The following is a 49,925-nucleotide window of genomic DNA, read 5'->3' on the forward strand; positions in this document are numbered from 1 at the left end:
TTAAACATGGCGGTGGTGCAAAGTCTCTGTCAGTAAGACGACTAGATCCGCAATTCTATTCAGTGGACTTACAAGTTGATTCAGGAGAAGCGATGGGGGCCAATTTGGTCAATACCATGCTTGAAGCAGTGGCCAATGAATTGCGTTCATTTGGTTTGCAGGTTACAATGGCTATTCTTTCCAACTATGCCGATAAAAGTTTGGTCCATGTCTTGGGGAAAATTCCCTTCTCCGAGTTGACAACTTCTGGCATAACCGGTCAGCAGGTTGCTTCTCAAATTGTGGACGCGAGTCACATTGCACAGGTTGACGTTTACCGAGCCACTACCCACAATAAAGGGATTATGAACGGGATTGATGCGGCGGTGATGGCAACAGGAAATGACTGGCGGGCTGTAGAAAGTGCTGCCCACGCGTATGCGGCCAAAGATGGTCAATACAAAGGGCTGAGTACTTGGCGTGTGAATCAAGCTTACCTGATCGGTGAGATGACGATACCAATGCCGATTGGTTTCGTTGGCGGTGCAACCAGTGTTTTGCCAATGGCTGCCATTAATAAAAAAATTACCCGAATCAAACGAGTCCGTGAGATGATGGAAGTGATTGGGGCGATCGGGTTGGCTCAAAATTTGGCTGCACTCAGGGCATTAGTGACTGATGGTATTCAAAAGGGCCATATGAATTTACAATTGAAGTCGCTTGCGATGGCTAACGGCACAAATGAGTCGGAGTTGGCAACGGTTGTTAAACAGCTTCGGCACATGACATCGCCTGATTCAACGGATGTTAAGAAGATTTTAAAGGAATTACGAAAGTAGGATGAAATAATGGATAACGAAATTAATATTGAATTAAACGATCAGGTACACAGCTTAATTGATGCGGTTAACAACTTCTTTCCGGGAACGGTAACCGTTAATTTCCTTGGGAAACTTCAGTCTGGATACGTTCGACACGATCAATCCCAAGTTGTCCAGGATGGCAAAAATATTATGATTCAAATTGCTGATTTAAGCGCACCAAACTATACGGCCTCACATGAATTATTACACTTATTAATGGTTTTAAGAGGATTTCCGCAGGTTTTCTTCTCTTTAACAACTGGCAATGCCGATTTGGATGATCAGTTAAAAATGATGGGGACTGAGCTTTACGACATTGTGTCTCACTTTGTTGTCGTTTCCGAACAGAGAAAGCATGGTTTGATTGACGATGAAATTGAAGCTATGTATATGAAGGGGGTTTATGCAACAATTAAGCCGGAACCCGATCCGGTTGACGATCAAATGACACTTCGGTTAATGACATTATTGGATGCAATGGTGTTTTACGGTGATCGATTTAGTCAGGTAGCCGATAAATTAAAAAAAGATTTTCCGATTTCATTAGCAGCTGCTGAAAAACTGTATCAGTTGATTACAGAGAAACCGACTGATTCACCTTTTGGACTTCGTCGAAATGTTGTCAAATTGTTTAAAGCCTTTGATGAACAGATGAAACAATGGGCATTGCCACCCTTGCACAATACCGAGTTTACAACCTTAACCAGTGTTCTTTCAAAACGCCAGCTTGGATTGCAGGTCAAGCAACTATTCGAAGTATTCCATTCTGAACTCATTGAGGTGAACAGCAACACGCGGGCCTATGTTGGCTTTAACCGGGTTGACGATCAAAATTCGTTTGTTTTGGCAAATCCGAAAGGAGAACAGGATAATCCAGAGTTTTTCCAGGAAATTTATGGTAAAACGGTTAAAGCCTTGTTCGACAGTCTAAAAATGCCTTATATTGAACGTAAATAGATTTTTTTATTATCCGAGGAGTGAGATAAATGATTGATCAAAAGATTCAAACAATGTTTGATACTGCAAAAAAGATCGTTTTTCTGACCGGGGCTGGGGTTTCAACCGCGTCCGGAATCCCGGATTACCGTTCTAAAAATGGCTTATATACCAATGACAAAACGGATAAACCGGCTGAGTATTATTTGAGTGTGGATTGCTTACGCGACGAGCCCAAGGTATTTTATCAGTATGAAAAATCAAATATGTATTATCCCGATGCCAAGCCGAACGTTATTCACGACCGTCAGGCCGAGTTCACTCAAAAGAGGGACGCCGTTGTTGTCACCCAAAATATTGATAGTCTGTATCGAAAAGCCAACACCAAAAACTTAGTTGAATTTCATGGCAATTTATATAATGTGTATTGTCAAAAATGTCGCAAAAAAGTTGACTACAAGGATTATTTAAACAGTATGTATCATCGAAATTGTGGTGGTGTCCTGCGTCCGGACATTGTTCTTTATGGAGAAGGACTAAATCCAAGCGCAATTTCTAAGAGTATTAAAGCCGTTTCAGAAGCTGATCTGATCGTGATCGTCGGTACGTCAATGCGGGTCTATCCTTTTGCAGGGCTCATTGACTATCGCCCTCAAAATGCCCGGGTCTTGGCGGTTAATGAAGAGCAACTTAGTTTTACATTTCCGTTTACAATGATTAAACAAAATGCCGTTGATTTCTTTGATGATTTGAATGTGAATGCATCATCAAAGAATTGACGTTTCTTAATGGGGGTGACGCGAGATGATTACAATTGGATTGACGACATTTTCTGAACATCCCTCACTAATTGATGATTCAAAGCGTAAAGTGCGATTATCGGAATATAGTGCTCATTTTCCAGTTGTGGAATTGGATACGCCTTTTTATGGGATCCCAAGAACTGAGGTCATTGAGCATTGGCAACAACAGGTTTCCAATAATTTTCAATTTATTTTAAAAGCCAATCAGGTCATGACAATGCATGATCAGGGAAGTGGGGATCCGGTTAGCAATGAAGAACGGTTTACTAAATTCAATGAATATAAGCGCGCAATTACACCACTTGTTCGGGCGGGCCGGCTGAAAACAATTCTTTTTCAGTTCCCACCGTATTTTGCGAGGAAAGTCGAAACAATTGAATATCTTCGCCGTATCAGCATGTTCATGGAGGGATATCCGGTGTCGGTTGAGTTTCGAAATCCGTCGTGGTACGGCAAAAATATAATCGATGATGTTGCCGGGTATCTTAAGGAACTTGGACTGGATTTGGTTGTGGTGGATGAACCACATACGACCAATATGGGAATTCCGTTTGAACCACTTGTGACCAATAAAGATCTTTGCATGTTAAGATTACACGGGCGCAACATCAAAGGATGGACGGATACAACAGGTGATTGGCGCGGTAAACGAACACTTTATCGATATTCCACTGAAGAACTGGCACAATTAAAAGATGTCGTCTTAAAGTTGCAGGATCAAACCAGGGAAGTCTGCATCATTTTCAATAACAATGCCGGTCGGGATGCGGCTGACAACGCACTCGAGTTGAAAAAAATGTTGGGAATTTCTTTTGGCGGGTTGTCACCTCTTCAAATGGATCTGTTCTAAAGACCCCAATAACTAGAAGAATCTACACGAGAATGAAGCAAAAGAGACTCAGCAGGTGGTGTCAGTTTTGTGGGCAAACTTTTCCTACTGGTTCTCGCATACAGTGGTTTTTTTGCTATACTTGACAGTAATATTATCAAATAATCATAGATTAATTCGATTGGAAAAGAGGTACTTTCATGGCAGAAAGTAAGCCAACGTTTTATATAACAACACCAATTTATTATCCTTCAGGAAGGTTACATATCGGTAATTCATATACCACCATTGCTTGTGATGCCGTTGCTCGTTACAAGCGTGCGATGGGTTACGATGTTTTCTTCTTGACTGGAACCGATGAACATGGATTAAAGATTGAACAGAAAGCGGACAAGCTAGGGATGGCACCCCAAGCATACGTCGATAAGATGGCTAAAGGCATCAAAGAGCTTTGGAAAAAGCTTGAAATTTCCAACACTAAATTTATTCGAACCACCGATGATTATCACGAAAAGGCAGTTGCTGACATTTTTCAGCAACTTCAAGATCAAGGCGATATCTATCTTGGTGAGTATACGGGCTGGTATTCTGTATCGGATGAAGAATACTTCACTGAAAGTCAACTAGCGGAAGTTTATCGTGATGATGACGGTAAGGTTATTGGCGGTAAAGCACCCAGTGGCCATGAAGTTCAGTTGGTTCACGAGCAGTCCTACTTCTTTAAGATGAGTAAATATGCCGACTGGCTGCGTCAATATTATCAAGACCACCCGGACTTCATCCAACCTTCAACGCGAATGAATGAAATGATTAAGAACTTTATCGATCCGGGCCTTGAAGATTTGGCCGTTTCAAGAACGACCTTTCATTGGGGTGTGCCCGTTAAATCTGATCCTAAACACGTGGTGTATGTATGGATTGACGCCCTGTCAAACTATATAACCGCACTTGGTTATGATGGTAAAGATGACAGTGATTTTAAGAAGTATTGGCCCGCTGATGTTCAGATGGTGGGAAAAGAAATTGTTCGTTTCCACACCATTTACTGGCCGATTATCTTGCATGCACTCGGATTACCACTCCCTAAAACGGTTTACGGACATGGTTGGCTGTTAATGAAAGACGGTAAAATGTCCAAGTCTAAGGGGAACGTGATTTATCCAGAGACGCTAATGGACCGTTACGGCTTGGATGCACTGCGATATTATCTATTGCGGGCAATGCCATATGCAAATGATGGTATTTTTACGCCGGAAGATTTTGTTGACCGGGTTAATTTTGACTTGGCCAACGACTTGGGGAACTTATTAAATCGAACTGTTTCAATGATTAATAAGTACGAAGGCGGTATTATTCCTGGGTTTAAGGCTGGTGTCAATGAAGCTGACAAGGAACTGGAGGAAGTTTCTAAAGAGTCCATTGTCAGTTTTAAGAAGAGTATGGATGACTTGCATTTTTCAGAAGCGTTATCTGAAGTTTGGAAACTGGTTTCTCAATCCAATAAATACATTGACCAGACCGAACCTTGGGTCTTAGCCAAGAATGACGCTGATAAGGAAAAATTAGCTTCTGTTATGTCCCATTTGGCAGCCAGCCTCCGGGTTATTGCTGAATTAATCAGCCCAATCATGACACATGCACCTAAAGAGATTTTTCAACAGCTTGGATTAGATGAAGCCATTGATATTAAAAATCTTGATATTTCGGATCTCCCTACCGGTGCCAAGACAGTCGCAAAGGGCACGCCAATCTTTCCTCGGGTGGATGTTGATGAAGAAGTTGCTTTTATTAAGGACCAGATGACAACAAATACAAAAGCCAAGGGACGTGCCGCAATGAAAGCCGCAGCTGAAAAGAAGTTCGATCCTGAAGAAACCGAGTTGAAATTGACTAAAAAAGAAGTCCGGTTTGACGCTTTCGAAAAGATTGAGCTTAAAGTGGCTGAGATTCTTGATGTCAAAAAAGTCGAGGGAGCTGACAAATTGCTTCAGTTCCGATTGGATGCCGGTGACGATGGCGATCGCCAAATTCTTTCAGGAATTTCACAGTGGTATCCCGACTATCAAAAATTAGTTGGAAAGAAAGTTATTATTGTTTCTAACCTGAAGCCACGAAAGATGCGTGGACAGGTTAGTCAGGGAATGTTATTGTCAGTTGAACATGATGACGGTAATGTTGAATTAGTTACAGTAGATTCACATCTTGAAAATGGATTAACTTTGGAATAAGTCATCAATGGACCGATTTTCTCATCTTTCATTTGATAAGAAAGGCGGTCCGTTTTTGTGATTCTTAATGAAAATAATTGAGGGGGTTACCATGAAAATTTTTGATTCTCATACGCATTTAAATGACGATCATCTTTATTCACAAGCCGACCGTTATGCCGAGCATGCCAAGAGTCTGGGTGTGGTTAAGCTTGCCAATGTTGGGTCTAATCAGGTATTAAATGACCGGTCACTTGCTTTAAGTGCCAAATATAACGATATGTATTCGATTATAGGTTGGCACCCTGAAGATTCGATTCACTTTCACGATGAGCAAAAGCAGTTGCTGATTGAACAGCTTCAAAGTCCAAAGGTTATTGCGGTTGGTGAAATCGGATTGGATTATTACCAAACCACTTCGCCAAGGTCCATTCAAAAACGGGTCTTCAAAGACCAGATTGATATCGCAAAGCAGCTTCATTTGCCGATTTCTGTTCATAATAGAGAAGCTTTTGAAGACACTTATGAGATTCTAAAAGAAATGGATATTCATGATATTGGTGGTGTGATGCACAGCTTTAATGGTGATCCGGAGTGGCTTAAGAAATTCCTTGATTTGGGCATGTCAGTTTCATATAGTGGTGTTGCCAGTTTTAAAAAAACCCATGATGTTCATGATGCTGTCAGGAATACGCCGTTTGACAGGATGCTGGTCGAAACCGATGCACCGTATTTGGCACCTGAGCCACTGAGAGGGAAACAAAATGAGCCAGCGTATACTTTATATACGGTTGAAGCAATTGCCCGGTTATGCGATGTCAATCCGGATGTGATCGCTGCTCACACTTATAGTAATGCATTACGATTATTTGGAATTGAGGATAATGAAAAAAATTAAAGAAGTCATTGTCGTTGAAGGTAAGGACGATACAAAACAAATTTTAAGGGCAGTTGACGCCGATACAATTGAGACCCGTGGTTCTGCTATCCCTGATGAAACCATGGCACTGATTAAAAAAATTGCCAAGACAAGGGGCATTATTGTGTTTACCGATCCGGATTTTTCAGGCGAAAAAATTCGTAAAACAATTTCGGCAGAAATTCCTAACGCCAAGCATGCATTTATTACAAAAAAACAAGGGGTTCCCAAACGTTCAGAAGGGTCTCTTGGAGTGGAACATGCCAGTGTGGAGGCTATTAGAGAAGCGCTTAGCCATGTCTATACGGAAGATGATCAGACAGAGGAATTGATTAGCCGGGAAACGTTAATGAAATTTGGGTTGATGGGGCATCCGGACGCTAAACAGAGACGTGAAAAATTAGGTGAACTTTTAGGAATTGGTTATGTAAACGGAAAACAATTGCAACACCGACTGCGAATGTTTGGGATCTCCCAGCAACAGTTTTTGGATGCAGTTGAGAAGATAGATGGAGATAAATAAAATGAGTGATTATCCAGAAATTGCCTCTCCTGCAAGGACACAGGCAATTTTAAACCGATATCGGTTATCAGCAAAAAAAAGTTTGGGACAAAATTTTCTGATTGATCTGAATATTCTAAACAATATTGTTGAAGCTGCAGAGCTGACTAAAAATGATAATGTGATTGAAATTGGCCCTGGAATTGGTGGATTGACTGAACAACTGGCTAAGGCCGCAAATCAAGTACTGGCTTTTGAAATTGATGAAAAATTACTTCCGGTTTTAGATGAAACACTATCACCGTATAACAATATCGAAATTATTAATCAAGATATTTTAAAGGCTAATTTGCCCGAAGTTGTCGCAAAAAGATTTAGGACTGACAAGCCGCTTAAAGTTGTTGCCAATTTACCATATTATATAACAACACCAATTGTGATGGATTTATTAGCCAATCCGGTTAAATTCGAATCAATAGTTGTGATGATGCAAAAGGAAGTAGCCGAGCGATTGGATGCCAAACCTGGAACTAAACCATATGGGTCACTCTCAGTCATTGTTCAACAGCAAAATGATGTTGACATTTCTTTTGTTGTTCCCAAAACAGCGTTTATTCCTCAACCCAAGGTTGATTCTGCTATTGTTAAATTGTCTCCGAAAATGCAGGTTGACAAGCGTCCTTTTGATCACAAAAAGTTCGTTGGCTTTGTTCGGGGATGTTTTATGCATCAGAGAAAAACGCTATGGAATAATTTACTGGGTGTTTTTGGAAAGCAGGAAAGTGTTAAAGGGCAGATAAAGAAGGTTTTGGATGACTTGTCAATCAATGCCGCAAATCGTCCGGAACAGCTTCTGGTAGAACAGTTTGTGGCGTTGACGAATGCGTTTCATGAAATTGGGGTATTAAAGTAATTTTATATTGCCAGATAAAGTGATTTGTGATACAATTTGCGGTTTTATTACTTTTATGGTATAATGCTTTATCGTGAGGTGAGTGGCATGCCAATAACTTTATCTGTGATCAAACGCAGAATGGACGATCATATTGGTCAGCATGTTCTTGTAACTTCTAAAATTGGACGTCGTAAGACAACCAAACGGCACGGAATATTGAGGGAAACGTTTCATGCTGTTTTCATTGTTGAGTTGGATCCGGGAAAATCCAGCTTCGAGAGGGTTTCGTATAGTTATACTGATATTTTAACCAAAAATATCGCAGTGAATTTTGATGATGAACAAGTCGATTAGTATGTTTACCTATGTCTAGGGGCGAGCGCAAGTTGGAATTTGTGTTTGGCCTTTTTTTCTGCTCTTTTTGAATATTGATAATGATGCATTAGTCACTGACAAGTACGATATAATTTAGTATAATTTTGTTAATTATGGTGTGTCACATTTATTTAAACATGATTGATGTGTTAAATTGTTTTAAGAAGTGCACGAAAAGAGGTGTCGCCGTTGAAAATAATTGTTCGAGCGCCGGCAAAACTAAATCTCAGTTTGGATACACCTTTTACGCATTCGGATGGATCAATTGAGTGGCGAATGGTCATGACTTCAATTGGTTTAAGTGATTACGTTCAGGTAGAAACTAACGATACTAATACAATCAAGGTTTGTTCTGATAGCGGATTTCTTCCAGAAGATAATCGAAATCTGGCGTATAAAGCTGCACAAATTTTTCTCAAAGAAACCCGAATTCAAACCGGGTTAAAAATTTTAATTGAAAAAAATATTCCGGTGGCTGCCGGACTGGGCGGTGGTTCATCTGACGCCGCTGCTGTGTTTAAAGCGCTAAACAATCTTTTTGACGTTGGCTTATCATTTGAAACCCTGGCCAAGGTGGGACTTCAAGTCGACTCGGATGTGCCCTACTGCATTTATGGTGATACTGCTTTGGTAAGCGGTCGGGGTGAAATCATTACGCCCTTAAATAAGCTTCCCAAGATGTGGTTTATTTTGGCTAAACCACACGTTAGCGTTTCAACGCCGCGTATTTTAAAAAAGTTGGCTAGGACGCCTGTCATTCATCCGAATACAGATGAGCTTTTACGAGGTATTGCGGATAATGACTATTCCGCGATTATTTCAAATATGGGGAATGCATTGGAAGCAATCACGATAGCCGAGCATCCTCAAATATTGACTTTGAAGCAACGACTAATCAAATATGGTTGTGATGGCTCACAAATGAGTGGAAGCGGACCAACCGTTTTTGGCGTTTGTCGTACTGAATCACGGGCCAGAAGAGTGTATAACAGTATTTCGGGCTTCTGTAGTGAGGTTTATTTAACACAGGTTACTTCAGAAAAAATTAATCAATAGTCTTGATAATAGATAAAAATTCAAAAATGAATTGCTTTATAAAAATAATTTTTGTTAAAGCAATTCATTTTTATTTGGAATTGAATTGAGAAAAAGCATTTTTTATTTTACACTGTAACAGTAATAATTACTTTTTACAAAGCGGAGGTAATCGTTTGAGTGACACATTAATTTCAGCTGAAAACTTATCATTGAGTTTTCCGAATCATCAAGTGCTTTCAAAACTAAGTTTCAAAGTAAATCGTGGAGATTTTTTAGGCGTGATCGGTGAAAATGGCGTTGGAAAGACAACTTTGGTTCGCCTTATTTTAAAGCAGCTTCGGCCGTCTTCCGGCAAAATAATCCTTAAAGAAGGGTTGAAGATTGGGTATGTTCCTCAATTTAGAAACATCGATGTTGAATATCCACTTTCTGTCAGAGACTTTGTTTCGTTAAGCTATACTGGTATTAAGTTACCCTGGCTTTCTAAAAAAGAACGAACACGTGTTGGAGAAGTCATGAATCGGGTCGGTCTGACAGCCATTTCCGATCGGCCGCTTGGATTGGCATCCGGTGGTGAAAAACAGAAGGCATATCTTGCACAAGCACTTCTTAATCATCCGGACCTGCTTATCTTAGATGAGTCAACGGCTAGTTTGGACCCAAATACCAAAAAAGAACTGCTTGATGTTGTGACGATGCTTAATAATGATATGGGACTGACCATTCTGTTTGTTTCGCATGACATGCAGCTGATTCATGAATATCCAGATCGCTATCTTTGGCTTCGCAGAGACGGATACAGTACCGGGGCCATTTCAGACCTTCATAATGATTCAAAGGGGGAGTTGTATGTTTAGTTTTGAATTCATGCAGAACGCCTATCTTGCCGGAACGTTAATTGCAATTGTCAGTGGAATTATGGGCGTTTTTGTCACAGCCCGAAATATGCCATTTATGACGCATACACTTTCAGAAATCGGGTTTGCCGGCGCAGCGTTTGGAATTTTTATTGGGTGGACGCCACTGAACGGGATGCTGACGTTTACGACAATCAGTTCAATCCTTGTTGGGGAACTGAGTGGGAAAGTTGAGTCCCGAAGAGAAGCTGTTATTAGTGCAATTTCCGGTTTCTTTATTGGTTTAGGCATCTTATTTCTGTCACTTTCCAACAAAAATTCTAGTTATGCGACTAATATTTTGTTTGGTAGTGTTATTGGAATCAGTCGCCAGGATGTTTTACAAATGGTTGTGTTATCTGTCATTGTTTTATTAATTCTCTTTGTTATTTTTAGAAACTTGAAGGATGATTCCTTTGATCCGGTGGGAGCACAGACCAACCATGTGCATAGTTCACTCATTTCAATTATTTTTTTGGTATTATTGGCTTTTAGTGTGAGTGTTGCTGCCCAAATTGTTGGATCACTTCTAATCTTTGTTTTGTTAACACTGCCAGCCGCAAGCGCTAAGTACTTTACGCATACGGTTTTAAAAATGATGATGCTGGGTATTGCCTTTGCGTTGTTCGGAGTTTGGTTTGGATTATATTTGGGGTACGTGACAAATTGGCCGGTTACTTTCTTTATTGCGACAATTGAAGCAGGTATTTATGCGATTTCATTGGGGTATAATTACTTACAAAGCAGAAGTGAGTAATTATTTATCAAAATGCTAAGAAATTGATGATAATTTCACCAAATTTCCCTAAACCCGAACATTTATGATAAAATCAAATAGATATTACATAAACTAGAGGTGGGAGAATTGAAAGTACGAAGAAGCGACAGATTGATTGATATGACTAGGTATTTGTTAGAGCGACCGCATACGTTGGTTCCTTTAACATTTTTTGCCGACCGTTATGATTCAGCAAAATCATCAATTAGTGAAGATTTAACAATTTTAAAACGAACATTTCAGGCACGAGGAACCGGACTCTTGGAAACCATTCCGGGGGCTGCAGGTGGTACCAGATTTTTGCCTTATATTTTAAAAGAAGAGGCGCAGCAGGTTGTTGGAAAATTAATAGACGAAATGTCCTCTGATAAACGCTATTTACCTGGGGGATATGTGTATATGTCTGATTTACTGGGAAGCCCAGCAACACTTCGACAAATTGGCCGCATTTTTGCAACCCAGTATTTGAATCAAGATGTCGATGCTGTGATGACAATTGCGACCAAAGGTGTTCCAATCGCCCAAAGCGTTGCGAACTTCTTGAACGTCCCCTTTGTCATTGTCCGACACGATACTGAAATCACTGAAGGTTCTACGGTGAACGTGAATTATGTTTCTGGATCATCAACCCGAATTGAGAAGATGTCATTATCAAAACGGAGTTTAAAGCCGGATTCAAACGTTTTGATTGTTGATGACTACATGCGTGGCGGTGGGACAATCGGTGGTATGATTTCAATGGTCGAAGAATTTGATGCCAATTTAATTGGTGTTGGTGTTGTGGCTGAAAGTACGGTTCAAAGCGGCCGGGTTGTTGAAGACTATACATCGCTCATGCGTGTCGATGCGGAAAATAACACGGTTGTTTCTCAAGCTGGTAACTATCTTGAGAAGATTTTTAATTAAAATGGCTCACTGAGGAGAAATTAGAATGGCAACAAAAAATACAATCATATTAGCAGCCGGTAAAGGGACTCGGATGAAATCCAAACTCTATAAAGTGTTACACCGACTTTGTGGTAAAACAATGGTAGACCATGTTTTAACGCAAGTGGAAAAAGCTGATATGGATAATGTCGTAACGGTCGTTGGATTTGGTGCTGATGCAGTTCGGGATAATCTTGGCAAACGAACGCAATATGTTGTTCAAGAAAAGCAACTGGGTACCGGACATGCTGTTTTGCAGGCGGAAGACCTTCTTGGGGAACTGGATGGCATGACGATGGTTGTTAGTGGTGACACACCTTTGTTTACGGCTCATACTTTTGAAAATCTGTTTACTTACCATGAGAATAAAAAGGCTAAAGCAACAATCTTAACGTCAAATGCACCTGATCCGACGGGATACGGTCGAATTGTCAGAAACGATTTAGGAATTGTTGAGAAGATTGTCGAACAAAAAGATGCGTCGACTGAGGAACAAGCCATTCATGAAATTAACACTGGTGTTTATGTATTCGATAATCAGGCATTGTTTGAGGCACTGCATAAAATTAATAACGATAATGCCCAGGGCGAATACTATTTGACAGATGTTATCGAGGTTCTTAAATCAGAAGGAGAGACTATTGCAGCTTATCAAATGTCTGATTTTGATGAATCAATGGGCGTTAATGATCGGGTTGCGCTTGCACGGGCAACCAAAATTATGCAGACGAGAATCAATCGTCAGCATATGCAAGATGGTATTTCGATGATCGATCCCGAACGGACTTACATTGATACAGATGTTAAAATCGGTTCTGATACAGTTATTGAACCTGGAGTTCAGCTGAAAGGCTCAACGACAATTGGTCATGACTGTTACCTTGGTGCAAATTCCGAGATTCGCAATTCCACAATTCATGATCACGTTACAGTGACATCTTCACTTATTCAGGATTCTGAAATGCTGGATTATTCGGATATTGGTCCAAACAGCCACTTGCGTCCGGGTGCTCTAATTGGCAAACATGTCCATCTTGGGAACTTTGTGGAAGTTAAGAAAGCTTCAATTGGAGAGGGCACTAAAGTTGGCCATTTAACTTATGTTGGAAATGCTAAATTAGGCAAAAATATCAACGTTGGCTGCGGTGTCATTTTTGTTAATTACGATGGGGCTAAAAAGCATGAGACAACTGTTGGGGATGATGCCTTTATTGGAAGCAATTCTAATTTGATTGCACCTCTTGAAATTGAGGATCACTCCTTTATTGCTGCCGGATCTACAATTAATCGACCGGTTAATAAATATGACATGGCAATTGCTCGTTCTCGACAGACTAATAAACCGGGATATTTCAAGAAATTACCGTATCAAAAAGATTAATACTGATTTTTCCGCCTGAAACATTGTATAATTAATTTAGAAAAAACAATATGGAGGATCATATGGCTCGGCAATATTTTGATTCTAAACTGAAAATCTTTGCACTGAATTCCAATCGGCCTTTAGCTGAAAAAATTGCTAAAACCGTTGGCGTACCGCTTGGAAAGACATCTGTCGATCGTTTTAGTGATGGTGAAATTCGGATTAATATCGAGGAAAGTATTCGCGGCGATAATATTTTTATTATCCAATCGACTTCAGCACCTGTTAATGATAATTTGATGGAACTTTTGATTATGGTTGATGCACTTAGACGTGCAAGTGCTGGCACCATTAATGTTGTGATTCCTTATTATGGTTACGCACGACAGGATAGAAAAGCACGTTCACGTGAACCGATTACGGCTAAATTAGTTGCAAATATGATTCAAAAGGACGGCGTTGACCGCGTTGTTACACTTGATTTACATGCAGCGCAAATTCAAGGATTTTTTGATATTCCTGTTGATCATTTAATGGGGGCACCATTGCTTGCCGATCATTTTATCAAGGAAGGATTTGGCAGTGATGATGTTGTTGTTTCACCGGATCATGGTGGTGTTTCCAGAGCAAGGGCATTAGCTGAATTTTTAAAGGCACCCATTGCAATTATCGATAAACGTCGTCCTCGTGCGAACGTTGCAGAAATTATGAATATTATCGGTGACGTTGCCGGTAAACGTTGTTTGATGATCGATGATATGATTGATACTGCTGGAACGATTACATTGGGTGCACAGGCATTGATTGATGCCGGTGCTAAAGAAGTATATGCTTGCTGTACACATCCAGTTCTTTCAGGGCCTGCAATTGAACGGATTAGAAAATCACCAATCAAACAATTAGTGGTTACAGATACAATTCAATTACCCGCTGATAAGCAAATTGACAAGATTCAGCAAGTATCAGTTGGTCCGTTAATTGGTGATGCAATAAAGAGAATCAATGAAAATAAACCGGTTAGTCCATTATTTAATAATCGATTTCGTGGTGATAATGATTAATGAATGATTTAATAAAACAGAAGCCTGCTACAATGGGAATTGCTCTCGCTGCTATTATTAACTTGGTAACGATTGTTATTGGTCTGCCGATGATGGGAATTGGAAATATCGATTTTTTGGTTGGCTTGTTTCTGTTAGTACTGGCCTCTATTTTTATCGTCGGATCGGGACATTTATTTACCGGATGGCGGTTCTCTTTTAGAAAAAAGAGTGATTTGGAAGCAGAGAATGCACCAAAGCATCCAGCGGCTAAAGACGTTGCTTCTATTAAGAACCAACCGATTAAGGTTAATAAGTATGCGCATTTTTGTTTGCGGGTTGGCGTTTTCTTAATTGTGTTGGGAATTGTATTAACCAGTATTGCCCCTTAGGTAGTAGGTTATGACAACATTAACTTAATAGATTATACAAAAAGGGACCGGAACAAGTTTTGCTCCGGTCTTTTTTGTGTGACAACTATTAGCAATAGAGATGAATGCTAAGCAGTCTATTAAAGAATCCATTTTTTAATGGCATAGGCAACACCATTTTCAGCATTTGATTTCGTTACAAAGGATGCGGCCTCCTTGACGTCATCGATACCGTTTTCCATTGCAACACCTAATCCCGCGTATTTAATCATGGTTAAGTCATTTCCCTGATCGCCAATTGCCATGACATTTTCAGCGGAAAAGCAAAGATCCGTTGCCAGTGCGTGAAGGGCGTTACCCTTACTAGCTTTTTTATTCATGATTTCAATAAAGAATGGTTCACTTTGAACGACATACATTTGATCCCGTAGACTTTGTGGCAGCTGATTGTTTGCAGTGGTAATCAGTTTCGGAAAGTCGACAAACATTGCCTTTGAAATGACCAAGTCAGGTTTGATTTCTTCTGGGGTTCTGTATTTGATTGGTAAACGGACAAGATAACTTTCACCAACACTATAAGGGCTTAGGTCCCGATTAAAAGCATAGATTGCGTCCATTGTTTCAAATTGGTAGTGGACACCTAATTTTCTGGCGAGCATTTCGGTTTCCAAAAACTCATCATAAGTTAGTGTCTGATGGGTAATGACTTTGCCATCCAAGTTTTGAGACATTGCGCCGTTAAAAGTAATCGCGTATTCATCCGCCCCGCTGATAGACAAAGCATCTAAATATGGTTTGACGCCGCTTAGAGGGCGACCGGTACAAAGAACGACCTTAATGCCCTTTTGACGTGCGGCGGTAATGGTATCGATTGTTGGTTGGGCGAGATGATTTTTTTCATTTAAGAGGGTGCCGTCGATGTCAATTGTGATTAATTTGATATCCATAAAAAGTTCTCCTTTAAGCTTTAATTGATTAATTTTCCGTTTCGGATGTGGCTCTTAAATTCTTCGTATTCGGGTTCGAATAAATCCACGTTTTTTTCCGGTCGAAGGACTTCACGAGGGAAGAAGAATCGATTATCTCCCGTTTGACGATCGGAAATTGCAGTTACAAGTGGGCTAACTGATGAAAGATCGACCAAACTGCCATCGTCCTGCATCAGTTCGATTTGTTTTTTACCCGGTGTATAAGCATCATAGGGCAGATCGAAGCTGTTATCCGTAGCAGTATAATATTCGGGATTGAAGCCGGATTGTTCAATGATTTCACGTAAGCGCGGCAGCAAGTTTTCGGTGCTTTTATCGTACTTGACTGATTTTAAAGGCTTACGATCAATAAATCTTGTTGCCAAACTGCTGAGTATATCATCCGGATACCGTTTCCAGTGAATGAAATAAGTGTTTAAAACACCATCATCCAACTGAAGATAATCGTCCAGATTAAAGTCTCCGCGTAAAAAGGGTAATAACAGGTAAGGCGTTGACGGTTCATTTTGAGTAGTTGCTCCAAATAAGACTCTGGCACGCTTCAAAAGCCTGTTTAAAACGACTTCCATCGCACGTGAGACGGGATGAAAGTAGACTTGTTGGTACATTTGAAAGCGACTGACGATATAATCTTCGACGGCATGCATGCCACTCATTTCAAAACAGATGCCCTCTTTATAAGGTCGCATGACTTCAAGGATCCTCGAAAGATCAAAAGTACCGTATTTAACACCGGTATTGTAAGCATCTCGCAATAAATAGTCCATTCTATCGGCATCGAGTTGACTTGAAATCATTTCAACAACCTGTCTATTGGGATAGGTTTTATTGATGACACTTGCAACCTGGCGTGGGAAATCCGGGCTAATTCGTTGTAAGACATGGTTAATTTCAGTTGACTCTGACGTAATAATGTCTTGGGTAATCTGTTCGTGATTTGTGCCGAAAATATGCTCAAACGTGTGAGAGTATGCACCATGACCGATGTCATGAAGTAATGCGGCACACAGAACGACTAATTCTTCGGAATTATCCCATAATCCATCGCCAGGGCGGATAGAAGGAAAATTCTTTTGAAATGATTCAGTGATCCGTCGTGCAATTTCATAAACACCTAAAGAATGTGCAAAACGCGAATGCTCGGCGCCGTGAAATATAAGTGATGTTGTTCCAAGTTGATGAACGCGTCTGAGTCGTTGGAATTCGGTTGTATTAATTAAATCTAAAATGACCTGATACTTAACGTAGACGTAGTTATGGACGGGATCTCGAAATACTTTCTCCCGCTTTAGTTGCTGATGTGCATAATCCAAAAATAAGCCTCCATGGAAAATTTATATGAGTGGTAATTGTTGATTTCTTAGCTGAATCTTTCTTAATTGTTTTTTCCGTAAGTCAATGAATGTGTCGGAACGAAAGAGCTGAGCTTGACTGTCCAGATCCAAAGACATCATTTGCTGACTGACACTTTTTAAAAAGTGTTGCTCAACTGTCAGAAGATTAATATCTGGAAAGCCGATTTTTTCAACAGTTGTCATCGTTGTTTTATCGACTTGGGGAAAGGTCCAACGCGTTTGTGAATAAGCGTCTCCTGCTCGATAGAATTCCGAAACAACATTGCTTCGGGCATCTTGATCGCCTTCAACGCTTAGATACAACATTAATACGACGGCACCTTTTGAACGACGTTGTGCAATTCCGGCAATTTTTTGACCATTGACACTTAAATCATATTTACCGGGACAATATGAATGAGTGACCTCAAAGGTTTGAATGGATAATGTTGGAAAAGTTGCCATTATTAAATCTGCGATAATGTCGTAAGAATCGTCAACATCAAGTTTTCGATCTGCGTCCGGAATGAAGAGCGAAATGTTTAATACACCCGGGTCACTGATAACGGCAAGACCACCAGAATTGCGTAAAAAGTAATCGTACTTATTGGCGGTGAGACTTTGAAGGCCAGCTGTTAAATTTGGCAAATGACGGTCGTTGATTCCTAAAATTAAGGTTGGCTGATCTGTTGTCCAAAAATGAATAAAAGGTCGTTGAAATTGATCACAATAATCTAATAATGCATTTGTATCTGCGAACGATATTAATTTATTTGCCGGTGAGTAAGCTTGCTTAATCACGGTAATCGGCGTATTGGTAAAAGACATTTTTCCACCTCATTTTACAAACAATAACACAATTAATTATAACAGAATTTGTTCCTTTTTTCGCTTTACCCGCTATACTTGATATAATGGTTGTGAGTTAAAAAATGTGCATAAACGTATTGATGGTTATATAATAAATCGTTAGACCAAGAAGGATTAAAGAAGGTGCATTATGGATAATTTAGCAACTGGTGTTCCGGTTCAAATCCACCTTGAAACAAATATTTTACAGAACGGTGAGACATCAAACTTTGTGTTTGATGCTACCGGTCAGTTGGTTCGAGTGGGAACTTCAATTTATATTCGTTATCAGGAGGAAACGGATGACGGATCAGTTCCGGTTACAATCAAACTAATGGAAAATGGCGATGTTAAATTAACAAGATCAGCAGGGAATCGACTGCAATTGATTTTTTCTGCCGGCAAGCGAATTGCAGCGCGTTATGCAACACCATATGGACAACTTGAGGTTCAGACGGTGACGTCTTCTCTTGACATGGAGATTCTCAATCAACCCCTGCGTGGTAAGGTCGGAATTGATTATCTGCTGTATGCCGGAAGTGATTTATTAGGGAAGTACAATATTAGATTGCAATTTACAATTTAATCGGGTATAGTAGTTTTTAGACTGTTGAAAGGACGTGTACCAGTTTGGAATTAGAAGTCTTTAAAGGCCAAAATAAAAGTGAACTATCAATGATTGAAGTTGCCCATGCAATTTTAGCAAAACGAGGCGACACTATGCCGTTTGCTGATCTTGCTAATGCGGTACAAGCTTATTTAGGTGATAGTAACAAAGAAATTCGAGATCGCTTGTCGCAATTCTATACTGATTTAAACGTTGACGGTAGCTTTATTTCACTTGGTGATAATCTTTGGGGCTTACGAACATGGTACCCATATGAGTCAATCGATGAGGCAACTGTCCACGCTGAGGATGAAGATGAAGATCGACCAAAGCGCAAAAAGCGTAAAAAGGTTAACGCCTTTCTTGCCGATGCATCGGATGATGATGACGTGATCGATTACGATGATGATGATCCTGAAGACGATGACGATTTTGACGATGATGATACCGAAGATGACGATGATGACGAAGATACTACCGCATCTTCAGAAGACCTCGGTAAATATAATAAAGATCTTCAAGATATTGAAGATAATACAGATGATCCTGACGATTCCGATTTACCTGATGGCATCGAAGGTCAGTTAAACGAACTCGGTGACGATGATGATGATTTTGACGACGATGACAATGATAACTTTGATTCAAAGAAAAAGTAATTAAGTCGTTGATGATTATTCTTGACTAATTGTCTTAATGTATGTATTATGTTTTTTGGGCTCCTTGAGATTTCAAGGACATCTGAACGATGATAAATAGTTCCCTATTCATACCGGATAGGGAATTTTTTGTTTTTTCATTCCCCGGCTAACTATTAAGAGGAGAGGATTATATAATGACCAAATATATATTTGTAACTGGTGGCGTTGTTTCATCCTTGGGTAAAGGCATTGTTGCTGCATCCTTGGGTAGATTGTTGAAAAATAGAGGATTAAATGTCACAATTCAAAAATTTGATCCGTATATCAACGTAGATCCAGGTACCATGAATCCATACCAACATGGTGAGGTTTTTGTCACTGATGACGGAACTGAAACCGATCTTGATCTTGGCCATTATGAACGATTCATCGATAATAATCTCAATAAATATTCCAATGTCACAACTGGGAAGATTTATGATGAGGTTCTGAGAAAAGAACGTCATGGGGATTATCTTGGTGCGACCGTTCAAGTTATTCCTCATATTACGGGAATGATTAAGGAAAAGATTATGCGGGCCGCTAAGGTATCTGATGCTGAAATTGTGATCACAGAAATTGGTGGAACGGTTGGAGATATTGAGTCCTTGCCGTTCTTGGAAGCAATTCGTCAGATGAAGACCGAGGTTGGCGATGAAAATACTTTCTATATTCATACGACGCTGGTTCCTTACCTTCATGCTGCTCATGAAATGAAGACTAAGCCAACACAACACAGTGTTAAAGAACTACGCAGTTTGGGTATCCAGCCGAATTTATTGGTTGTTCGTTCAGAAAAACCGATTACGGATTCCATGCGTAAAAAGATTTCATTGTTCTGTGATGTTAAACCACAGGCTGTGGTTGAATCTTTAGATGTACCGACGTTATATACGATTCCGCTAAATCTCCAAAAGCAGGGAATGGATCAACAAATCTTGGATCATTTCGGTATTTCAAAGCCGGCAGCGGATATGGAAGAGTGGAAAGAGCTGGAACACCATGTTCAACACTTGAAGCGAAAGATCCATATCACACTTGTTGGAAAATACGTTGGGCTTCATGATGCTTACATTTCGGTTGCCGAAGCATTAAAACATGCCGGCTATAAAGTTGATGCTGATATCGATTTGGAAATGTTGGATTCTGAAAAGATTACGCCTGAAAACGTTGATGAACTTTTAGCTCCGGCAGATGGCATTATTGTGCCTGGTGGCTTTGGTGATCGTGGTATTGAAGGGATGATTACAGCCATTCGATATGCACGTGAAAAGGATGTGCCGTTCCTGGGTGTTTGTCTTGGTATGCAGATGGCATGTGTTGAGTTCGCCAGAGATGTCCTTGGGGATAAGGATGCTAATTCTACAGAAATGAATCCACGAACACAACATAATGTCATTGATTTGATGGCTGATCAGGAAGATGTCCATGATATGGGTGGGACACAGCGTTTGGGTGCTTATCCATGCAAATTAAAGCCCGGAACAGTCGCAGCAGCAGCTTACAACAATGCTGATGTCATTTCAGAGCGTCATCGTCATCGCTATGAATTTAATAATGCTTATCGTAAGCCGATGGAAGACAATGGCATGGTTATTTCTGGAACGTCTCCTGATAATCATTTGGTTGAGGTTGTGGAAATTCCTGCAAATAAATTTTTTGTTGGTTCTCAATACCATCCCGAGTTTATTTCCCGGCCAAATCGCCCTGAAGGATTGTTCAAGAATTTTGTTGCGGCAGCAAATGACCAATATCTTTCAAAAAACAAAAAATAATTTTTAATATCAAATAATAAAAATGGTTAACTGACAAGGCGATGTAATCCTTCAGTTAACCATTTTTGTTGTTCACAGGTATTTTAATATCAATGTCGCAATCGAAACATGGTACACTATTCTTAACGATCATTTAGGCATTCAGAAATTGTTTATAATGTTACAAATTGTATAATTCAATTGAGGGTATTGTATTTTACAGTTATTTTCTATAATATGTTTCATGACATGAAAAATGTTCGAATGGAAAAAGTGAGGAAAGTTTCGATGAGTAAATTAATAGTCAATGGAGGGAACCGCCTTTCCGGAGAGGTATCGATTGGCGGAGCAAAGAACAGCACAGTTGCACTAATCCCTGCTGCAATTTTGGCAGATACCCCGGTAAGGTTCGACTCAGTTCCCGACATTTTGGATGTACACAATTTAATGCTGATATTAAAATCTATGAATGTATCGTCAACTTTCAAGGGCGATATTTTAACAATCGATCCAACTAATATCATTGAAGCACCATTGCCAAGCAAAGCGATAAAAAGTTTAAGGGCATCATACTACTTTATGGGCGCACTTCTTGGCAGGTTTCAACGTGCGGTTGTCATTTTCCCCGGTGGTGATAATATTGGGCCTCGTCCAATTGATCAGCACATTAAAGCATTTAAAGCACTAGGTGCCGAGGTCAGTGAAGTTGATGGTACAGTTACTATCAAGACGGGGCCAGACGGCCTTCACGGAGCTCAAATATTCTTAGACATTGTTTCAGTTGGTGCAACTATTAATACCATTTTAGCGTCTGTTAAAGCGCCTGGGACCACCATCATTGGTAATGCTGCTAAGGAACCTGAAATTATTGATATTGCAACATTTCTTAATAACATGGGTGCAAATATCCGGGGTGCCGGAACTGATGTTATTCGAATTGAGGGCGTCCCAACCCTTCAAGCAAAAAACACGCATACAATTATTCCAGATCGAATTGAAGCCGGCACATACTTATCCTTGGCTGCAGCAATGGGAGATGGTGTGTTAATTACTAATATTATTCCAGAGCATTTAGAATCTTTTGTCGCAAAGTTGGAAGAAATGGGCTGTGACTTAACAGTATACGAAGATAGCGTTTACGTTGGACCATCCCACAATTTGAAACCGATTCAAATTAAAGTGATGCCTTATCCGGGATTTGCGACTGATTTGCAGCAGCCAATCACACCGCTGCTTTTCAAAGCTGATGGGCAAAGTATGATTATTGACACAGTATATCCTCAACGGATCAAACATATTTCCCAACTTAATAAACTAGGTGGCAACATTAAATCCAAAGATACCGAAGAGGGGATTATTGTTGTGAATAAATCACCGCATCTAACAGGTGCCAAGGTTGACGCTGGCGAAATTAGAGCAGGGGCTTCTCTTCTGATAGCTGGGTTAATGGCTAATGGCACAACCGAAATTGCACATGCTGAAAATATTATGCGCGGTTATGGCAGTCTGGTTAACAAATTAACCGGGCTGGGTGCCGATGTGAAATTAAAAATAGAAGATGAAGAAAGAGTTTAAAAGATGATTGATTGGTATCAATATTTGTGGTAAACTAACAAGGTTGACTAATCGATAATCTCTGGGCCATCGTATTGGTTCAGGGCAAAGGAGCGATATATTATGAAAAAGGGAATTCATCCAGATTATCATCAAGTAGTATTTCAAGATTCAAGTACAGGTTTCAAGTTTTTGTCAGGATCAACTAAGACCTCTGATGAAACTGTTGAATGGGAAGATGGCAACACATATCCATTGATTCGTGTTGAAATTTCATCTGATTCTCATCCATTTTATACAGGTAAACAAAAGTTTACCCAAGCCGATGGTGCTGTGGATCGTTTCAACAAGAAATACGGTCTCAAAAACGACTAGTTTTATTAGCGAGACACATTGTGCCCCGCTTTTTTTATACCCTTTTTCTGAATTTGAGAATAAAAAAAGTGAGACTGAATAGGTTACTTTTTGTTTCAGCCTCAACTCTGTGTCTATCATTTTCTAATGATTTGATATTATTTATCTAAAGGCTAGGCACGATTCTTTCGCATAACCCGTGTATTGTTGTAAACTAGAATCAGGTTTAATACGACAAGAACTGCTGTAGAAATAAACACGCCGGCATAATCAAATTCTGAAGAAATGACAGAACCGATCATTGGACCGGCGACGTTCCCCATTGCCTGAAATGACTGATTCCAACTAAACACGCGACCGGTGACCTCAAACGGTGTATTTTTAGCCAAAATAGCTTGGACTGCCGGCAACATTGATGCGTTTGCAATTCCGATTAAAAAGCGTAGCGCGATTAACTGCCAAATGTTTGTGACAAAAGCCATTGGAATATAAACGACAATGGCTAAGAAAAAGCCAATAATAATAATACGATCCGTCCCAATTCGGTCTCCTAATTTTCCAAGCATTGGAGCGGCTACTAACGTGGCAATTCCCGGAACGGCTGCGACAATACCACTATAAAAGGTTGTTGTCGCACTATTATGCATAATTTGACGAACGTATAAGGCCAAAATTGGTGCAATTGAATTGTTGGCAGCTTGAATAATCATTGTTGTTATAAACATGCCGAAAACCAGTTTAGAATTTGTCAGACGCTTTATAACACCTCGGGTGCTTAACATCATTGTTTTGGCAACTGGCTTGAAATCCTCGTGAACTAAAAAGAGCGTTAAAAAGAAAACGGATAACAGTAAGAATCCGGTAATGAAGAAAGTAACCCGGTAACTAAAAAGAGAAGCCAAAATACCACCAAGCAGTGGACCGAGAAGTGTTCCGGAAACGTTTCCGGTTACCAGAGTCCCAAGTGCCTGACCGCTTTTGCTTTTAGGAACTTGAGTTGCAATTAGTGCGTTGGCATTACTGATATATCCGGAGAACACGCCTTGAAGCAGTCGTAGACCAATAAGCTCCCAAACATTTGTAACCAATCCCATTAAGAAAAAAACAATTGCCATTCCGGCTGAAGCACGAACCAACATCAATTTTCGACCGGTGCGGTCTGCTAATTTTCCCCAAAAGGGAGAGGCGAGAGCAGTGACTAAGTAGGTTGCTGCGAACGCAAATCCACTGTATAAACTTAGTTGGTCATGGGAAAAATTTCCCAATGTGTCGACGTAAAGAGATAAAAATGGCATGACTTCACTAAAGCCAATTCCCGCCATGAAAGTGCCAAACCATAAAACGGTTAGGTTTTTACGCCATGAATTCGGATGATCATTTATCCTTGCCAATGCATTTCCTCCTTAGTGTCAATGAATTTGATAATCGCTTAGTCCACCCAATTTCGGGAGATAAACATGAAAAAAAATTTACTCAAAAAAAGTATCATTAATATTATTTTTGGGCTACTGGTCATAGTTGCCCTGGTTCTTATTTTTAATCGCCCCATTAAAAATAAGGTGATCGGGTCGTATCAACCTAAGGTTACCCGTCAAGAGATTGCTGCCACAAATCGTCGAACTCAGAAAAAAAGTAAACGGCATCAACAAAATGTCAGTTATAATTTTAAAAAAGTAAAGTCCCTAGATTTTGAAACAGCACTTAGATCACGGCTGAATTCGCAACAAATTGAACAGGCAGGGCAAATCCTAATTCCTAAATCTGGTATTCATCTGCCAATTGGTCTTGGGGTTTCTAACAGTACGCTGGCCCTTGCAGCTGGGACGATGAGAGCCAATCAAAAAATGGGAAGGGGAAACTATCCACTGGCTGGTCATCATATGGTTAACCGAAAGATCTTGTTTGGCCCATTATACTTTAAAACTCGTGTTGGTCAGACTATTTACTTAACCGATATGAACAGGGTTTATCAATATCAGGTGTATCAACGTGCCTTTATTGCCGCAACACGCGTTGATGTCATTAAGCAAACTAAAAAACCGATTGTGACATTGGTGACATGTGATGCGACCGGCAAAGGTCGACTATTGATTAGGGGCCGGTTGGTTAAAACTTTTAAACTTAGGGATGCAACTCAAAAAATAAAGCGAGCCCTTTTGAGGCCCGCCAATAGTTAATGCAGATTTGATTTAACGTAATCTAACCATTTGGGTAATGCGCGTGACAGTTGCTGATAAGTTCTACCAAATTTATGATCATACCATGGATCTGGAATATCTTGACCAGCTTCTTTTTCAACAATATCTAAACAGAGATGAATTTTCTTTTGATCGGACGAGTCGGCCATTTGTTTTAAATAATAAATATTCTGGCTATCCATACCGATAATAAGGTCTGCCCAATGAAAATCTGCGGTTGTGATTGGTCGGGAACGAAGATTTGAAATATCTAATCCATGCTTGGCCATTTCAGCTTGTGCACCGGGGTGGGGTTGGTTACCCTCTTCTTCGTCACTAATTCCTGCAGAGTCAACATTGATTTTAGCTTGTAGATTTTGGTCACTGATTAGTTTTTTAAATAATCCTTCTGCCATTGGCGAGCGGCAAATATTTCCCAGACAGACAAATAAAACGTTAGTCATTTTAACAACCTCAAATTAATAGTATATTAACATTAATCATACCAAGTATTATCTTAAAGGGCAAACTTATCAATTTTGAATAACGCAAGACAGGAGCTTTAAACCGGAGTACAATAAAATTGAAACATCAAGATGGAGAAATGAACGATGAAGGGTAATTTCATATTTATTAATACTAATCCAATTTCAAACATGATTTTATCTTCGGGGATTACAGCTGCTGATTACGTCAATGGGCTGGACGAACTTCCGGATAACATCATACTGCTTAATAGCGATGAAGATGCAGCAAACGGGTATAACTCCCACTCTAGATTTAATTTGATTACAGGAGCAGGGGAAATTAGGCGTTACCTGCTAAGGAACCCATCTAAGCAAAAAAAGTTTATAGATTTTAATGATGAGGACAGTGTTAACGGGCTGTCTCCCTTTGAAATTGCTGAACTTCTTTACTTGGGTCACATGGGGACGCCAATGGGGCGACCATTTTCCTCTAAGCTGTTGAACCATTACATTTATCTTAACTTGGGAAATGGTGAGACAAGAACCTATTACCGTCGCTTTTCTGATGTTAACCATGTTTTGGAGATCGCTTTAAAACGCAATTTAAGAGAAATTCATAATACGTTGCGGGTCTTTTTACGGCCATTGGCTATTAAAGACGTTGATAACTCGATTTTAATCAAGTTAATTACACGTGCAAATGACGGACTCTTTATTGTTTTTGGGGCACTTCGTGAAAAAAATCGGGTTTATCATATTCCTCTAAGGGTTTTAAAGGATCCGGATCAGGTCTCGATTATTTTAAAAACTAAGGAGATTGAAATCAATACTGACTATGTTGGGGATTTAACTTATGATCTTCAACACTCAAAGTGGGATTTACAATGGCACAGTCAAGCGACGGATGTTTAGTCGCTTGTTTTTTGTTATAATAGAAGATAATTATATTTTTATATTGGAGCGCTAAAAAAATGAAGATGACGATTGGTGAAATTGTCAAGGCAATTAATGCCAGTATTGAAAATGAAACTGACAAAATTTTGCAAACCGAAGTGAATGGTGTTTGTTTTGATACACGTAGACTGACACCGGGCCAGCTTTTTATTCCATTAAGTGGCACACACGATGGCCATGATTTCATAGAGAATGCCATCAAAGGCGGGGCTGTCGCAACGCTTTGGGCAAGTGATCATACTAATCGATTACCGGTTGCTATCCCGGCTTTGGTCGTTGATGATCCCTTGGCTGCCTTTCAAAAATTAAGCAAGTATTATTTGACAAAAATCAATCCAAGGGTGATTGCGGTTACTGGAAGTAACGGGAAAACAACAACCAAAGATATGATTGCTTCCGTGTTGTCCGGGGAATTTAATGTGACCAAAACATATGATAACTTTAATAATGAGATCGGCGTTCCTTATACCATCTTACAAATGGAGTCAAATACGGATTTTTTGGTGGTTGAAATGGGAATGGATCGACCGGGACAACTTGATTTTCTATCGAAGTTGGTTGAACCCGACGTCGCAATCATCACCATGATTGGTGAGGCTCATATTGAATTCTTTGGCACCAGAGATAAAATTGCTGACGCCAAAATGGAAATTACCCATGGTTTAAAAGCGGACGGCTACTTTATTTATGATGGTGATGAACCGTTGTTAATTGAACGTGCCAAACAGGTGGATTTCTCCAAGATGACGTTTGGCCGAAGTCATACAGATGATGTATTTGCAACAAAGACAAGTGATGGGCAATACAACACTTCTTTTGAAGTGAATTTGTGGCCGGATAAGAAAGTGACAATTCCAATGATGGGGGACTATAATGTTAACAATGCGTTGGCTGCTATTACAGTAGGCAAATTGTTTCAGATTCCTCAGATTGAAATTATTCAAAAGTTGTCGCACTTTGATTTGACTAAAAACCGTACAGAATGGCTCACTGGTAACAAAGGTGAAAAGATTTTGAGTGATGTCTATAATTCCAATCCAACTGCGGCAAGGGAGGTTTTGACTGCTTTTAGCCAAACCGATGTTATGGGACGCCGGATTGTTGTCTTGGGAGATATGTTGGAATTAGGTGATAAATCGTCTCAAATGCATGCGTCACTAGCAAATGACATTGATTCGAACGAAATTGCAGCTGTTTATTTGGTTGGCAAAGATATGCAGGCGTTGTATGAAAAATTGAAGCCGGTATTTGCACCTGAAAATCTACATTACTATCAAGCAGATCAGCTTGATCAGTTATCTGATGATTTAAAAAGGGATATTCAGCCCAATGATGAAGTTATGCTAAAGGCAAGTCATGGTATTCACCTTGAAAATATTGTTGAGAAATTGACGGCTTAATCATTGAAAGATGAGTTTTCCTTGCGTATTTAATGTAAACGATGTAAACTTAATAAGTTACTTTTTGAAAAGTAGATATATTTTGAAAAAGAAGCTATATTAATTTAAAGAAATCTAGTCAAGTAGTTAACGCATTACGGAAAACGGACTTTTTTCAGTTAATTACGGAACTGTTACTGTTCCAATTTAGGAGGAAACATATTTGAAGTTTAGTGAATTAGGACTATCGGACAGCTTACTTTCAGCAATCTCAAGCAGTGGTTTTGAAGAAGCCACACCAATTCAAGCTGAGACCATTCCAATGGTTCTTAATGGAGAAGACGTTATTGGCCAGGCACAAACTGGTACTGGTAAGACAGCGGCATTTGCATTGCCGATCTTACAGCATTTGGATTTTAATAATCCAAACGTTCAGGCATTGATCATTTCACCAACTCGTGAATTAGCAATTCAGACCCAAGAAGAAGTTTATCGACTTGGCAAAGACGAAAAAGCTAAGGTTCAAGTTGTATATGGTGGTGCTGATATTCGTCGGCAGATCAATTCTCTGAAGAGTCACCCACAGATTATTGTCGGGACGCCGGGAAGAATCTTGGATCATATCAGTCGACACACATTGAAGTTGGAGCACGTTAAGACATTGGTTCTTGACGAAGCCGATGAAATGTTAAACATGGGGTTCCTTGATGATATTGAGTCTATTATCAAGCAAACACCTAGTGATCGTCAGACCCTTCTTTTCTCAGCAACGATGCCTCCACAAATTAAACGTGTTGGCGTGCAGTTTATGAAGGATCCCCATCAAGTAAAAATCAAGGCCAAAGAGTTGACCACAGACTTAATCGATCAGTATTATGTTCGGGTTAAGGAATATGAGAAGTTTGATACGATGACACGATTCTTTGACGTACAGGATCCAGAAGTAACGATTGTTTTCTGTCGGACAAAGCGTCGGGTTGATGAAGTTTCAAAGGGACTCGAAGCACGAGGCTATAATGCTGCAGGCCTCCACGGCGACTTAACACAGGCACGCAGAACTCAAATTATGAATGAGTTCAAACAAGGTAAAGTTGATATTCTGGTTGCAACAGATGTTGCTGCCCGTGGAATTGATATTTCCGGTGTGACTCATGTTTATAATTATGATATTCCGCAGGATCCTGATGGATATGTTCACCGGGTTGGTCGTACCGGTCGTGCCGGAAAACATGGTGTTTCAATTACATTTACGACACCTAATGAAATGGATTATCTGCACGAAATCGAAAAGTTGACCAAAGTGCGGATGCTGCCTTTGAAACCGCCTACAGAACAAGAAGCTTTTGTAGGCCAATTGAATAATGCTGAATCTGATATTGGAGAGTTAATTAAACGAACCAATACTGAAAAGTATGAAAAAATGGCTGATAAGCTTTTAGACGAGTATGAAGCAACTGATTTGGTTGCTGCTTTGCTTAACGATGTGACTCGTGATTACGTTAAAGTTAAAATTACACCGGAACGTCCATTATCTCGAAGACATCATGGTAGTGGCGGCCGTCGTAACAGCAATAATCATCGTGGTGGTGGTCATTGGAATAATAGACGTAACGATGATCGTAATTCCTCACGAAATCGGAATCGCCGTAGTAATGGTGGTAACCGTGACCATAAGAGAAAAGATGATCGTCATTCGAACAGTAAACATCGATTTACGATCAAAAACAAATAAGCTCGATATCGTTAAATTGAGCCGTTAGTAAAAGCTGGGGCAAAGAATTTTTTGTTCCGGCTTTTACTACCTACATAGAGAAATATGGTATTATTAATTGTAACTTTGTTAGTTTGTGAGGACTTTATTTATGATTGCCGGACTTGGTATTGATATTACAGATATTTACCGCATTAAAGCGGCTATTACCCACAATGCCCATTTTGTGGCTCGGATTTTAACTGCGTCAGAAATAGAACAACTGACTGATTTTTCTGAGAAAAGAAAAGTTGAATACATTGCCGGCCGTTTTTCCGCTAAAGAATCTTATTCCAAGGCATTTGGGTCCGGATTGGGTTCAGCCGTTCGCTTTCATGACCTGACAATTATTGATGATTCGAAAGGAAAGCCGATTGTGTTGGAACATCCCTTTAATGGTAAGGCCTTTGTTTCGATATCTCATACTGACGACATTGTGATGACCGAAGTTATCTTAGAGAGAGAGTAGAGGATAAAAAATGACTGTTGGAACTTTGCGGAACGCAAGATTAATCATTAATCAAAAAGCAATTTATAACAACGTCAAAAACGCTGTTACACATACTCAATCAGGAACGGACCTATTTGTTGTAGTCAAAGCAAACGGCTACGGCCATGGTGCGGTTCAGGTAGCCAGGATTGCTGAGAATGCTGGTGCTAAAGGCTTCTGTGTGGCATTGCTTGAAGAAGGATTAGAACTTCGACAAGCGGGCTTTACTGAACCAATTTTAGTGTTGGGGATTACAGAGCCAACTTTTGCGCCTATTGCACGCGATAGTCATATTTCACTAACGGTTAGTTCGGAAGAGTGGCTGAAAACAGCTGGTATTATTCTTAATCAGCAGGCTTCTAAAGAGAAACTTCATGTGCATTTGGCAATGGATACCGGTATGGGAAGAATTGGCTTTCAGACCCCTGACGAACTGCAAGAGGCAATGCTGGTATTGAAAAAGTATCAGGATACCTTTGATTTTGAGGGAATTTTTACGCATTTTGCGACGGCTGACAGCAAGGACGACACGTATTTTCAATACCAATACGAAAATTATCAAAAAATGTTGGCAGTTGTTGATAAGAAACCGAAGTATGTTCATGTGGCCAATACGGCAACAAGTCTTTGGCATAAAGTTTGTGGTGCAAACATGGTTCGATATGGTATCTCAACGTACGGACTAAACCCTTCAGGTAAAGAAATTACCAGGACGCCTTATACACTATTTCCCGCAATGAGTTTTCAAGCTGGTCTTAGTTATGTTAAGAAGGTGCCAAAGGGTAAGTCGATCGGTTATGGGGCTACTTATCAAACCAAAGAGGACGAATGGATTGGGACTGTTCCAATTGGCTATGCTGATGGCTTTCCCAGAAAAATGCAGGGATTTTCAGTATTAGTTGATGGTCAATATTGCCCAATTGTTGGCAGGGTATGTATGGATCAATTTATGATTAAATTACCGAAACAGTATGGGACTGATACGGTAGTAACAATTATTGGTAAATCAGGTGCACATGAGATTACCGTTGATGACATTGCGGATCAGTTAGGAACAATCAATTATGAAGTTGTTTGCGGTTTTAGCGAGCGGCTACAAAGAAAATATGTTTGACAATACTGCTTTATTTACAGTTTCATGGTATATTAGAAGGTAAAGTAATCTTGGAAAATAGGGGATATTACGATGGAAAAGGCAACTAATCACAAGCAATTTTCAGTTATGATCAACGATCAGGTTGCAGATAGATTGGATCAGTTCTGTACAAACGTTGGTATTTCAGAAAGTGCAGCGGTTGAAATTGCAATCAACTATTTTTTTGATGATCCTAAAGTAATTAGTGGATTAATGAACGGATATCGTGAAATGGCAACTCTGAATCGTGAAATCAGCCATGATTTTTCGTGTTGCGAAGAAGATGCTGACGTTCATTTGGCACAGTATCGACGGAGATTACGGAATTTTTATTAAATAAATTAACATGATGCGATGATGGGAGGTGTGAGGGTGACTGACGTTATTTTTAAACGTGGAGACATTTTCTACGCTGATCTATCACCCGTTGTCGGTTCTGAACAAGGTGGAATGAGGCCTGTATTAATTATTCAGAATGACATTGGCAATCATTACAGTCCAACTGTCATTGTCGCTGCCATAACCGCGAGAATCTCGAAACCTAAGATGCCAACTCATGTCGGAATATCTGCCAGTAATGGCATTGAAAGAGACTCGGTTATCTTATTGGAACAGATTAGAACGATTGATAAGCAACGATTAAAAGATAAGGTTACCCATTTAAATAATTCGACGATGGCTAAAGTAGATAAGGCAATTCGAATTAGTTTGGGATTAGGCAAAAACGCGTGAAAGACCAGAATACATATAGTAACATTCAAGAATCATTGAATGTTACTAGGGAAAATGAGAAAAACGCGATGGTTTATATCTCTGCTTGGATTATTAGATAAACTTTCAACGAGATGTATGAAAAGTATATATAGAGGCAGCAATTTATTTGGCTTTTAAACTGAAATAGCTGTTCTTTATTTGTCATAAATTTTTAAATTAATTAAGAATAATGAATTAGAAGTAAATGGAACAATAAAAATCGCCTTCATGATAGTTACTATTGTAACTGATATCATGAAGGCGATTTTATTGATGGTCATATTTAGCGAAGATTATTTATTTTCTTCTTTTAGATTCTCAACTTCCGGCACACGAAATTCTTTTCGTTCCAAAGCTGCAATAATTCGGTTAAGGCGATCTTGGTCAACCTCCGCGGGTAAAGTAAACATAATTCGATGAACGAGTTCACCCTCTTGAGCATCCAAAGAAATAACACTTGCAATATTAGTATATTTTGTGATGATTTTTGCAATTTCTTCAAGGTCACCGCGTTCGCCACTTGAAACAATGGTCAGAACATAGCTACCGATATTAACATTCCAAGATTGTGATAGCATGTCTAGCAATCGGGTATGGGTTAAAATACCATAGAAATGGTTTTGAGCATCAAGGACTGCAATATAAGGCAAGTCCTTAATGGAAAAGAACACTTGGAAGAACGCAGAATTGACGTTAACAAATTTGGTTGCATTTTTTAAGAGTGTGGTAACGGGCAATGACATGTCACCACCACGAGATTTGTGACGATAAATGTGCATTTTGTAGATATTTCCTCGGAAAATAGAACCTGTTTCATCAAGAATTGGCACACAACGATAGCCTGAATCCTCAAGGACTTTTAGGGCTTCCTCAAGAGTGGCGTCCTCTTTAACGGTAACTAGACGTTCTTTAGGCTTAACAAGTGTTTTTAATAGCATTTTTTAATTCCTCCAACTTAAGCTGTATATGATTATGATACCATAGCCGCATTCAGAACAGTACTAATAAAAATGATAAATTCTCATTAATTGCTAACCAAAATACCATTTGGTTATTAGACAAGAATGAGATTGATTATGTTCACAAATAAAGATGGCAGCAAAAAAGAGGTTGGGCAAAATGTCTTTTATCCCAACCTCAACTCTTAATCCAAAAACGTATTAAAGTTGATCCATACCATCTTTAGTTGTCTTTTGGAGTGTTTCTGCAGAGGCCTTCATTGCAGCCTTTTCCTTATCGTTAAGAGGTACTTCGATCACTTTTTCGATGCCTGAACCGTTAATAACAGCTGGACTGCCGATATAAACATCATTTAAGCCATATTCACCGTTCATTGGTGCGCCAACAGGTAAGATGGCATTTTCATCACGCAAAACTGCACGTGAAATTCTCATCAAGCAAGTGGCAACTCCATAAAAAGTTGCCCCTTTTCTGTTAATGATTTCGTATGCTTTATGACGTACTTGATCTTCAATAGTTGCCAAATCATCATCTGACAAGCCGGTACGTTTTGCAACGTCTAAGAATGGTTCACCACCGACACGTGCAGCGGAGTATGCAGCAAATTCAGAATCACCATGTTCGCCTAAAATATAAGCGTCAATGGATTGTGAACTGATGTTTAACTTCTTGCTGAGAGCCACTCGGAGGCGAGCTGAATCTAATGATGTCCCACTACCAAACACTCTGTTCTTAGGGAATCCTGAGAACTTTTGAGCAGCGTACGTTAAGATATCAACTGGGTTAGCGGCAACCACGATAACACCTTTGAAGCCTGAAGCAACTAACGGTTTAATAATTGCCTGCATAATTTTCAGGTTCTTATTAACCAAGTCAAGACGGGTTTCACCAGGCTTTTGAGGTGCACCTGCGGTAATAATAGCCAAGTCAGCATCATGACAGTCTTCATAGTCACCAGAGTAGACGTGTTTTGGTGAAGTAAATACTTGAGCATCTTCAAGATCCAATGCATCACCGACAGTTCGTTCCTTCACAACATCTACAATTACGAATTCTTCTGCAAGACCTTGTTGCATCATGGCGTATGCATAGGAAGAACCAACTGCACCGTCACCGATTAACGCAACTTTTTGACGTTCTAAAGCCAAAATAATCATCTCCTAATCAATTTTTATCGCTTTTAATTATACCACATGGTAGTTTTGATTTTCACAAATTACTTTATAATAATTTGATTAGAGGGTGATGGATGGCGATGTAAGGATATACAAGGCTTGCTCAATGGGTATCTAGACCAATTTGATGAAAGACCTGTCTTGCATGGTGTTTTAGGTCATTTATCATTGCCAACAAGAGAAAATGACCTTTCTGCTGCTAAAAAATGGGTCAGGTTGTCAAAAAGCAGATCGGATTAACCCGTTTCACAACTTCCCTCACGTAACGACAATTATGCTATAATTTATAATATAGGCTTAATTTGAAGCTCAATCTGACTTGATAATTTAATGTAGACGACTGCTGAACCAACTGGTTCAGCCTTTTGTGTTGTAAGAATGTGAGGATAATGATAATAATGAAAATGATTGTTGGCTTAGGTAACATTGGACCACAGTATGATGGTACCAGGCATAACACCGGTTTTATGGTGGTTGAAGAGTTTGCCAAAAAATATGGCATTAGTATTAAAACCAGAAAGATGAATGCTAAAATGGGATCCGCATTCGTGAATGGTCAAAAAGTTTTGGTCGTTGAACCGACAACTTTTATGAATGATTCGGGAATCGCTGTTAAACCGCTAATGAGCTATTTTGAAATTGAAAATAAAGATGTCATTGTTGTTCATGACGATATGGACCTACCGATCGGAAAAATTCGAATCAAAGATAAAGGTTCTGCCGGTGGTCATAATGGTATTAAAAGTCTTATCAATAATTTGGGGACTGAACATTTTTCAAGGATTCGAGTTGGCATTGCGCACCCCGACAAGAACAATACTGTTGTGAATTACGTTTTAGGCCGTTTTTCGAAATCACAACTTCCGGAATTTAAAATTGCGACTGACAATGCTGTTAATGCACTTGAAGATTGGCTTGACGATGTGACCATTCCTGAATTGGAGAATCGTTACAATTAGTGAAAGGACGATAACTTTGCAATTCGATCAATTACTTACTAAAATGCCTCAGTTTACCCAGATTGCATCAAGTCTCAAGGCTGATAGTCGACAGTTGATTACAGGCATTAGCGGTTCAGCTCGGACACTCTTGATTGATAACCTGCTTAAGACAACGACGCGACCGGTGGTTGTGGTTGTTGATACGTTATTTCATGCAGATCAACTGGTTAGTGACTTTTCTAACTTGCTGGAAGATGATCAAATCTTTGAATTTCCGGTTGAAGAAATGGGAGCAGCCGAACTTGCAACAAGTTCTCCGGAATACAAGGCACAACGGGTTCTCGCACTGAATAAGCTGATCAGTGGCGAACCAGCAGTTATCGTAACGTCTGTTTCCGGATTAAAGCGATTGCTGCCGTCGCCTGATCAATTTTCAGATGCCGAGCTAACAATTGATATGGATTCGGAATATGATTTGGAAAAGTTAAAGCTGAAGCTACACCAAATGGGCTACACGTTTCAGAAGTTGGTGGCTGCACCGGGAGATTTTTCAATTCGTGGGTCAATTTTGGACGTATTTCCCTTAAATAACCAGGATCCGGTACGAATTGATTTCTTTGACACTGAAGTTGATTCCATGCGACTCTTTGATGTTTCAAATCAACGTAGCATAAAAACAATTAATACCATCCAGATACTTCCTGCAACTGATTTATTGATCACCGATCAGCAAAGGCAAAAGGTCGCTGGTGAGTTAAAAGACCAATTAGCATCTGAAAAAGCAAAGTTGGATGATGAGTCTGCCAAAAAAATCAATAATGCTATTGAGCCTCAAATTATGGATCTTGAAAATGGGTTAAATGATCCTAAATGGTTATTGTTCGCTAATTTATTTTATGATCAGTCAAACTCGCTGCTGGATTACTTGTCAGATGACGGTGTTGTGGTTTTTGACGACTATTCGCGAATAACGGATTCTCAACGCCAACTGGAAAGTGATGACGATGTTTGGCTGACCGATAAAATTAAAAATCATGAATTATTACCATCGACGAATTATACCAATGATTTTAAAAAGATTTTTAAAGTAAACAAAAAGGCAACGCTTATTCTCTCACTTTTTCAAAAGGGCCTCGGGAGAATGCGGTTAGATGCAATTGTTGATATTACCGTGCGACCGATGCAGCAATTCTTTTCACAAATGCCGATGCTTCGAACTGAGATTGGGAGATGGCAGAAGCAAAAACAGTCTGTTATTATTATGGTTCAGGATCAAAATCGAATGGAAAAAGTGGCGCAAACACTTTCTGATTTTGAAATTGCAGCTACACAAACCGAGATGTCGGCTATTTTGTTACACCAGGTTCAACTGGTTCACGGCAATTTAGAGAATGGGTTTGAACTCCCGATTGCGGGATTGGTTGTGATTACCGAAAAGGAAATGTTTGGAACGATTGTTAAAAAACGTCCACGACAAACAACCTTCAATAATGCAGAACGGATTAAAAGTTACACTGATTTAAAGCCTGGCGATTACGTTGTCCACGTCAACCATGGTATTGGCCGTTATGAAGGCATGAAAACGATGGAGGTTGATGGCAAGCATCAGGACTACCTGACAATTTCTTATCGGGACAGTGCCAAGCTTTTTATCCCTGTCACTCAGTTGAATATGATTCAAAAATACGTTTCTTCTGAAGATAAGAAGCCGAGGATTAATAAACTTGGTGGTAGTGAATGGCAGAAAACGAAACGTAAGGTTGCATCAAAGATCGAAGATATCGCTGACGATCTGATTGAATTGTATGCAAAACGGGATGCAGAAAAGGGCTACGCTTATCCACCTGACGATTCCTTACAAAATGAATTTGAAGCACGTTTTCCATATACGGAAACGCCGGATCAATTGCGGAGTGCCGATGAAATCAAGCATGATATGGAGCACAATAAACCAATGGACAGATTGTTGGTCGGCGATGTTGGATATGGTAAAACCGAAGTGGCTTTGCGAGCAGCTTTTAAGGCAGTCGAGGTTGGTAAACAGGTTGCCTTTCTTGTACCAACAACTATTTTGGCACAGCAGCATTATGAAACGATGCTTGAGAGATTTAGTGATTATCCAATCGAAGTGAGGGTTCTTTCCAGATTTCAAACGACTGCTCAAATTAAGGAAACCCTGGAAGGCTTGAAAAAAGGGACTGTTGATGTGGTAGTCGGAACTCATCGGCTTTTGTCAAAGGATGTTAAATTCAGTAACCTTGGTTTACTGATTATTGACGAAGAACAACGATTTGGTGTTAAGCATAAAGAGCGAATCAAGGAAATGCGTACGGATGTTGATGTATTGACGTTGACGGCTACGCCAATTCCACGGACGTTGAATATGTCGATGATGGGTGTTCGAGATTTGTCTGTGATTGAGACACCACCTTCGAATCGATACCCTATTCAAACCTATGTGATTGAGCAAAATGCCGGGACCATCCGTGAAGCGATTGAACGGGAAATGGCTCGTGGCGGCCAGGTATTTTATTTGCATAATCGGGTAGCGGATATTGAAAAAACGGTTTCTCAATTAAGTGAATTGGTCCCAGATGCGAGAATTGCGTACATTCATGGACAAATGACTGAAAACCAAATGGAAGATATTTTATATGATTTTGTCAATGGTGAATACGATGTCCTGGTGACAACCACTATTATTGAAACGGGAGTCGATATTCCCAATGTGAATACATTGTTTGTAGAGAATGCCGATCATATGGGCCTTTCCCAACTTTATCAATTAAGAGGACGAATTGGCCGAAGCAGCCGGGTAGCGTATGCCTATTTTATGTATCAGCCAAATAAGGTTTTAACCGAAATTGGTGAGAAACGTTTGGAAGCCATTCGTGATTTTACTGAGTTGGGATCCGGTTTTAAAATTGCAATGCGAGATCTTTCAATTCGAGGTGCCGGGAATCTTTTAGGTAAACAGCAGTCGGGCTTTGTGGATTCGGTAGGGTATGATTTGTATACGCAAATGTTATCCGATGCCGTTTCAAAAAAGCGTGGCAAGAACGTAGCCTTTAAAACGGATGCCACAGTCGAACTTGATCTTGAGGCTTATTTGCCAAGTGATTATATTCAGGATAGTCAACAGAAAATTGAAATTTATAAAAGAATCCGTCAAATTGAAAATCAAGATCAGCTAAACGAAGTAACGGATGATCTGATTGATCGTTTTGGCGATTATAATGAGCCGGTTGCTAATTTGTTAAAAATTTCCGAAATGAAAATGTACGCTGATAAAGCAATGATTGAAAAAGTTCATCAGGACGGGCCGAGGGTAACACTTACGTTTGCTAAACAGGCAAGTGAAGAATTTACCAGTAAGGAATTGTTGGCTGCAATTGCGCAGACCAAATTTCGAGCAACCATTAATAGTGCGGACAATAAGTATCAAGTTGTGTTGACTGTTCAGCCCAATATGAAAGATTGGTTGGACCAAATTATTGCATTAAGTAAATCATTGACGATTACAAGAAAGAAGCATCAGGCCAATAAGGTAACCTCAAATGACAAATAATTCACGGCGAAAACAAGTTTTAGCAGGGACTTTTTTGCTAACTATTGCATCGTTTGTTGCAAAGTTTTTAAGCGCTGTTTATCGGGTGCCGTTTCAAAATATGGTCGGAAATGTTGGCTTTTATGTCTATCAGCAAATCTATCCAATTTATGGAATTGGCATGACGGTGGCACTTACTGGACTACCGCTATTTATTTCAAAGTTGGTTGTTGACGTTAAAAATCCAGAAGACCGGATTGCCTTGGTTTATCGAATTCAAGTGATTGTGACCTTCTTATCAGTCGGTTTCTTTTTACTTCTTCAATTTGGATCCGGTTTTATTGCACAAGCGATGAGTGATAGTCGGCTGGCACCGGTCATAAGGGCGGTTAGCTGGATGTTTCTTTTAGGACCGTTTTTATCTACCTGGCGTGGTTATTTTCAAGGTCAAATGGATATGCGGCCTACTGCTTATTCACAGGTTATTGAGCAAGTTGTACGCGTGACTTTCATTTTGGTATCAGCCGGTTGGGCTGTTCGACACTTTGCAGATCCATATACTATTGGAACTCTGGCGATGGTGTCTGCTCCGATTGCGGGGCTGTGTGCGTTAGTATCAGTATACTATCATGTTGTCAGGGCACACCTGCCCAAATCGAGTCATCAACAAGTTTACCGGCGACTTTTTACAAAAATATTGTTTGAGGGTGGGACGCTGTGCTTGGTTTCGGCAGTGATGCTGCTGCTTCAATTAGTAGATTCATTTTCGGTTGTTTCCGGTCTCCGGGACTTTGGTCTTTCGTTTGTCGAAGCACAAAATATTAAGGGCATTTATGATCGTTCCCAGACGTTGGTTCAATTGGGAATGGTTGTGACAACTGCATCAATTACAGCGGCGTTGCCAAGTTTATCGTTGGCAAATGTCAGAAAACAGGATGTTACTTTTTTACATCTGTCAAAGACTAATGTACGAGTAAATCTAGCAATATCGATGGCGATGAGTGCGGGATTATTTGTGCTGATGCCTGATATTAACGGGCTGCTTTTTTCGACAGCCCAGTTAAATTTGACGATTGCTGTGTATTGCTTCAGCATTGTACTGACAACTATTATTTTAACGTACAATATGGTGCTTCAAGCACACGGCTATTATGCGCCAACAATGCTTGCAATTACTTGCGGTTTTGTTGTTAAACTTATCATTAATAAATGGCTGGTTGCGACCTTTGGAATCATTGGGGCTAGTGCTGCAACATTAATCGGACTGATTGTCATGATCTTTTTAATGAGGTTGATAGCTTCCCGGTATTTATCACATTTAATTGATGGCGTTCAGCTAATAAAGTTGACCAGCGTTTTATTGGCTATGATGATAGTTGTTGGAGGATTAAGTCGGCTTGTTGACAATATCGGATTGTTTGCACCTGGTCGCTTGCAATCATTAATAGTGGTTGTCATTTGTATTCCAATAGGCATTACGATGTTTTTCTATGGTTGTAAACGATTAAAAGTTTTCTCGATACGAGAATGGTTTGCCATTCCACTGCTTAGTAAATTGATGAGAAGGATTAAATTAAGATAGGTTAAAAGGTGAAAAAATGAGAATTGATAAGTTTTTAAAAGTTTCCAGGATTATCAAGCGACGCTCTGTGGCAAAAGAAATTGCCGATAAAGGATGTATTACGATTAATGATCGAATTGCAAAATCTTCTTCGGATGTCAGTACAAATGACACAATTGTGATTAAGTTTGGAAATAAGACGCTGACGATCTTGGTAAAAGCGCTTTTAGACACAACTAAGAAAGATGACGCTCAAAAAATGTACGAGATTGTTTCGGAAGATTATGAGCATGATTATAGAAACGAATAAATAAATTTATTAAGAACCCTTGAATTGTATAGACAAACGCGCTTTTGTTGTTATAATCTAAAATTAGAAAGTGTTTTAATTCAGGGGGATTGAACATGGTGCAACAACAGCAGAAAATCAAAAAATTAGAAAATGATTATACTAGAAAACGCGAGCTTGAGTTTCAGACAACGAAAGCGTCTCTTTCTGTTCGCCGTCGACGAAGAAAGCGGGCCTGTATCATCTTTTCTGTCTTTATGATTTTTGCATTAATCTTTGCTGTTCAAATTGTGAGGGCAAAGGTTAACTATGCGGCTGTCAATGTTCAAATTTCTAAGCAAAAGCAAAAGGTAAAAAAAGAGCAGGTTAATCATAAACGGTTAATTGCGCGGGTTTCACAACTTAATGATAAAGATTATGTTGAACAGCTTATCCGTGATCGGTATTACTATACCAAGCCCGGTGAAACTGTCTATAGTTTCCCGAACCAGGCGCCTAAAGATGTTAATAACGGAAACGAATAGGTTAAATAAAATTGATTATTGAATAAGATACGAAAAAGGCTGAGGTTGATTGATGGTTATACCTCAACTTTTTTTGTATCAAAATTCTCGCTGGAAAAGAAAAGTTGTGGTTTACTTGTGTTGGGGAAATAAAACAGAATTAAGGTAAACTTCATTAATCTTTAATTTGTTTTCCCGTTGTAAAACTATATATGCTATACTAGTTGTACTTAGAACTAATAGGAGGAACAATTTTTTTAATGGCAATTGAAGTTGGGGAAAAAGTTAACGGTAAAGTTTCCGGAATTACAAATTTTGGTGCATTTATTGATTTAGGTGATCATCGAACTGGCCTAGTTCATATCAGCGAAGTTTCTGACGGATTTGTTAAAGATATTCATGATGTTTTGAAAGTTGGCGATGAAGTGACCGTCAAAGTTTTGAAAATTGAAGGAAATAATAAAATTAGTCTTTCAATTCGAAAAGCAACGGATTCGTCAAGCCATGAGGGGGATCACGAATCAAGTCATGGCAATTATTCACACCACAATGAACATGAGCATGAAAATTCTCATGATTATCATGAGAACCACGGTCATCATTCCAGAGGCAACCATTCTAGCAGTAATCGCGGTAATCATTCTGGAAATCATCCAGAAAGCTTTGATGATTTGATGTCAGGCTTTCTTAAACAAAGCGAGGATCGTCTTGCTACGCTTCGTAAAAACACGGAGGGTAAGCGTGGCGGTCGTGGTGGTCGTCGAAGTTAAAATGAGTGATTGATTTTTAATAGTTGAAAAGCTGGAGCAAGACCAGAACTGGTTTTGAGTTCGGCTTTTTATTTTGAATTGATAAGTTCTGTGTCCTACAAGAAAGGTTATTATAAATCAGTGAGTTTACAGCAAAAATTCAAACAAATGATTCTTCAAAATAATTGGTGGAAGACGGATCAGCCTGTTGTGGTTGCGGTTTCGACGGGGATTGATTCAATGACGCTTCTTTATCTATTGGAACATTTGGATCAACGTTCACCACAGATCATTGTGGCTTATGTTGATCATTGTTTACGGGAACAAAGCAAACGGGAAACGGTCTTTATTCAGCAATATTGTTCTGATCATCACCTAAAGCTTGTTCAAGCAGTATGGAATCGTAAGCAACATCCCCAACACGGAATTGAGGCAGCCGCGCGCGAGTTTCGTTATCGTTTTTTTCGGCGCGTTTTGAAAGAAAATCAAGCAACGGTCTTATTAACGGCGCATCACGGAGATGATTTGGCAGAGACAATGTTAATGAAATTGGTTCGTGGTGGACAAGTTGAGTCATTAATCGGGATTGCTGAACAACGGCCAACTTCATTTGGAAGTGTTGTTCGGCCGTTACTTCACTTCAGTAAAAAAGAGATTCATCAATTTGCATCCTCAGTGCATATCAAATGGTTTGAGGATGAGACAAATCTGGATCTGACCATTCAAAGAAATCGGTTTCGACATCAAATCGTGCCCAAAATGAAGCAAGAAAATCCTCGAATGCTTAGACACTTTGTGGACTATTCAAAGCAGTTGAAAACATTAATTGAGGTTAATCAAGAATTGATGCGACCAGCTGCGGAAGAAATTCTTTCTTCGTTCAAACCAGGGCGTCAGCTCACTTTGAGCAGAAAATTAATGACATCTTATTCAGATGATGTTCAGATAAGCTTGGTTAAATTTTTGATTGAAAAAAAACTAAAGATTCAAAATATACCGCTAAATCAATTCGAGGAAATCTATCGATTAATGACAAATACCGCAAAGCCGCAAGGGGCACTTTCTTTACCGAACGGGTGGCTATTTATAAAGAGCTATCAAAAATTAACGATTGTAAAAAAAATCGACAATCATATTATAAAACCTAAAAATGACGGGCAATTTATGGTAATATTAGACCGATGGTATTCGTTAAAGGACGGATCAAGGTTTGGCGTTTTTACAACGAAAATTTTGGGGAATTATAAGACTACCACATTCCATTTATCAGAAAAAGATTTTCCATTAATTATCCGGCATTGGCGTAATGGAGATCGACTGAGACTGAAAAATGGTGGTCATCAAAAAGTGAGTCGCGTCTTGATTAATGCGAAAATTCCGCAAGAAGATCGTTTAGATACCAATGTCTTGATGACATCTCAAAACGAAATCCTAGCGGTCCCCGGTTTGAAAAGTGCCTTTTTTTCCGAAAATTTGGGAAAAGCGTTTTATTTGATCGAGGACCAAAAACAATCAACTTCAGAAAGAAAAGGAATTGACAATGAATAACGACATCTTAAAAGTTCTTTATAGTACCGAGCAAATTGACGAAGCCTGCAAAAGGCTTGGAAAGCAGATTCAAAAAGTCTATGCTGACAAGGTGCCGGTTGTTATTGGGGTATTAAAAGGTGCCACTTTTTTCATGTCGGATATCGTTCGTCAGGCCGATACTTACATGGAAATTGATTTTATTGATGTATCAAGTTATCATGGTACGACGCAATCTTCGGGAAAGGTTGATCTTGTGACAGATATTTCGACTGATGTTTCCGGTCGGGATGTCTTGATCATTGAAGATATCGTTGATACTGGACGGACATTAAAATTCTTGATGGATAATTTAACCAAGCGTGGTGCTCGTTCTATTAAGGTATGTACATTGCTTGATAAACCTGCTGGCAGACAATTGGAAGCAAACTCGGATTTCATTGGTTTTGAGGTTCCAAACGAGTTTGTGGTTGGGTATGGTCTTGATTATGATGAAAAGTATCGGAACCTACCTTACATTGGTGTTTTAAAACCAGAGATTTATACAAACAATTAATGGTCAAAAATAGTCAATTGTGGTAGTATTTTGACTATCAACATGAATAATTTTTTTGAGGAGGACGTTGATGAACTCAAATAAAAATGGGCTTTTTAAAAATAGTCTATTTTACATTGTCATTTTCTTACTGATAATGGGTGTTATCTACTTTTTCAATGGAAGTAGTACAAATACACAGTCTCAGGAAGTACAATCAAGCCAATTTGTTAAGGACTTGAAGAGTGACAAAGTAAAAAGCTTTTCAATTCAGCCTTCAGGCGGTGTTTACAAGATCACTGGCCAGTATCGACAAGGTCAAAGGGCTAAAGTGAATAGTGGTTTCTTGGTTGGTGGCAATCAAAGCCAATCAAAGAATGTCACTAAATTCACGACAACCGTTCTTGAGAATAACTCCTCAATTGCTGAAATCACCAAGGCTGCGCAGTCTAATGATATTAAGATGAATGCAAAGCCTGAAGAATCAAGTGGTTTTTGGGTAAACTTATTAGTTTATGTCTTGCCACTGTTACTGTTTGTTTGGTTCTTCTATATGATGATGGGCCGTGCAGGCGGTCAGGGCGGTGGAAACGGCAGAGTGATGAACTTTGGTAAGTCCAAAGCCAAGCCAGCCGACAGTAAGCAAAACAAGGTTCGTTTCTCAGACGTTGCCGGTGAGGAAGAGGAAAAGCAAGAACTTGTTGAAGTTGTTGAGTTCTTGAAAGATCCGCGTAAATTCACAACCCTGGGTGCAACTATTCCACATGGTGTTTTACTAGAGGGACCTCCTGGTACAGGTAAAACACTGCTTGCTAAAGCGGTTGCCGGTGAAGCAGGTGTCCCATTCTATTCAATTTCCGGTTCTGATTTCGTTGAAATGTTTGTTGGTGTTGGTGCCAGCCGTGTCCGCGACTTGTTTGATCAAGCCAAGAAGGCTGCCCCTGCCATTATCTTTATTGATGAAATTGATGCTGTCGGTCGTCGCCGAGGTGCTGGAATGGGTGGCGGACACGATGAACGTGAGCAGACTTTGAACCAATTACTGGTTGAAATGGATGGATTTAGTGGCAATGAAGGTGTCATTGTCATTGCAGCTACCAACCGTGCAGATGTTTTGGATCCAGCTTTGACCCGTCCAGGTCGTTTTGATCGAAAGATTTTGGTTGGACGTCCGGATATCAATGGTCGTGAAGCAATCTTAAAGGTTCATTCTAAGAATAAACCATTTGCAAACGATGTTGATCTTCACGAAATTGCCAAACAAACGCCTGGTTTTGTGGGTGCCGATCTGGCTAACCTGCTTAACGAAGCTGCACTATTGGCTGCTCGACGTAACAAAACCAAGATTGATGCTAGTGACATTGATGAGGCTGAAGATCGAGTTATTGCCGGTCCTGCTAAACGAAATCGGGTTATCTCGAAGGAAGAACGGGAAACGGTTGCTTATCATGAAGCCGGTCATACAGTTGTTGGCTTGGTTCTTAATGATGCTCGGGTTGTCCACAAGGTTACAATTGTGCCGCGTGGTCGAGCTGGCGGTTATGCGATTATGCTACCGCGTGAGGATCAACAATTAATGTCCAAGCGAGATGCAATGGAGCAGATTGCCGGTTTGATGGGTGGTCGTGCTGCTGAAGAACTTGTCTTTAACTCTCAATCTTCTGGGGCTTCAAATGACTTTGAGCAAGCAACTAATATTGCTCGGGCAATGGTTACCCAGTATGGAATGAGTGAGCGGTTGGGCAATGTGCAGCTTGAAAACCCGGCTCAAGATACTTATGGGCCTCGTTATTCTCAAGAGACTGCCGCTGCTGTTGATGAAGAAATTCGTCGATTGACTAACGAAGCTTATGCATCGGCTAAAAAGATTATTGGCGAACACCGTGATAAGCATAAGTTAATTGCTCAAGCATTGTTGAAGTATGAAACACTTGACGAAAAGCAAATTCTATCTCTTTGGAATACAGGTGAAATGCCTGAAAACTCAAAGACAAGTGAATTTCCTAGCGAACGTGCGGCAACTTTTGAAGAAGCTAAACGTGAGTTGGAACGTAAAGAGGCCGAACGTCAGGCTGAACTTGAAAAACAACATACGGGCAATGAAACTTCCGAAGATCAATCCGAAAGTAACAAGTCGAATAATGATTCCGACAAAATTGAAAAGCCCGATGATGTTTCAAGCAATGATCAAAAACAAAATAGTGATCAGTCCAATCAGGATGATCATCATGATGATAGTAAGTAGACGATTTATTAAAGATGAGTTTAGGGCGATTTCGCCTCTAAACTCGTTTTTATTATGAACGAACGGAGAGATAGTTTATGAAAGATTATTTGGTAAAGGCAACAACAACCGATGGCATGTTTCGTGCTTATGCAGTTAATGCAAAAGACACTGTGACTACAGCTCAAAAAGATCATGATACCTGGAGTGCGTCATCGGCTGCATTAGGGAGAACATTAATTGGATCCGTTATGTTGGCAGCTTCTGTTGATAAAAGCGGTGAAGCAATTACGGTTAAGATTAATGGGCAGGGCCCGGTTGGCGGAATCGTTGCCGATAGTGATTCAAAAGGTCACGTCAAAGGATACATTCAAAACCCTCATGTTCATTTGCCTTTAAATGACAATCATAAGATTGATGTTAGTAGGGCAGTGGGCGTTAATGGTTTCTTGGAAGTCACTCGAGCTTCAGCAAATGAGGAGCCTTATACAAGCAGTGTACCTTTAGCCTCTGGTGAAATTGGTGATGACTTTACATTCTACCTAGCTCAATCCGAACAGATTCCCTCAGCTGTTGGCGTTTCAGTGTTTGTTAATGATGATCATTCAATTGGTGCGGCTGGCGGCTATCTGATTCAAACACTTCCCGGTGCAAGTGATGAAGCAATCACCAAAGTCATTAATCGTATTAAGGAAATCCCGATGATTTCGGAATTATTGTTGGATCAACAAACCCCGGAAGAGATTCTTGATTTGATTTTTGGTAAGGGTAATTTACACATTTTGGATCAGATGCCGGTTGAGTTTTACTGTGATTGCTCCAAAGAAAAATTTGCAAAGGATCTTTCCGGTATTTCGGTTGATCAATTGGAAACAATGTTGACAGAGGACAAAGGTGTCAACGTTACTTGTAACTTTTGCCAATCAAAATATCGATATAATGAAGATGAACTAAAGACAATTATTGATGTTGCAAAACAAAAGAAAGTCCAATCAAAATAGTCGTTCTCATTGGTTGCTTTTTATCAAATTAAATTTTATAAAGATGATTTCTCTGATTGGTTGTGAACTATTCATTTATGACGAGATGTGATAATATAGCTATCGGACTTTTGAAGAAAATTGAGAATTGAGCTTTGAGGTGAATGTTATGGAATGGAAAATCGGTGATATTACAATTCCAAACCAAGTTGTCGTTGCGCCTATGGCAGGTGTAACCAACTCGGCTTTTAGAATTATTTGTAAAGAGTTTGGTGCTGGACTAGTGGTCTGCGAAATGATTTCAGATCGCGGTATTATGTATAAAAACAAAAAAACGCTTGATATGATGTTCGTGGACCCTAGAGAACATCCAATGAGCATTCAAATTTTTGGCGGAACGAAAGAAACTTTGGTACAAGCTGCTAAATTTGTTGATCAAAATACGGCTGCTGACATTATTGATATTAATATGGGATGTCCTGTCAACAAGGTTGTTAAGACCGACGCTGGAGCACGATGGCTGCTTGATCCAAAAAAAGTATATGAAATGGTCTCATATGTGACCGATGCTGTTAAAAAACCGGTGACGGTAAAGATGAGAACCGGCTGGGATGAAGATCATATTTACGCGGTTGAAAATGCGTTAGCTGCTGAGCGAGCCGGTGCGTCGGATCTTGCAATGCATGGGCGGACCCGTAAACAAATGTATATGGGACATGCAAACTGGGATATTCTTAAACAAGTTGCTGGTCAATTACACATTCCTTTTATGGGGAATGGGGATGTCAGAACCCCACAGGATGCAAAAAAGATGTTGGAGGATGTGGGCGCTGATGCTGTCATGATGGGACGAGCTGTTGAAGGAAATCCGTGGGTCCTCAGTCAGGTTGAACATTATTTGGAAACTGGAGATATTTTACCGGAACCGACCCCTGAAAAAAAGATCGCAACAGCAAAAGAACACTTGCATCGCCTTGTAGAACTTAAGGGTGATCACGTTGGTTCACATGAATTTCGTGGGCAGGCCGGTTATTACTTAAAAGGTATTTCTCATTCTGCAAGGACCAAGGTTGCATTGGTTAATGCAGATGGTGAACAGGCAATGGATGATATTTTTGATCAATTCTTGGAAAAGAATGCCCAAAGACAGGCACGTCATCAACAAATGGCCCAATAAAGGAAGCCGTTTTGTGGTATCATGATTAATAGTTTATTATCGTAGGAGGTTTGACATTGGCCAAAGATAAAGAAATGAATGATCAAATGATTGTTCGTCGGCAAAAGATGGACGAATTGCGGAAGGAAGGAATCGATCCTTTTGGACATCGGTTCCAGCGTACCTATTTAGCTACACAGCTTCACGACGAGTTCGACAAAACTGACAAAGATGATTTGATGAATTTAAATAAGAAAGTCACTGTTGCAGGTCGGATGATGGCAAAACGTGGTAAAGGTAAAGTTGGTTTTGCTGATTTAAAAGATCGTACGGGTAAAATTCAAATTTATGTGCGCAAGGATATCGTTGGTGATGATATCTATCATATTTTCAAACGCTCAGACATTGGCGATCACCTGGGTATTTCGGGACAGATTATTAAAACCGATATGGGTGAGTTAACCGTTCGAGCTGAATCCGTTACTTTCCTTTCAAAAGCACTCAGACCATTGCCTGACAAGTGGCATGGACTTCAGGACAAGGAACAAAAATATCGTCAACGTTATCTTGATTTGATTTCGAACCAGGATAGCTTTGATCGCTTCCATAAACGAAGCCATATCATTACAGCCATTCGTAATTATTTGGATTCTCATGATTATTTGGAAGTTGAAACACCAGTGCTGCATAATCAAGCGGGGGGGGCCAACGCTCGTCCATTTATTACCCATCACAATGCTTTGAACATTGACTTGTACTTGCGAATCGCACTTGAATTACACCTGAAACGATTAATCGTTGGTGGCATGGAGCGTGTATATGAGATTGGTCGTGTTTTCCGAAATGAAGGAATGGATACCAGACATAATCCGGAATTTACGATGCTTGAATCATACGTTGCCTACTATGATTTCCACGATGTTATGGATGAAACAGAAGGCATTTTTAAGGCCGCTGCCAAGACTGTAACCGATGATGGGATGATTACTTATCAAGGTCATAGAATTGATCTGGATAAGCCATTTAAGCGTCAACACATGGTTGATGCAATTAAAGAGTATACTGGGATTGATTTCTGGAAGCCAATGGATGATGATGATGCAAAGAAATTGGCTGATGAGCATCATATCCATTACGAACCATGGTGGAAAACAGGCCATATTATCAATGCATTCTTCGAGGAACTTGTTCAACCTAAGTTGGAACAGCCAACTTTCATTTATGGTCATCCGGTTGAAATTTCTCCTTTGGCAAAGAAAAATGCAGAGGACCCACGTTTCACTGATCGATTTGAATTTTATATTTTAACAAACGAATTTGCTAATGCCTTTACTGAATTGAATGATCCAATTGATCAACGTCAGCGTTTCGAAGCTCAAGTTAAAGAACGTCAAGAAGGTAATGACGAAGCTGAAGGTATTGATGAAGATTATATTGAGGCTTTGGAGTATGGTATGCCGCCAACAGGTGGGTTGGGGATCGGCATTGATCGTTTGGTTATGCTGTTGACAGATGCACCATCTATTAGAGATGTTCTTCTTTTCCCAACTATGAGACCAGAAGATAACTCTGAAAAAGAATAGACCGTATACTTAAGCTAAGGTTTCAATAGGCTTGCTTTACGCAAGATTATTGAAACTTTTTCTTTTTGTATTCAAAAAAATAGAAAAACAAAAAGACGAAACACGAATGTTAGATAGTTGATTTTTAATGTGTATACCACTTTTATTTCCGAATTAATTTGCCATACGATTCTTAGTTGTTCGGCTTTAGCTTCACTATTGTCTATATGTAGAAACAGGCCCGGTACCTTGTGAGTCGTTAATCCTAT

48 protein-coding genes are annotated in these 49,925 nt (G+C 39.7%); 41 read left to right on the top strand and 7 right to left on the bottom strand.

Going from position 1 to position 49,925, the window contains the following annotated elements; genetic code table 11:
- The 16 genes from HMPREF0519_RS11620 to HMPREF0519_RS11695 all read left to right on the top strand — a co-directional run.
- Positions 1-818 (top strand): hydroxymethylglutaryl-coenzyme A reductase family protein (locus tag HMPREF0519_RS11620; RefSeq protein ID WP_003636492.1); only part of this gene is annotated, 818 nt, incomplete at its 5' end.
- A 9-nt stretch (positions 819-827) separates the two neighbouring features.
- On the top strand, positions 828-1,799 hold the full coding sequence (locus HMPREF0519_RS11625) for a hypothetical protein (RefSeq protein ID WP_003561653.1): 972 nt from the start codon (positions 828-830) through the stop codon (positions 1,797-1,799).
- A gap of 29 nt (positions 1,800-1,828) precedes the next feature.
- Positions 1,829-2,557 carry an NAD-dependent protein deacylase gene (locus tag HMPREF0519_RS11630; protein ID WP_003561654.1) on the top strand — a complete coding sequence of 243 codons (729 nt, stop codon included), beginning with the start codon at positions 1,829-1,831 and terminating at the stop codon, positions 2,555-2,557.
- Positions 2,558-2,582: 25 nt separating this feature from the next.
- Positions 2,583-3,431: a DUF72 domain-containing protein gene (locus HMPREF0519_RS11635; protein WP_003636494.1), complete on the top strand. Its 849-nt coding sequence runs from the start codon at positions 2,583-2,585 to the stop codon at positions 3,429-3,431.
- A gap of 179 nt (positions 3,432-3,610) precedes the next feature.
- The gene (gene metG, locus HMPREF0519_RS11640) at positions 3,611-5,638 is read left to right on the top strand and encodes a methionine--tRNA ligase (protein ID WP_003636496.1); all 2,028 of its coding nucleotides are present in this window, start codon (positions 3,611-3,613) and stop codon (positions 5,636-5,638) included.
- A 91-nt stretch (positions 5,639-5,729) separates the two neighbouring features.
- The gene (locus HMPREF0519_RS11645; protein WP_035463097.1) at positions 5,730-6,515 is read left to right on the top strand and encodes a TatD family hydrolase; all 786 of its coding nucleotides are present in this window, start codon (positions 5,730-5,732) and stop codon (positions 6,513-6,515) included.
- Positions 6,502-7,059 carry a ribonuclease M5 gene (rnmV, locus tag HMPREF0519_RS11650; protein WP_003561661.1) on the top strand — a complete coding sequence of 186 codons (558 nt, stop codon included), beginning with the start codon at positions 6,502-6,504 and terminating at the stop codon, positions 7,057-7,059. The genes HMPREF0519_RS11645 and rnmV overlap by 14 nt, the downstream gene beginning before the upstream one ends.
- Position 7,060: 1 nt before the next feature.
- The gene (rsmA, locus tag HMPREF0519_RS11655; RefSeq protein WP_040472823.1) at positions 7,061-7,951 is read left to right on the top strand and encodes a 16S rRNA (adenine(1518)-N(6)/adenine(1519)-N(6))-dimethyltransferase RsmA; all 891 of its coding nucleotides are present in this window, start codon (positions 7,061-7,063) and stop codon (positions 7,949-7,951) included.
- Between the two features lie 87 nt (positions 7,952-8,038).
- Entirely contained in the window at positions 8,039-8,287 is a 249-nt protein-coding gene (locus HMPREF0519_RS11660) for a Veg family protein (protein WP_040472824.1), read from the top strand.
- Positions 8,288-8,497: 210 nt separating this feature from the next.
- A complete protein-coding gene (gene ispE / locus HMPREF0519_RS11665; RefSeq protein ID WP_040472825.1) occupies positions 8,498-9,364 on the top strand; it encodes a 4-(cytidine 5'-diphospho)-2-C-methyl-D-erythritol kinase in 867 nt (288 codons plus the stop codon).
- 155 nt (positions 9,365-9,519) lie between these two features.
- Positions 9,520-10,203 (top strand): metal ABC transporter ATP-binding protein, encoded by a 684-nt coding sequence (locus HMPREF0519_RS11670; protein WP_035444897.1) that lies wholly within the window; start codon positions 9,520-9,522, stop codon positions 10,201-10,203.
- A complete protein-coding gene (locus HMPREF0519_RS11675; protein ID WP_003554977.1) occupies positions 10,196-10,999 on the top strand; it encodes a metal ABC transporter permease in 804 nt (267 codons plus the stop codon). The genes HMPREF0519_RS11670 and HMPREF0519_RS11675 overlap by 8 nt, the downstream gene beginning before the upstream one ends.
- Before the next feature lie 108 nt (positions 11,000-11,107).
- Positions 11,108-11,926: a pur operon repressor gene (purR, locus tag HMPREF0519_RS11680; protein ID WP_080544236.1), complete on the top strand. Its 819-nt coding sequence runs from the start codon at positions 11,108-11,110 to the stop codon at positions 11,924-11,926.
- A gap of 25 nt (positions 11,927-11,951) precedes the next feature.
- The gene (gene glmU, locus HMPREF0519_RS11685) at positions 11,952-13,328 is read left to right on the top strand and encodes a bifunctional UDP-N-acetylglucosamine diphosphorylase/glucosamine-1-phosphate N-acetyltransferase GlmU (RefSeq protein ID WP_003636506.1); all 1,377 of its coding nucleotides are present in this window, start codon (positions 11,952-11,954) and stop codon (positions 13,326-13,328) included.
- Between the two features lie 62 nt (positions 13,329-13,390).
- The gene (locus HMPREF0519_RS11690; RefSeq protein ID WP_035444900.1) at positions 13,391-14,371 is read left to right on the top strand and encodes a ribose-phosphate diphosphokinase; all 981 of its coding nucleotides are present in this window, start codon (positions 13,391-13,393) and stop codon (positions 14,369-14,371) included.
- Positions 14,371-14,742 (top strand): DUF3899 domain-containing protein, encoded by a 372-nt coding sequence (locus tag HMPREF0519_RS11695; RefSeq protein ID WP_003554981.1) that lies wholly within the window; start codon positions 14,371-14,373, stop codon positions 14,740-14,742. Before HMPREF0519_RS11690 ends, HMPREF0519_RS11695 begins: the two co-directional genes overlap by 1 nt.
- Positions 14,743-14,861: 119 nt before the next feature.
- Here HMPREF0519_RS11695 and yidA read toward each other — a convergent pair whose 3' ends face one another.
- From yidA to HMPREF0519_RS11710, 3 genes are read right to left on the bottom strand one after another with little or no spacing between them, the layout of a single operon-like run.
- Positions 14,862-15,668 carry a sugar-phosphatase gene (gene yidA / locus HMPREF0519_RS11700; RefSeq protein WP_003636508.1) on the bottom strand — a complete coding sequence of 269 codons (807 nt, stop codon included), beginning with the start codon at positions 15,666-15,668 and terminating at the stop codon, positions 14,862-14,864.
- A 20-nt stretch (positions 15,669-15,688) separates the two neighbouring features.
- Positions 15,689-17,023, bottom strand: coding sequence for an HD domain-containing protein (locus tag HMPREF0519_RS11705; protein WP_003554984.1), 1,335 nt, complete (start codon positions 17,021-17,023; stop codon positions 15,689-15,691).
- Positions 17,024-17,044: 21 nt separating this feature from the next.
- On the bottom strand, positions 17,045-17,872 hold the full coding sequence (locus tag HMPREF0519_RS11710; RefSeq protein WP_003636511.1) for a lipoate--protein ligase family protein: 828 nt from the start codon (positions 17,870-17,872) through the stop codon (positions 17,045-17,047).
- Between the two features lie 172 nt (positions 17,873-18,044).
- Between HMPREF0519_RS11710 and HMPREF0519_RS11715 the strand changes: the two genes are divergently transcribed.
- The 5 genes from HMPREF0519_RS11715 (at position 18,045) to HMPREF0519_RS11735 (ending at position 22,863) form a co-directional block, all read left to right on the top strand.
- The gene (locus HMPREF0519_RS11715; RefSeq protein ID WP_003554986.1) at positions 18,045-18,479 is read left to right on the top strand and encodes a YwiB family protein; all 435 of its coding nucleotides are present in this window, start codon (positions 18,045-18,047) and stop codon (positions 18,477-18,479) included.
- Positions 18,480-18,523: 44 nt separating this feature from the next.
- Entirely contained in the window at positions 18,524-19,159 is a 636-nt protein-coding gene (rpoE, locus tag HMPREF0519_RS11720) for a DNA-directed RNA polymerase subunit delta (RefSeq protein WP_003561673.1), read from the top strand.
- Positions 19,160-19,335: 176 nt separating this feature from the next.
- Entirely contained in the window at positions 19,336-20,955 is a 1,620-nt protein-coding gene (pyrG, locus tag HMPREF0519_RS11725) for a CTP synthase (RefSeq protein ID WP_003554988.1), read from the top strand.
- 267 nt (positions 20,956-21,222) lie between these two features.
- The gene (murA, locus tag HMPREF0519_RS11730) at positions 21,223-22,509 is read left to right on the top strand and encodes a UDP-N-acetylglucosamine 1-carboxyvinyltransferase (protein ID WP_040472826.1); all 1,287 of its coding nucleotides are present in this window, start codon (positions 21,223-21,225) and stop codon (positions 22,507-22,509) included.
- Between the two features lie 102 nt (positions 22,510-22,611).
- On the top strand, positions 22,612-22,863 hold the full coding sequence (locus HMPREF0519_RS11735) for a type B 50S ribosomal protein L31 (protein WP_003554990.1): 252 nt from the start codon (positions 22,612-22,614) through the stop codon (positions 22,861-22,863).
- Between the two features lie 152 nt (positions 22,864-23,015).
- Here HMPREF0519_RS11735 and HMPREF0519_RS11740 read toward each other — a convergent pair whose 3' ends face one another.
- Positions 23,016-24,233, bottom strand: coding sequence for a multidrug efflux MFS transporter (locus HMPREF0519_RS11740; protein WP_003554991.1), 1,218 nt, complete (start codon positions 24,231-24,233; stop codon positions 23,016-23,018).
- Positions 24,234-24,299: 66 nt separating this feature from the next.
- Between HMPREF0519_RS11740 and HMPREF0519_RS11745 the strand changes: the two genes are divergently transcribed.
- The gene (locus HMPREF0519_RS11745) at positions 24,300-25,019 is read left to right on the top strand and encodes a class A sortase (RefSeq protein ID WP_003636515.1); all 720 of its coding nucleotides are present in this window, start codon (positions 24,300-24,302) and stop codon (positions 25,017-25,019) included.
- Here HMPREF0519_RS11745 and HMPREF0519_RS11750 read toward each other — a convergent pair.
- Entirely contained in the window at positions 25,016-25,483 is a 468-nt protein-coding gene (locus HMPREF0519_RS11750) for a low molecular weight protein-tyrosine-phosphatase (RefSeq protein ID WP_003554993.1), read from the bottom strand. The two genes, HMPREF0519_RS11745 and HMPREF0519_RS11750, sit on opposite strands and share 4 nt — an antisense overlap.
- Positions 25,484-25,630: 147 nt before the next feature.
- Between HMPREF0519_RS11750 and HMPREF0519_RS11755 the strand changes: the two genes are divergently transcribed.
- The 7 genes from HMPREF0519_RS11755 to HMPREF0519_RS11785 all read left to right on the top strand — a co-directional run bounded on the left by HMPREF0519_RS11755 (position 25,631) and on the right by HMPREF0519_RS11785 (position 31,926).
- A complete protein-coding gene (locus HMPREF0519_RS11755; RefSeq protein ID WP_003636517.1) occupies positions 25,631-26,398 on the top strand; it encodes a hypothetical protein in 768 nt (255 codons plus the stop codon).
- A 59-nt stretch (positions 26,399-26,457) separates the two neighbouring features.
- Positions 26,458-27,840, top strand: a complete 1,383-nt coding sequence (locus tag HMPREF0519_RS11760) for a UDP-N-acetylmuramoyl-tripeptide--D-alanyl-D-alanine ligase (protein WP_003636520.1) — start codon at positions 26,458-26,460, stop codon at positions 27,838-27,840.
- A 202-nt stretch (positions 27,841-28,042) separates the two neighbouring features.
- Positions 28,043-29,551 (top strand): degradosome RNA helicase CshA, encoded by a 1,509-nt coding sequence (gene cshA, locus HMPREF0519_RS11765; protein WP_003636523.1) that lies wholly within the window; start codon positions 28,043-28,045, stop codon positions 29,549-29,551.
- A 130-nt stretch (positions 29,552-29,681) separates the two neighbouring features.
- On the top strand, positions 29,682-30,038 hold the full coding sequence (gene acpS / locus HMPREF0519_RS11770; RefSeq protein ID WP_003561680.1) for a holo-ACP synthase: 357 nt from the start codon (positions 29,682-29,684) through the stop codon (positions 30,036-30,038).
- Between the two features lie 10 nt (positions 30,039-30,048).
- The gene (gene alr, locus HMPREF0519_RS11775; protein WP_003561682.1) at positions 30,049-31,173 is read left to right on the top strand and encodes an alanine racemase; all 1,125 of its coding nucleotides are present in this window, start codon (positions 30,049-30,051) and stop codon (positions 31,171-31,173) included.
- A gap of 72 nt (positions 31,174-31,245) precedes the next feature.
- Positions 31,246-31,530, top strand: a complete 285-nt coding sequence (locus HMPREF0519_RS11780) for a hypothetical protein (protein WP_003554999.1) — start codon at positions 31,246-31,248, stop codon at positions 31,528-31,530.
- Positions 31,531-31,548: 18 nt separating this feature from the next.
- Entirely contained in the window at positions 31,549-31,926 is a 378-nt protein-coding gene (locus HMPREF0519_RS11785) for a type II toxin-antitoxin system PemK/MazF family toxin (RefSeq protein ID WP_003561686.1), read from the top strand.
- A 314-nt stretch (positions 31,927-32,240) separates the two neighbouring features.
- On the opposite strand, the gene cbpA is transcribed toward HMPREF0519_RS11785, so the two are convergent.
- Entirely contained in the window at positions 32,241-32,885 is a 645-nt protein-coding gene (gene cbpA / locus HMPREF0519_RS11790) for a cyclic di-AMP binding protein CbpA (RefSeq protein WP_003636526.1), read from the bottom strand.
- 222 nt (positions 32,886-33,107) lie between these two features.
- Positions 33,108-34,064, bottom strand: coding sequence for an L-lactate dehydrogenase (locus HMPREF0519_RS11795; protein ID WP_003636529.1), 957 nt, complete (start codon positions 34,062-34,064; stop codon positions 33,108-33,110).
- A gap of 416 nt (positions 34,065-34,480) precedes the next feature.
- On the opposite strand from HMPREF0519_RS11795, the gene pth reads away from it, so the two are divergent.
- From pth to lysS, 12 genes are all read left to right on the top strand, one after another.
- Complete coding sequence (pth, locus tag HMPREF0519_RS11800) at positions 34,481-35,041, top strand: aminoacyl-tRNA hydrolase (RefSeq protein ID WP_040472827.1); 561 nt, start codon at positions 34,481-34,483, stop codon at positions 35,039-35,041.
- 16 nt (positions 35,042-35,057) lie between these two features.
- Positions 35,058-38,591 carry a transcription-repair coupling factor gene (gene mfd, locus HMPREF0519_RS11805; protein WP_404803269.1) on the top strand — a complete coding sequence of 1,178 codons (3,534 nt, stop codon included), beginning with the start codon at positions 35,058-35,060 and terminating at the stop codon, positions 38,589-38,591.
- The gene (locus HMPREF0519_RS11810) at positions 38,581-40,152 is read left to right on the top strand and encodes a putative polysaccharide biosynthesis protein (RefSeq protein ID WP_003636535.1); all 1,572 of its coding nucleotides are present in this window, start codon (positions 38,581-38,583) and stop codon (positions 40,150-40,152) included. Before mfd ends, HMPREF0519_RS11810 begins: the two co-directional genes overlap by 11 nt.
- A gap of 16 nt (positions 40,153-40,168) precedes the next feature.
- On the top strand, positions 40,169-40,441 hold the full coding sequence (locus tag HMPREF0519_RS11815; RefSeq protein WP_003636537.1) for an RNA-binding S4 domain-containing protein: 273 nt from the start codon (positions 40,169-40,171) through the stop codon (positions 40,439-40,441).
- Between the two features lie 95 nt (positions 40,442-40,536).
- Positions 40,537-40,944: an FtsB family cell division protein gene (locus HMPREF0519_RS11820; protein WP_003561698.1), complete on the top strand. Its 408-nt coding sequence runs from the start codon at positions 40,537-40,539 to the stop codon at positions 40,942-40,944.
- 239 nt (positions 40,945-41,183) lie between these two features.
- Complete coding sequence (locus HMPREF0519_RS11825) at positions 41,184-41,693, top strand: S1 domain-containing RNA-binding protein (protein WP_003561700.1); 510 nt, start codon at positions 41,184-41,186, stop codon at positions 41,691-41,693.
- A 120-nt stretch (positions 41,694-41,813) separates the two neighbouring features.
- Positions 41,814-43,220 carry a tRNA lysidine(34) synthetase TilS gene (tilS, locus tag HMPREF0519_RS11830; protein WP_225428955.1) on the top strand — a complete coding sequence of 469 codons (1,407 nt, stop codon included), beginning with the start codon at positions 41,814-41,816 and terminating at the stop codon, positions 43,218-43,220.
- Positions 43,213-43,755: a hypoxanthine phosphoribosyltransferase gene (gene hpt / locus HMPREF0519_RS11835; RefSeq protein WP_003636541.1), complete on the top strand. Its 543-nt coding sequence runs from the start codon at positions 43,213-43,215 to the stop codon at positions 43,753-43,755. Before tilS ends, hpt begins: the two co-directional genes overlap by 8 nt.
- Before the next feature lie 70 nt (positions 43,756-43,825).
- Positions 43,826-45,979: an ATP-dependent zinc metalloprotease FtsH gene (ftsH, locus tag HMPREF0519_RS11840; protein ID WP_003636543.1), complete on the top strand. Its 2,154-nt coding sequence runs from the start codon at positions 43,826-43,828 to the stop codon at positions 45,977-45,979.
- A gap of 77 nt (positions 45,980-46,056) precedes the next feature.
- A complete protein-coding gene (hslO, locus tag HMPREF0519_RS11845; RefSeq protein WP_003636546.1) occupies positions 46,057-46,959 on the top strand; it encodes an Hsp33 family molecular chaperone HslO in 903 nt (300 codons plus the stop codon).
- Positions 46,960-47,107: 148 nt separating this feature from the next.
- Positions 47,108-48,115 carry a tRNA dihydrouridine synthase DusB gene (gene dusB, locus HMPREF0519_RS11850; RefSeq protein ID WP_003636548.1) on the top strand — a complete coding sequence of 336 codons (1,008 nt, stop codon included), beginning with the start codon at positions 47,108-47,110 and terminating at the stop codon, positions 48,113-48,115.
- Positions 48,116-48,171: 56 nt separating this feature from the next.
- Positions 48,172-49,677, top strand: coding sequence for a lysine--tRNA ligase (gene lysS, locus HMPREF0519_RS11855; RefSeq protein WP_003636550.1), 1,506 nt, complete (start codon positions 48,172-48,174; stop codon positions 49,675-49,677).
- The last annotated feature ends 248 nt before the right edge of the window (positions 49,678-49,925 follow it).

It is taken from the genome of Lentilactobacillus hilgardii DSM 20176 = ATCC 8290 (assembly GCF_000159315.1).
GTDB classification, from domain to species: Bacteria; Bacillota; Bacilli; order Lactobacillales; family Lactobacillaceae; genus Lentilactobacillus; species Lentilactobacillus hilgardii.

Excerpts from the sequence above, each read along its gene's own strand:
- HMPREF0519_RS11625 (WP_003561653.1), top strand. The coding sequence starts at position 828 with ATGGATAACGAAATTAATATTGAATTAAACGATCAGGTACACAGCTTA.
- HMPREF0519_RS11630 (WP_003561654.1), top strand. The coding sequence starts at position 1,829 with ATGATTGATCAAAAGATTCAAACAATGTTTGATACTGCAAAAAAGATC.
- HMPREF0519_RS11635 (WP_003636494.1), top strand. The coding sequence starts at position 2,583 with ATGATTACAATTGGATTGACGACATTTTCTGAACATCCCTCACTAATT.
- metG (WP_003636496.1), top strand. The coding sequence starts at position 3,611 with ATGGCAGAAAGTAAGCCAACGTTTTATATAACAACACCAATTTATTAT.
- HMPREF0519_RS11645 (WP_035463097.1), top strand. The coding sequence starts at position 5,730 with ATGAAAATTTTTGATTCTCATACGCATTTAAATGACGATCATCTTTAT.
- rnmV (WP_003561661.1), top strand. The coding sequence starts at position 6,502 with ATGAAAAAAATTAAAGAAGTCATTGTCGTTGAAGGTAAGGACGATACA.
- rsmA (WP_040472823.1), top strand. The coding sequence starts at position 7,061 with ATGAGTGATTATCCAGAAATTGCCTCTCCTGCAAGGACACAGGCAATT.
- HMPREF0519_RS11660 (WP_040472824.1), top strand. The coding sequence starts at position 8,039 with ATGCCAATAACTTTATCTGTGATCAAACGCAGAATGGACGATCATATT.
- HMPREF0519_RS11675 (WP_003554977.1), top strand. The coding sequence starts at position 10,196 with ATGTTTAGTTTTGAATTCATGCAGAACGCCTATCTTGCCGGAACGTTA.
- glmU (WP_003636506.1), top strand. The coding sequence starts at position 11,952 with ATGGCAACAAAAAATACAATCATATTAGCAGCCGGTAAAGGGACTCGG.
- HMPREF0519_RS11690 (WP_035444900.1), top strand. The coding sequence starts at position 13,391 with ATGGCTCGGCAATATTTTGATTCTAAACTGAAAATCTTTGCACTGAAT.
- HMPREF0519_RS11695 (WP_003554981.1), top strand. The coding sequence starts at position 14,371 with ATGAATGATTTAATAAAACAGAAGCCTGCTACAATGGGAATTGCTCTC.
- yidA (WP_003636508.1), bottom strand. The coding sequence starts at position 15,668 with ATGGATATCAAATTAATCACAATTGACATCGACGGCACCCTCTTAAAT.
- HMPREF0519_RS11710 (WP_003636511.1), bottom strand. The coding sequence starts at position 17,872 with ATGTCTTTTACCAATACGCCGATTACCGTGATTAAGCAAGCTTACTCA.
- HMPREF0519_RS11715 (WP_003554986.1), top strand. The coding sequence starts at position 18,045 with ATGGATAATTTAGCAACTGGTGTTCCGGTTCAAATCCACCTTGAAACA.
- pyrG (WP_003554988.1), top strand. The coding sequence starts at position 19,336 with ATGACCAAATATATATTTGTAACTGGTGGCGTTGTTTCATCCTTGGGT.
- murA (WP_040472826.1), top strand. The coding sequence starts at position 21,223 with ATGAGTAAATTAATAGTCAATGGAGGGAACCGCCTTTCCGGAGAGGTA.
- HMPREF0519_RS11735 (WP_003554990.1), top strand. The coding sequence starts at position 22,612 with ATGAAAAAGGGAATTCATCCAGATTATCATCAAGTAGTATTTCAAGAT.
- HMPREF0519_RS11745 (WP_003636515.1), top strand. The coding sequence starts at position 24,300 with ATGAAAAAAAATTTACTCAAAAAAAGTATCATTAATATTATTTTTGGG.
- HMPREF0519_RS11750 (WP_003554993.1), bottom strand. The coding sequence starts at position 25,483 with ATGACTAACGTTTTATTTGTCTGTCTGGGAAATATTTGCCGCTCGCCA.
- HMPREF0519_RS11755 (WP_003636517.1), top strand. The coding sequence starts at position 25,631 with ATGAAGGGTAATTTCATATTTATTAATACTAATCCAATTTCAAACATG.
- HMPREF0519_RS11760 (WP_003636520.1), top strand. The coding sequence starts at position 26,458 with ATGAAGATGACGATTGGTGAAATTGTCAAGGCAATTAATGCCAGTATT.
- acpS (WP_003561680.1), top strand. The coding sequence starts at position 29,682 with ATGATTGCCGGACTTGGTATTGATATTACAGATATTTACCGCATTAAA.
- alr (WP_003561682.1), top strand. The coding sequence starts at position 30,049 with ATGACTGTTGGAACTTTGCGGAACGCAAGATTAATCATTAATCAAAAA.
- HMPREF0519_RS11780 (WP_003554999.1), top strand. The coding sequence starts at position 31,246 with ATGGAAAAGGCAACTAATCACAAGCAATTTTCAGTTATGATCAACGAT.
- HMPREF0519_RS11785 (WP_003561686.1), top strand. The coding sequence starts at position 31,549 with ATGATGGGAGGTGTGAGGGTGACTGACGTTATTTTTAAACGTGGAGAC.
- cbpA (WP_003636526.1), bottom strand. The coding sequence starts at position 32,885 with ATGCTATTAAAAACACTTGTTAAGCCTAAAGAACGTCTAGTTACCGTT.
- HMPREF0519_RS11795 (WP_003636529.1), bottom strand. The coding sequence starts at position 34,064 with ATGATTATTTTGGCTTTAGAACGTCAAAAAGTTGCGTTAATCGGTGAC.
- pth (WP_040472827.1), top strand. The coding sequence starts at position 34,481 with ATGAAAATGATTGTTGGCTTAGGTAACATTGGACCACAGTATGATGGT.
- HMPREF0519_RS11810 (WP_003636535.1), top strand. The coding sequence starts at position 38,581 with ATGACAAATAATTCACGGCGAAAACAAGTTTTAGCAGGGACTTTTTTG.
- HMPREF0519_RS11815 (WP_003636537.1), top strand. The coding sequence starts at position 40,169 with ATGAGAATTGATAAGTTTTTAAAAGTTTCCAGGATTATCAAGCGACGC.
- HMPREF0519_RS11820 (WP_003561698.1), top strand. The coding sequence starts at position 40,537 with ATGGTGCAACAACAGCAGAAAATCAAAAAATTAGAAAATGATTATACT.
- HMPREF0519_RS11825 (WP_003561700.1), top strand. The coding sequence starts at position 41,184 with ATGGCAATTGAAGTTGGGGAAAAAGTTAACGGTAAAGTTTCCGGAATT.
- hpt (WP_003636541.1), top strand. The coding sequence starts at position 43,213 with ATGAATAACGACATCTTAAAAGTTCTTTATAGTACCGAGCAAATTGAC.
- ftsH (WP_003636543.1), top strand. The coding sequence starts at position 43,826 with ATGAACTCAAATAAAAATGGGCTTTTTAAAAATAGTCTATTTTACATT.
- hslO (WP_003636546.1), top strand. The coding sequence starts at position 46,057 with ATGAAAGATTATTTGGTAAAGGCAACAACAACCGATGGCATGTTTCGT.
- dusB (WP_003636548.1), top strand. The coding sequence starts at position 47,108 with ATGGAATGGAAAATCGGTGATATTACAATTCCAAACCAAGTTGTCGTT.